The sequence below is a fragment of the Lysinibacillus sp. TE18511 genome, from assembly GCF_054062295.1.
The window spans coordinates 1-57671 of sequence record NZ_JBSSFD010000008.1; the positions used below are offsets into that span (position 1 = coordinate 1).

Sequence of the window (57671 nt, forward strand, 5' to 3'; positions counted from 1 at the left end):
GCGAAAGCGAAGCGTCAGCGGCAAATGTTTTATCTGTGCGAAAGCGAAGCGACAGCAACAAAGCGCCCAGTCGGAACGGAAATCAACCACACGTTTTGGTGATGAACCGGAATATTGTTAGCGATACCTTTTATTGGGAATAGATTTAGTCATGGAATATATTTCGAAACAGGGTACAAACATAGCTTGTCATAGTGTAAAATGGTAAAATTTCTATGATAATAAATGGAGTAATTCTGATTAGTATCGACTATTCGGAATTTTTGAATTATTGTTCAAAAGAAGGATTTTCAATCTTTAAAAGTTTTTTACTTGAAAAAATAGCGTATTCGATTTATTGTCTTTAGAGATACTTGTTTAATGGACTTGGAGGATATGGAATGCACGGAATTTATATACGCTATAATGTCTCAGAAGAAACCTCAGCAGCACAATGGCCCAAAAAAATGGATGCATTTGCGTATGTTCAACGAGGAAAGCCACAACAAGACAATGACAACTTGCTGTCAACAGAAGAGCTAAAAAACCACGCAATTCGCTATATTAAAAGCTTAAAAGACAATGCAAGTGAACATTTAGTAGAGCAACGCAATGGTGAAATTGAGCACTTTGATCGACGCTTTTTGGAGTCCTTGAAGCTAAAGGAAAACATTGATTCGCAGCTTATTAATCTAGAAGAAATTCGTTTACTATTACAGTTAATGAATGTACTGAATTTATCGCATGGTTTCGGTGAAAATGCTGGGAAGCTACTACGCCAAATTACCCCATATGCAAAAGAGGTAGAGCATCCAACATTCCAAACAACTCGTGTAGAGCGACATTTTTACTCAGAATTAATTGAACAAATTGAAGCGGTATATGCACGAATTATACGTCAACACAACCCATCAACAACAGAAATGCAGCAATCAGAAAAGCTATGGACAGCAGTTTGTGAGCAAGCGATTGAAAAGGTAGAATCACGAATTGAGCGTTTGTCTTCTATCAAATTAAAGCATGAGAAAAATTTGTTAGAGTTTAGTCAATTAAAACAGCAAAATATCGAGGCAAAGGAACGTCTGGATCTTGCTGTTAATGAACTCGATGCTATTTTAAATGTATTAGAATCTTAAAGGCTTTGTTAATGCCTATATAATGCGGTTTGAGTGGGGTTAGCTATGAGCTAGCCCCACTTTCAATAGCACGGTTGTATAGAATGTAACAATAAAACGGCCTTCTCTCCACCTTTATAGAAAAAAGGCTTAGGGGGTACTATTTTCATCATTATTTTGAATACCTCACTAACGTATTCTTAGCCTTACATTAAATATGGAATGAAAGCCTTTCTCCAGATGAACTGTTCTACATTCAAATTTATCTGTCTATGCAAAATTTAGACCCTTAGCGAGCCACGGAAGCCCCTAGCAGCATAGTAGGAATCTGCTCCATTGTGGTACACAAAGACAGTGTCGTAGCGATAATCACAAAAGATAGCCCCACCAAGTTTTCTAATATTAGCAGGTGTTTGCACCCAGCTCGACGTTTTCATATCGAAATTTTCAAGTTTCTGCAGCTCACGGTATTGTTCCTCCGTTAAAAGTTCAATGCCCATGGCAGTTGCCATATCAATAGCGTTATTTTCTGGTTTGTGTTTTTTTCTTGATTCTAGTGCTTCACGGTCGTAACAAACACTTCTGCGACCTTTAGGACTTTCCGCTGAACAATCATAAAAAATGTATTCGCCCGTCTTTTGATCATGGCCAACAACATCCGGTTCTCCGCCAGTTCCTTCCATTTCATTGAGCGACCATAGTTTTTCAGTATTAGCTTCGAGTTTAGCTTGTACTTCAGCCCATTCAAGATCTTTATGGCGATTCATATTTTTTTCAAAACGTGCTTTCAAAGTTTTGAGTAGTTCCTCACGTTGTTCTGGTGATAACTCGTTATTTTTCTTTGTCATAGTAGTTTCCCCTTTATTGTTTTTACTCATAATGGTTTAAGAATTAAACTGCTCAGTTCAATTAGAAATTCAATTTTTACTAAAGAATTTAACGTGCTTATGATAGGGTTCTCCGTTTAACGGGGAGTATCCTGCTTATTATAAATCACGAATCATTTCCTTTATTTCATCACGAGTTTGAATAATTGTATCGTTTTCGTTTGGAAAAATCGATATGGCACCACCGTCATTTTCAATATCAACAACTAAATCGTCTAAAAAATTCGCAAGTGGCATGTTGAACGCTTCGAATGACTCATCAAAATTGGCAGCCACCATTTCAGCAAAGCTTCGAGTTGGCCAAACAGGTAGTAAAAATGGAAGCCGTCTTCGTCTTCGAATAGCAACAAATCGTCATTTTTGTCGCGTAGCAACCAAACCTGTTCATCCGTAGCAACCATTCCATAAAAATATGCAAGTCGCTTTTCTGCAGGACGGTTTAAAATAAATCGTTTAATTAGTTTCATATTGCTCAATCCTTTAAGGTATCATTCTAAAAAAGATATCAAATGAAATATAAAATTACTATATACAACTTTTTCTAAGTACTGTTAATTACATAATCCTTAATCCTTCTTCTACTAACATGCACCGTTCGTTGAATAACAACAATCCTAAAGAAAACACCCATTAATAAAATACAATCCCTTTATTAAACTAATCTACTGCTATAGTTAAAGAAAAAAATCCTACCTTGCCTAGTTTTTTTAGTCTAATCTAGCCCCAAAACAATTCAATTTTATGTTTGATTTTGCGTAGTTTAAAATGAAACAAAAATCACAGATTGCTTTTAGATCGTGCATGCATTCAAGCCACAATAAATTTATTAGAAACAATAGAAAGCATGTCTACTGATTAGAACTTTGAATTAATTCCAATCGTTGACATGCTTTTAATTTCGGTTCTATTTAGGGTTTCGATACAATTTATAGGGGGTGTAGGAAAGCGTCACTTTGTGCCTGTAGAAACAAAGTGACGGATAGAATGACATAAAGTGACAAGGAATTCTATGTATTTATTCCTGCTTTGCTTTTTCCTCAGACTGTTCACGCTTTGATTGACGATAAACACGTAGTAAATCAAGCGCAAGTAACAACACGATCAAATAAAAAAAAGGACTGTTATAGGATAAACCTAATTGCGATTCGCCGCCAAGTAATGTTAAAACAATCCAAAGCCCGACTGTATATACTGTTAAGCCAACATATGCTTTTTTAGAAAGCTTTTTATATTTTCCCTTATCTGACGCGATTTGTATGATGACAAGAGCGATTAATATAACAAGGATGATTTGTTTAGACAATATCTCAGCTAGTGTAGTGTGCGGGAAAAAATCATTGACGAAAAGTAAGGTGAAAAATACAAGAATAAAAAAGTTTAAAATAGTTGAAAGCTTCATGCAATATCTCCTTAGTTGCCAGTATTCATTTTATTGTAACATGGTTCTGTTTGAAGAGAATGAAAATTACTAATTTAACTTATTTTAGCGGGTGTCCAAACATCTGTACCTGTCGCTACGCTTTCGGTACAAAAAACATCCGCTGAAATAGAGGAACTCAGGCTAAGAGCTTCACATCCTGTGAAAACGCCTGAGTGACCAACGTCGTGTTGTTGCCGCTTCGCTTCGCTTTCGCACAGACAAAACCATGTTGCTGCCGCTGCGCTTTCGCACAAAAAACATCTGCCGCTGCCGCTTCGCTTTCGCACAAAAAACATCTGCCGCTGCCGCTGCGCTTTCGCACAAAAAACATCTGTTGCTGCCGCTGCGCTTTCGCACAAAAAACATCTGTTGCTGCCGCTGCGCTTTCGCACAAAAAACATCTGCAGGCCTAAGCACAAAGCCGATTCCGGACGCAATGATGCCGAGGCATAATTGATAACTACCCATTCAAAAATTTTAAAATATGAAAAATTATGAAACTTTCTATTGAGTACAATCGTATAGTAGGTAACACAATGAAAAGGGGTGAACAACTTGACGCTATTTGGCTATTCACTCGAGCAAATCTTTTTAGTGGTATTAATTTTCGCTGGCCTTGCAACGCTCTTATTTATGTTTTTTGGCGATGCTGTCGAGGGCATTGGAGAAGGGCTGCCGATTTTTAATCCAAGTGTCATTCTATCTTTCATTACGTTGATGTCAGCAGCAGGATTTATTTTAGAAAAGTTAGCCTTATTCCCTAGCGTTTGGAATATCATTGCTGCTAGTATCATCGGAGCTATTTTAAGTGCACTATTTTATTTGTTTGTTCTTGTCCCACTAAGATCGGCCGATGTTTCTTTAGCTTATACGGAAGAATCACTTGGGGGTCAGCTTGGAAAGGTAATCGTCCCAATCCCAAGTGACGGTTTTGGAGAAGTTGTGATTGAAACGACAAGTGGGATGATTTCCAAGCGAGCAACAGGCTTTGACAATGAGGCTATCGATTATGATACGACAGTACTTATTGTGGAAGTAAAGGAAGGAACACTTTTTGTAAGACCCTATGAGAAGAAATTTTTATAAAGGAGAGATACTTATATGCCAATGGAGATTTTAATTGTTATAGGGATTGTAGCTTTTATATTAATCGCACTAGTTGCACTGTATGTGACAAAGTATAAAACAGCGGGTCCTGATGAGGCACTTATTGTGACAGGTAGCTATCTTGGCTCAAAAAATGTACATAAAGATGAGTCAGGAAATCGCATAAAAATTATTCGTGGTGGCGGGACATTCGTATTCCCAATTTTTCAGCAAGCGCAGCCATTAAGCTTATTGTCTAGTAAGCTTGATGTGACAACACCTGAAGTGTATACAGAACAAGGTGTACCAGTGATGGCAGATGGAACCGCTATCATAAAAGTTGGTGGTTCTATTTCAGAAATTGCAACGGCAGCAGAGCAGTTTTTAGGAAAGCCAAAGGAAGACCGTGAAAATGAAGCGCGTGAAGTGTTAGAAGGTCATTTGCGTTCGATCTTAGGTTCAATGACGGTTGAAGAAATTTATAAAAATCGGGATAAATTCTCTCAAGAAGTACAACGTGTTGCATCTCAAGATTTGGCGAAGATGGGTCTGACAATCGTTTCCTTTACGATTAAAGATGTACGCGATAAAAATGGCTACTTAGAATCGCTTGGTAAGCCACGAATTGCACAAGTTAAACGTGACGCAGATATCGCAACTGCTGACGCTGAAAAAGAAACACGTATTAAGCGTGCTGAAGCATCGAAGGAAGCACAAAAGGCTGAGCTTGAACGTGCAACAGAAATTGCAGAAGCGGAAAAAGAAAATCAGTTAAAAGTGGCTGAATTCCGTCGTGAACAAGACATCGCAAAAGCGCGTGCAGACCAAGCGTATGAGTTAGAAACGGCTCGTGCAAAGCAGGAAGTAACCGAACAGGAAATGCAAATTCGTATTATTGAACGTCAAAAGCAAATAGAGTTAGAAGAAAAAGAGATTTTACGTCGTGAGAAGCAATACGATTCAGAAGTTAAGAAAAAGGCTGACGCTGATCGTTACGCTGTCGAGCAAAATGCAGCAGCGGCCAAAATGCGTGAACTTGCGCAGGCAGATGCGGAGAAATATCGTATTGAATCATTGGCACAAGCTGAAGCGGAAAAAATTCGTTTGGATGGTCTTGCTAAAGCAGATGCTGATCGTGCCAAAGGGGAAACAGATGCAGATATTATTCGCCTTCGTGGTCTTGCGGAAGCAGAGGCGAAACGAAAAATTGCAGAAGCCTTCGAATACTATGGTCAAGCAGCTGTCCTTGATATGATTGTACGTATGATGCCAGAATATGCGAAAGAGCTAGCGAGTCCACTTGGCAATATCGATAAGATTACGGTTGTCGATACTGGTGGAGGAGAAGGAAGCGGCGGTGCCAATAAAGTAACCGCTTACGCAACTAATTTAATGTCAACATTACAAGAATCATTGAAGGAAACTTCGGGCATTGACGTTAAAGAACTAATTGAAAGCTATGCAGGTAAGCATACATTGCGCCCTGAGCTAGAGCAAATAGCGGCTGGCTTAGAAAAAAAGCAAGAACCCGTTACAGCTGATAAAACACAAAAAGAGATTAAAGAAACAGTTGAACAATAATAACAATAGCCACCTGATGAGTGTCATCAGGTGGCTATTTATCGGTTAAGAGCAAGAAAAGTCCTCATTAATTTGTTTCCACTCACTAGCGAGTATGCCGTATGCAGCATGGTCAACAAAATGATCGTAAAGCCATTCTGCTTCACGAATCGTGCCTTCTTTTGTAAAGCCTAGTCGTTCAGGGATGGCCCGGCTTTTTGTGTTGCCCTCAGCAGCACGAATTTCGACTTTATTGAGCTGTAACTCTTCAAAAGCATAGTGCAATAAAGCCTGTACGGTCCTCGTCATAATACCATGTCCTTGAGCTCCTTCACTGAGCCAATAGCCAATAGCAGCAATTTTATTGCTATAGTTTATAACATTGAAGCCCGCAATCCCAACGATTTCGTTTTGAAAAATGATGACAAGAGAAAGGCTGCTTCTAGCTTCATGTCCTTTTATACAACCTTCAATATAAGCCGTTGTGTCAGCTACTTCTCTTGTAATATCTAGCCACGGCAACCATTCGCGTAAATAGGCTCGTGATGCATCTGTTAATGCAAAAACTGTTTTGGCATCTTCTAATGTTACAATACGTAAAGACAATTGCTGATCAATTGTAATTTGCAATATTTTTCACCTCGTTATTATTTTAAGGAATTATGCATAAAGCCTTTCATTTCACGACTCAGAACGGTTAACTCTTCAATAATTTCACTGAAATCTTGAACGAGCTGTGCCTGTTCATTCGTTGGCAGTCCAAATGCTAGGGTACCTACGACTTTACCATTTTCACGGATTGGAAATGAGAAAGCATTGATGGCAACTCCGTAGACATTCAGTTAATGCCTCGATAATCTTCATGGAAATTCCTCCAAGTCTGTGCAACGAAAATAGTATGGTCATCGGAGTTCGTATTACCAATGATTTCTAGATGATTACTTTCACTGTATCATAATAACTGCCAATTCAAAATAGATTTAATTTTAAATTTCCTTAAAAATAATGTGACAATATTTGGCTCATCACCAAAAGTTGTGGGTGACATTTGTTAAGACGTATGCCTTGTATATAAGTTGATTGGAGTGGAGACTGGGCGACTCCTTGGGGATCAGCGTCACAAATGAGACCCTGGAGCGAGCAACGCGAGTGAAGCGGCTCATCGGACGCCCCCAGGAAAGCGCCCAGTCGGAACGGAAATCAACCACACGTTATGGTGATGAGCCCAATATTTAAGTAAACTGTAGAAAACTGTTATTGAATAAGGTGAGGTGTTGATTCTTTGAAGAATCTTTGAAAGGAAAACGAAGTATTGGCTCTTAACCTATCGTTTGTTTAAAAAAATTGTATTAGAATAAGTAAAACTGCCTGTACGTAAGGAGAGAGAAATGGATACTATTCAAAGAGGGACTAAGGCCTTTAATAAAGCTAATTGGGCTTTATTTTTAGCAGGCTTTATAACTTTCGCAAACTTATATGTGACACAACCGCTGCTACCAACATTTGCAAAGGAGTTTCATGTTTCACCAGCCGTTGCGAGTTTATCGCTTTCTGTGACAACCTTTGCGCTATCGATCAGTATGATTATTGTTGGCTCCTTATCAGAGGCATGGGGTAGGAAATCTTTGATGACGATTTCTATTTTTGCGGCATCTATTCTTACACTTGCACTTGCCTTTTCTCCTAATTTTGAAACGATTTTAGTGTTGCGTGTGATACAGGGAGTTGTCTTTGCCGGCTTGCCAGCAATTGCAATGGCTTATTTAGGGGAGGAAATGCATCCTTCTAGTTTAGGTATAGCGATGGGCTTGTACATAAGTGGTAATTCGGTTGGGGGGCTTAGTGGACGAGTTATCATAGGGACACTAACAGATCTTTACACGTGGCAAGTGGGGATGATTGTCCTCGGTGTCATCAGTCTTTTGATTAGTGTGTTATTTATCTGGATGCTACCTAACTCTAAGCATTTTACAGCACGTCCATTGCAAATAAAAGCATTGACGACATCACTTATCCAACATGTAAAGGACCCATCCATGCTATGTCTTTTTGGTATTGGCTTTGTATTAATGGGAAGCTTTGTGACTCTTTATAACTACATTGGCTTTAAATTAATGGCACCACCTTATAATTTAAGTGCCACAATTGTTGGTTGGATTTTTGTTATTTACTTAGTAGGTACTTTTAGCTCCGCTTGGTTTGGTAGTCTAGCGGATCAATATGGCCGCCAAAAAATGTTGTTATTGTCCATTGCTATCATGTTAACAGGGGCAATACTTACATTAATCGGGCTACTTAGTTTGAAAATTATAGGGATTACAATCTTTACTTTTGGTTTCTTTGCGGCGCACTCGATTGCTAGTGGCTGGGTGAGTAAACGAGCCACTCATGATAAGGCACAAGCATCTTCTCTCTATTTATTTTTCTATTATTTTGGTTCAAGTGTTGGAGGAACAATAGGGGGAATATTCTGGATGCATTACGGCTGGGGAGGCGTTATTGCGATGATTACTGTATTGTTAGTCGTTGCATGCTTACTGTCATTTTTATTAAAGGGTATTATTGCCAAACAACGTATTACAGCGGGGCATTAAGAAGAATGATTTGTCGTAAACTGTTTGATAGTCTTATAATGAGTAGAATGGTTATAAAGAGGAGTTGAAAGAATATGTTCACGCGTTATAAAGGATTTTCATTTGTCTTTGCTTTGCTAGCTGTAGCCTTTGTTTTGACAGGCTGTGGAGCAGCTAAAGAAAGTGGGCAATCAGAGGGAAATAAGGAAAAGGAATCAGAAGAAAAAGTGGATTATTCATCAAATGTGAAGGAAAATCCAATAGTGACGATCACGATGAACAATGGAGAAAAAATCGTTATTGAATTAGAGCCTTCTGCAGCGCCGAATACGGTTGCTAATTTTATTTCCTTAGTGGAAGAAGGTTTTTATGATGGTCTTATTTTCCATCGGGTTATCCCTGATTTTATGATTCAAGGTGGAGATCCTTCAGGTAATGGTACAGGTGGTCCAGACTATTCGATTGAAGGTGAGTTTTCTTCAAATGGTTTTAAAAATGATCTGAAGCATGAACGCGGTGTCATCTCAATGGCCCGTTCGAATGATCAGAACTCTGCGGGATCCCAGTTTTTCATTATGGTAGAGGAAGCATCACATCTTGATGGCCAATATGCTGCCTTTGGGAAAGTAATCGAGGGGATGGAAACAGTAGATGCTATTGTTGCTGCTGAACGAGATGGTTCAGATAAACCAGTAGAAGATCAGCAAATGAAAAAGGTGGAAGTGGATACAAAGGGCTTTGATTACCCAGCTCCAAAGAAACTAAAATAACGGATGTGACAATCAGTATGAAGACGAAGAAGCATGAGAGATCAATGATGATCTTCCATGCTTCTTTGTAGTTAACCCATAATATTGTAGCCAGCGTCGATGTAAATTGTTTCACCTGTCACACCACGAGATAGGTGAGATAGCATCACAATTGTCATATCTGCTACTTCGTCTTGTTGAACATTACGTTTTAATGGAGCTGTTTCCTCGATTTTGTGTAAAATTGTGTTAAAGGAAGGAACTCCTTTTGCAGCAAGTGTGCGAATCGCTCCTGCTGAGATCGCATTGACACGAATATTATCTTTACCAATATCTGCAGCAAGGTAGCGCATAGAAGCCTCTAATGCAGCTTTCGCTACGCCCATGACGTTGTAGCCATCAAGCACACGTTCTGCTCCTAAGTAACTCATTGTCACGATAGAACCGCCTTCAGTCATATAAGGATGTGCGGCTTTCGCTGCTGAAATAAGAGAATATGCACTAGTATCTTGTGCAAATGCATAGCCGTCACGAGTTGTATCTAAGAAGCGATTGTGTAAATCCTCAGCATTGGCAAATGCTACAGAGTGCACAATACCATGAATCACGCCTACTTTTGTACCGATTTCATTGAAGGCTGCTTTTGTGCTTTCGTCGCTATTGACGTCACATTGTACGATTAGTGAATCAGATTGTCCGATATTTTCTAATTGTTTTTGTAATTTTTTTAATGAACGTTCTTGACGATATGTGAAAATGACATTTGCACCTACGTCAAATAAACGTTTTGCGATACCCCAAGCAATACTTCGGTCGTTTGCCACACCCATTACAACAATATTCTTATCTTTTAATTGTAATAAATTATCCATCATTTATAAGAACCCCTTTATGAAATAATATCTGTTATTAGTACCAACTACTAAAATCTTATCATACATAAATAATGGATGCAATAATAAGATAAAAAAGAGTGTCCGACGTTACTAGGATAGGCACAAAAAAAATTCATCTCCACTTACTTAGAGACGAATCCAATAGATGTATTTAAATTTGTGCTACCTCATACATATCTAAGGCATTGTAGACCGCGCTGTGTACTGCAATCATAAAGCAGTTTTGCGTACGAATAGCCTGTGCCATAATTTTGATGGCTCTTGTTTGAACTTTATGAAATGTTTTGTCACTAGATAGAAGATCATCATTCAAATGCGCTAGAAAATAGGGTTGCTGGATTATTTGTTCAATAAGATCTGCAGCATCATTTTGACCGAATATGTTATAGGCCCAGAGGTCAATATCATTGCCTAGTTGGAAAGCGACGAAGTAGAATAAATCGTCATCATTTCTCTCGATAATTTTATGAATAATTTGAATCTTTTTGAGCTCTTCTATTAAAAAAATGTTAATTGAATAGTGCATTGCCTTTGAAGAATTTAAAAAAAGACTATCTTTTTGATGTGATTTTAAAAAGAACCAGCAATTTAAAATAACAGCCCAAGAATCTAATGCATTCATACACTTAAATTGATAATTAGGGAAAATAGATTGCCATTTTGCTGCAAGATTTTTAAATTGATTCATCTGGACTTCGTCAATATCATATAAACTATGATTTGTTTCTAATTGATTAAACATTATCATTCATTCCTCCAATAGAGTTTATATATATTCTGAGTAGGGAAATCAACCATATAATCAACTAAATTTAAGTGTTGCGTTTCTTTTGTGTTTCAACGTGAAGATTCTAATTAAGTAAGAAGGCACCCAGTTAAGGATGCCTTCAGGGTACGAATAGAGTTATAAACTATTCGAATTTTAATGAGTCGCCATCAAAAGTTTCATCTGCTACTTTGATTGAGTCAGTTGGGCAGCCTTCGAAAGCATCTTGCATGTCTTCTAATAGATCTTCTGGAACTTCAGCAGTTCCCATGTTATCATCTAAAATAACGAAGGCAATACCTTCATCATCATAATCATAAATATCTGGGGCTGCGGCTCCGCAAGCGCCACAAGCGATGCATGTATCTTTATCAACAATTGTGAATTTAGCCATTTTTTTTTATCTCTCCTTTACATGTTCCTACAAAGCTTCATACTCATTTTAAAGATGTTTATCTTACATTTCAACATAAATACTATTAAATTGGAGGAATTTGCGTCTATGTTTCATCAAATTTTATTGCAAATCTTTCAAAAACTCAATAACGAACGATCGATTTCTGCAGCCTATCATGTATTGAGAGGAAAGCGTTCAGGCCAGACGATTCAAGACATTGGGTTATTTCAGCTACATAATTATTTCGGGCTATTACCTAAGTTACCGCGAGCGACATTTGATGAAGCCGTATCCTCATTTTCGCAGAATAGTTGGTTAATAATACAAGAATCTGGTCACTATTCCATGAAAAAGCTAGGTTTACAGCGAGCGGAGCAAACACCTGATTTTTTATTTGATGGGTGGCACTATAGGGGAAATGAACATATATTTTTTGCGAGATTGTCATTAATTGTACAAAGTTTATCCTATCAGAGTGCTGGAATACGTTCCTTTTCTCCAATAAGTAGGGATACGAATATTCAGTCTTGGGTTCGTACATTTTTACTTGAACATAATTATCAAGATGGGCATTTACAGCAGCAATTACTGGAGGAATGCGAAAGCGTGCTTTCTGAGTTATCTTTATCTGAAGCCAACAAACAGCTTGTCCTCTATCGATTGAGTGGCTATGGTTTACCAGGATGGACATGGCAGCAACTTGCTAGTGAACGAAAGGAAGCAGTTTTAGATTGTCAATTAGCGTTTATAGAATTGCTGCATGTATTTTTAAATGAAGTCCATCAAACAACTGATTATCCGTTACTTGGAAACATAGCAGAGGAACTAAGAGTAAAGGCGTTATTAACCGATTCAGCTCAGCAAACAGCGTATTTATATGAGCAGGGCTATTCGCTTGAACAGATTATGCAAATAAGAAAGCTAAAACAAAGTACCATTGAGGATCATTTAGTAGAATTAGCCATGTATGAACCAAACTTTTCGATTGGTCCATTCGTCTCTTATAAGGAAGCGGAAAAAGTTTGGCAGGCATCGAAACAATATCAAACAAAAAAATTAAAAACATTGCATGAAGTGGTTGAAGGTATGAGTTATTTCCAGTTAAAGCTTGTCCTCGCGAAAGGAGAAGTATAAATGGAACTTGAACAAATATTGGCAAAGCAATTTGGTTATACAGCTTTTCGTCCAGGGCAAAAAGAGGTTATTGAATCAATCCTAGAAGGAAAAGATGTTATTGCTCTATTACCGACAGGAATGGGTAAATCACTTTGTTATCAATTGCCAGGGTATATCTTGCATAAGCCGGTATTAATTGTTTCTCCACTGCTTTCGCTAATGCAGGATCAGGTAGAGGAGTTAAAACGCTTTGGTGAAAAGAGGGTAGTTGCTTTAAATTCATTTTTAACCGTAAGTGAGAAACGATATGTATTACATTTTTTAGAGCAGTTTCGTTTTATTTTTACGTCACCAGAAATGCTATTGCAACAACAAGTTCAGGACAAGCTTTCACAAATGCAGTTAGGTCTTATTGTTGTGGATGAGGCACACTGTATTTCTCAGTGGGGCTTTGATTTTCGACCAGATTATTTACGAATTGGGCAGTGGTTTTCACAAGCAAATCGTCCACCTGTTTTAGCTTTATCAGCGACTGCGACGAATAAAGTAGTCAATGATATACGGGATACATTGTCGCTAGATTCACCTTTTGAGTTTTTATATAATGTGGATCGATCTAATATTCATCTCGGCCGTGTTGTATTTGAGGATAGGGAAGATAAAGTACACTGGATTATACAGCATATAAAAGAGACAGCAGGACCAGGTATTTTATATATGTCCTCGCGAAAGCGTGCTGAACAATATAGTGAGGTACTAATCCAGGCAGGTATACGAGCGGCTGCTTATCATGCAGGCTTTGGTGCTGAGGATCGCCAGTTTATTCAGCAACAATTTATTGACGGGGAACTCGACTGGATTGTGGCAACAAATGCGTTTGGGATGGGGATCAATAAGTCGGATATTCGTCAGGTCATTCATGAAACGATGCCTGCCAATGTAGAAAATTATATGCAGGAGATTGGTCGAGCGGGGCGTGATGGTCACCCGGCGCTTGCAATTTTACTTTATTGTGATGATGACGTAGAACTTGCAAAATTTGTTGTAACAGGCGATTTGCCAACATCTGGTCATGTCGATCGATATCAGGAACTACTAAATCAGCAAATACAACCCTCTCAAATGCTGAAAAACGGAGAGTTGAGTGAGACCGCTTTTCGTGTACTTGATTATTGGTTACAACAAGAAACGATGGAACAAGTTAAAGTACGACTAAATCATTTGGCATTGGAAAAATACCGTGCGGTCAATGAAATGCAAAAAATTACTCAGACAAAAGACTGTATTCGCAAGCAGCTAGTCGGGTATTTTGGGCAAGAATTGTTGAAAAAACCGGAAAACTGTTGTGAAAATTGTGGAATCAATTATGATGAAATCAATAAAGCACGCTTGAAGGAAGAGAAGAAAATAGAAATGATCCCATGGAAAAGTCGATTAAAGCAACTTTTAATGGGCTTTTAGACTATAACTGACGGTCATTTACTTTTTGCGCAAAATTCGTCATAATAGAATGATAGAAAGCGTAGTAAGGTTGGAGGAAAGGCGAATGAGTAAAGAAGATTATCGCGATAAAATCGAAGAGCATCGTCAATCTTTTGTAGAAGAGCAAACAGAGCAGCAAGATTTATCTAGAGTTTCAAGAATGAATAAAAATGGGGGCAATAATAATAAGCCGAAAAAGACAAAACGAAAAACGCCATTAATGACGATTCTTTTTGTCATCTTTATCTTAATTCCATTATCAATATTAATCTATTTTTTGAAATTCTATGAACCAGGTGAAACAATTGAAGAGGCTGAAAAAAATTCTACGGATACAATTGTAGAAATTGATAAGTCTGGAAATAAAGCTGAAGTAGCTGACAAAAACAAAGAAGACGATAAAGCAAACAAAGACAAAGCTGAAAAAGAAGACAAAGCTAAAGATCAGTCTAAGAAAGATGCTGAGAAATTAGCAGCTGAAAAAAAGGCAGCTGAAGAGGCTAAAAAGGCTGAAGAAGCTAGAAAAGCTGAAGAAGCTAGAAAAGCAGAAGAAGCTAAAAAAGCTGAGCAAGCTAGAATAGCACAAGCTGAAGCGGCAAGGAAAGCAGAAGAAGCGAAAAAAGCTGAGCAAGCACGCAAAGCCGAGGAAGCACGTAAAGCAGAACAAGAGAAACAAACTGCAAAAGCAAGTACCCATACTGTAAAGGCAAATGATAATCTATATCGTATTGCATTGAATCACTACGGTGATGGAAGTGAAGCAACCCTAGCGAAAATCCGTGCAGCAAACGGTATGTCTTCAAATGATGTAATGGTTGGGCAAGTTATTAAACTACCATAAGAAAAGCAGGTGTCATTCTTTGGCAATGATGTTTTTCTAGTATAAAATAAAGGACAAACGTCAACAACAAATAAAGTTGAGGCGTACGTCTGAATTAGTGAAAAGGCGATTCTTCATTATAACGAATCGTCTTTTTGCTTTCATAAGGAGATGTTAAGGAATGATTTATATTGGACTATTCGTTTTAGTAGTCATCGCGTTCCTGCTTTATATGTTAAAGGTGGCACATGAGAACAATGTTTTACATCATCAATTGCTATTAAAGGGTGAGCGGGAAAAGATTAGATTGTTTTTTATTTCGGATACACATTTACGAAAAATTAATCACCAGATGATTGAGCAGTTAGATGGCCAATTTGATGCGGTTATTATTGGTGGAGATTTTGCGGATGGACGCACCCCTATTGAGCGTATTCATGACAATTTAAAATTATTGACTCCTTTAGGTCCGACTTATTTTGTATGGGGAAATAATGACAGAGAAGTAGGAGAGGAGCGGCTACAAGGTATTTTACAGGAGCATGGTGTTCAGATCGTAGCCAACGATGCTGTATTACTGCCTAAAAAAAACCGCTTTTGGCTAAGTGCAATTGAAGATACGTCTACAATGAAATATAGCTTTGATGAAGCATTTGCAAAGGTAGGAGAGAAAGACTTGGTTGTCTTTATTTCACATAACCCAGGTGTTTTCGCAAGAGTTCGTGCAAAATTTAGAGCAGATTTAATGATTGGTGGGCATTTACACGGAGGTCAAATTAGAATTGGCCCATACGGTGTGCATCCAAATGGATCGTATCGAGAGCGTGAGGGTGTGATGACTTTAGTAAGTAACGGTTATGGTACGACATTGTTACCTTTCCGACTTGGTGCGAGGCCACAATGTCATATTATTGACATTGAAATTTCGGGTAAATAAACAACCAAAACTCGATAGAAGGCGTATAATGGAGCGATAAGGATTTATTCGAGTATTAGCAAATCGCTGATACAAAGTTGATAGGAGTGTCAAGAAATGCAGCAAGCAGATGCAATTATTGTTGGCGGAGGTCCATGTGGTTTAGCGGCGGCAATAGCCTTGCAAAATATTGGATTAAAGCCGATTGTAATTGAAAAAGGAAATATCGTAAATGCGATTTACAATTATCCTACGCATCAAACTTTTTTTAGCACGAGTGAACGTTTAGCTATTGGTGATGTGCCTTTTATCATTGAAGGACGTAAACCTAAGCGAAATCAAGCACTAGTTTATTATCGAGAAGTTGTGCGTTTGAAGGATATTCAAGTAAACCGCTTCGAGAAAGTAAATAGCGTTGTAAAAAATGGAGCGGAGTTTACAGTAACGACAAATAAAGAGGTTTATACAACACCTTATGTTGTAATCGCCACAGGCTATTATGACCATCCAAATTATTTACACATTCCAGGTGAGAAATTGCCGAAAGTCTTCCATTACTTTAAAGAGGGGCATGAATTTTTTGATACTGATGTTCTTGTAATAGGTGGAAAAAATTCGGCAGTGGATGCGGCGCTTGAGTTGAATAAGGCTGGGGCTCGCGTCACGGTTGCCTATCGTGGTAGTGAGTATTCACCTAGCATCAAGCCATGGGTTTTACCAGAATTTGAAGGAGTAGTACGAAATGGAGAAGCCCAAATGTATTTCAATACAAATATACTGGAAATCCGTGAGCATGAGGTCGTAGTAGAAATTGATGGTAGCAAAAAAACTTTAAAAAATGATTTTGTTTTTGCGATGACAGGCTATCATCCAGATCATTCATTTATTCGAGCAATGGGTGTCTCAATTGATTATGAAACGGGTCGTCCTTTCTTTAATGCAGAAACGATGGAAACAAATGTGGAAGGATTATTCATTGCTGGAGTTATTGCAGCTGGAAATAATGCCAATGAAATTTTTATTGAAAATGGCCGTTTCCATGGTGATTGTATTGCAAAGACAATTGCAAAAAGAGCAAAATAGCAATAGAAGCTGTATAGGCCTGTAAGCTTATACAGCTTTTTTTAAGACGTTGGATAGAAGAGAGAAAGCGACGGAAAGAAGGGTCATGACGACGGAAAAAAGAGCCCAAGCGACGGAAAGAGGTCGAAGCGACGGATTGAAGAGCCAGAGCGACGGAAAGAAGGGTCATGACGACGGAAAAAAGAGCCCAAGCGACGGAAAGAGCCCAAGCGACGGAAAGAGCTCGAAGCGACGGATAGAAGAGCCAGAGCGACGGAAAGAAGGATCATGACGACGGATAGAAGAGCCAGAGCGACGGAAAGAAGGGTCATGACGACGGAAAAAAGAGCCCAAGCGACGGAAAGTGGTCGAAGCGACGGAAAGAAGGTCCAGGGTGACGGATAGGAGAGCCAGAGCGACGGAAAGAAGGGTCATGACGACGGATAAAAGAGCCCAAGCGACGGAAAGAGGTTGAAGCGACGGAAAGAAGAGCCAGAGCGACGGAAAGAAGGGTCATGGCGACGGAAAGAGCTCGAAGCGACGGAAAGAAGAGCCAGAGCGACGGATAAAAGAGCTGAAGCGACGGAAAGAAGGGTCATGGCGACGGATGAAAGAGACGAAGCGACGGAAAGAGGTCGAAGCGACGGATTGAAGAGCATACGCAACTCATCGGATGCCACAGAAAAGTGCCCAGTAGGATCGGAAATCTAACCCATGTAATGGTAATGAGACAAAATTTCATCGAAGTTAATTAAAAAGGTGTGAAAGAATGCTTGGTTTATACTGGATAATTAGTTATATCGTTGGGAACTTTATGACGGCATATTTCGTTGGAAAAGCGTATGGTGTTAATTTACAGGAACAAAAGAGTAGAAACTTAGGAGCTCGAAATGCTGGCAGTGTTATTGGGAAAGCTGCATTTATATGGACCTTTTTAGGGGATTCTTTAAAGGGTGTGCTTGTTGTTGGTATAGGACATTTATGGCATTTTGAAGAATGGGAAATAGTTCTAGGTGCTTGTTTCGTTATGCTTGGTCATTTGTTTCCATTTTGGCTTAAATTTAAAGGGGGAAAAGGGGTAGCAACTTTTATAGGTGTAGGTCTGGCATTGTCACCAAGCTTATTTTTAATGATGGTTGTAGGGGCAGCTATTACGCTTAGTGTAACGAGAAGTTTAACACTTAGTATGTTAGGTGGCTTTGTATTATATGTTGGAGCGATTGTTTATACCGACCAATTACAGTTATACATACCAATACTAGTAGCAATAATCTTTATGATTTGGAAGCATATGTCGAATATTAACGAAGCTTTAGGGAGAAGGAAGTGATTATATGTATTGGTGTAAAATTGCACATACGGAAGCGGAGTTTGAGGAAATTGCACGATTAAATTATGAAACCTTTGTCGAAGAAATTCCACAGCATCAACCTAATTCCACTAGAAAAAAAATGGACCGATTTCATCATGAAAATACGTATATCGTTGTTTATAAAGAATTAGAACTTATAGGGATGCTTGCCTTTAGAGATCAGAGACCGTTTTCAATTGATGAAAAGATAGGAAAGGTTGAGCAGTATTTATCAAAGGAGATTAGTACTAAGCTATGTGAAATTCGATTGCTTGCTGTGAAGAAGGCATATCGAACAGGAAGAGTACTACTGAAATTGACACAGGCATTAACTGCTTTTGCATACGAAAAAGGTTATTCGGCAGCCGTAATCTCAGGGACTACTCGTGAAGAGAAACTTTACAAGCAAATGGGTTTTACCCAATTTGCACCTGCAACAGGGACAGAGGATGCTTTATTTTTACCCATGGTATTAACAAGACAGCAATTTGAAAAGTCTTTGCAGCAAAGACTCGCGAAGGAGTGCCATACATTTTATCCAGGGCCAGTGAAACAAAACGAACCATTTAATTATTCTGAGCTTTCTCATCGTTCGTTGGGCTTTCAATCGCTATTTGAGCAAATGAGAAATAAGTTGCTTCAATTATCAGGGGCAGAACATGTAGCTACGATTGTAGGAACTGGGACATTGGCTAATGAGGTGATGCTAGGCCAATTGAAGGCTCAACAATTAGGACGTGGACTTATTTTAATAAATGGTGAATTTGGAGAACGTCTTCGGAAGCAAGCTGAGAGATGGGCATTGGATTTTGACGTGGTTGAACAAGATTGGGGCAGTACGTTTGCTATACATATTTTGGAGTCTTATTTACAAAAGGGATCTTATCAATGGCTTCTTGTAGTACATGGAGAAACGTCGACTGGTACTTGCAACGACTTAAAGGGGATTTTACAGCTGACTAAACGTTATGATACAAAGCTTTGCGTTGATTGCATTAGTTCGTTCGGAGCAATGCCATTTACTTTAGAAGATTGTTACTTAGCAACTGCGGTAAGTGGAAAAGCTATTGGTGCGCTTAGTGGCTTGGCTTTCGTGTTTTCGCAAAACATTGTTAAATCTTCAACAACATTACCAGCTTATCTCGATTTAGCTAATTACCAGCAAGGTGCGATTCCATTTACGTTACCAGCAGTACTTGTAGCAAATGTTGAAACAGCATTACAAGCATATCCAGAAAGATATGGACAGCTACAGCAACGCTTTAATACATTGCTGCAGCTACCATTTATGCACTATCAAGTTTCAACTAGACAATATCCGATGTTAATTACTTTACAACTTCCTAAAGCTTTGGCAAATCTACAGAGCGATTTAAAGTTAAATGGGTTATATGTTCATGCAGATAGCCAATATTTACGACGAAGAAATTTTATACAGCTTTCTGTTATACAGCCAGATTTTGAGTTAGCAATCGAACGTTTACATAATATCTTAAGTTATTATAAGCAAGTTGAAAATGCATAAGTTAAAGTGAAGATTGAATACATTAGCTTTACATGAAAAATTCCTTTAAATCAAGAGGAGTTCCTGTTTTGTTAAGTCCAATTAATAATTTTAATCGCGCTTTTTGACCATTAATACCAGTTGCAAATATGGCTCCTAAGTCTTCGAGCATTTTACCACCACCTACGTAGCCATATACGCCCTCGGCAATACCATTAAAGCAACGAGAGACTAATACAACAGGAATTCCTCGTTCTATTAAGCTTTCGATGCCTTTAACAACTGATGGAGGAACATTGCCTTGTCCGAGTCCTTCTAAAACGACACCATCATATTTGCATGCGAGCACTACTTCAAGTAAATCAACCTCCATGCCAGCATAAACTTTTAACATGGCTACGCGTTTTGATAATGCATGAATATCTACATATTGACGGCGAATGGGTGCATGATGGAATAAAATACGTGTTTTTGTAATAAGTCCAATTGGTCCATATTGCGGTGATTGGAATGTATTTACAGAGCTGGTGCTTGTTTTGGTTGTATTTACGGCAAGATGAACTTCGTCATTCATCACAACTAGCACACCTTTTTCACGTGCTTCCTGATCAACAGCTACTCGAACAGCTTCCACTAAATTGTAAATTCCATCTGCACCTAGTTCATTGGAGGAGCGCATTGCACCAGTTAGCACAATAGGAATTGATAAATCAGTTGTTAATTCTAAAAAATAGGCTGTTTCTTCTAATGTATCGGTACCATGGGTGATGACAATGCCATCAATTTGCTCCTCTGAAACTTTTTCGATAATGAGGTTACGTAACTTAAGCATTTCTTTTGGCGTAATATGTGGCGATGGGAGGTTAAAAGCCTCCATTTCAATAATTGTGGCAAGCGTGTCGAGTTTGTTGCTTTCCTTCATTAAAGGATTTTCCTTGTTAGGTATAACGGCACCTTCATCCGTCATCGCCATAGATATTGTTCCACCGGTATGAATTAATAAAATTGTTTTTTTCATAAAAAATAATGTCTCCTTTTAAAAAGTTTTATGTCATTACATGGTATAATAATAGCAGTTTATGTTTATTCAATAGCTATTTTTTGTTGAAAACGAAAGCTTAATACTACAGAAGTTTTCCACCTAAAATATGTGAATGTATTTTTTTCAGTGGTCTCCACTAATTGACTGAGAACTTGGGCTAAGAAATTCATCCTAGGAAAACGCCAAATTAACCAACTTTATGTTGGTCTAAAGCCTCAAGATGATGTCACAGATTTTGAATTGTGCTAACATAATTTAAAATTTGATCATAATTATGTCAAGGCGAAATTGATTTTTGAAAGGAGCCGGCAACATGATCATTTTATTATCAGCTGCCATTGCTCCCGGTCTAGCGCTTTTTAGTTACTTCTATTTGCGCAATCAGATGGCAACGGAGCCAAGAAGAACCTTACTTCAAACGTTTTTGTATGGCGCATTTTTAACGTTCCCAATCTTGTTTTTACAATATGTTTTAACAGAGGAAGGGATTTTTCGATCTCTTTATCTACAAGATGTAGTTTTTTCTAGTGTCGTTGAAGAATTTTTTAAATGGTTTGTTCTTTTAATCGCAATCTACAATCATGTAGAATTTGATGATCCGTATGATGGCATACTCTATGGTGCAAGTGTATCTCTTGGTTTTGCCACGATTGAAAATGTTCTCTACTTATTTTCGTTCGGTTTAGATACGGCATTTATGCGAGCGTTATTACCTGTATCAAGTCATGCATTGTTTGGCGTTGTAATGGGTTATTATTATGGACGTGCCAAGTTTTCGAAACACGCAAAGACGACAGAAATGATTGCTATGGCGCTTTGTGCACCGGTAGTATTACACATTCTTTATAATACAATTTTATCATTCAAAGGGTATTGGGTATATTTAATGATACCGTTTATGCTATTTTTGTGGTGGTTTGGGCTAAGAAAAGTCAAGCTTGCTCATTATCACCTTGTGCAACATTTGCATATGCATAAAAAAATATAAAGCGTAGAAATCTAAAAAAGATTTCTGCGCTTTTCTATTTTTCAACTTCTTTCAGCAAATGTTTTCGTAGCGAAAGTGAAACGTCAGCTACAAATGTTTTCGTAGCGAAAGTGAAACGTCAGCTACAAATGTTTTCGTAGCGAAAGCAAAGCGTCTGCTACAGGAATCTTCCTCTTCTATAGGTGGTACTGACTTGCGTCACGGAGGCCTAAGCACAAAGCCGATTCCAGACGCAATTTTGCCGAGGCAAAATTGATATGTATAAAATCAGTTGTTTGTTTCAAGCTATGAAAAAAGGAGTGATAATCATGCGCTTAGGAAGCTTAATTTTTGCTTTGATGTTGGGGATTAGTATATTTGCTATTCCGCAAAATGACGCCATTGCATTTACCGAGCAACAGATTTCTCGTGGTGCTTATGGAGATGATGTAATTGAACTGCAAGCAAGGCTACAATACTTAGGATTTTATAAAAGTAAAATTGATGGCAAGTTTGGCTATAACACATATTGGGCTTTACGGAACTTCCAAGAGAAATATGGTTTACCAGTGGATGGGATAGCTGGAGCTAAAACAAAGAAAACATTATCTGGCAATTCAGATTACGATGAAGCCTGGGTTAAAGCTCAATTAAATGCGGGTAATCAATTTACCTATTATGGGGGCAAGCCACTTGAACAGCAAGTGAAAACAAACACTGGCGGTGGTGGTGGAGGTAAAAGTAGTGGTAGTAGTAATAATAATGGCACTAAAACTCAAGTACCTCCAAAGTATACTGAAAAAGATGTACAGTTAATAGCGAATGCGGTTTATGGTGAATCAAGAGGAGAGCCTTATGAAGGTCAGGTAGCCGTAGCGGCTGTTATTTTAAATCGTCTGGAAAGTCCTGAATTCCCAAATACAATTTCAGGTATTATCTTCCAACCTTTGGCGTTTACAGCGGTGGCAGATGGGCAAATTTGGCTTGAACCAAACGAACGTGCAAAAGAAGCCGTAATTGACGCTATGAATGGATGGGATCCTTCAGAAAATGCACTTTATTACTTTAATCCGAAAACAGCTACAAGTAAGTGGATTTGGTCAAGACCTCAAATAAAACAAATTGGAGAACACATTTTCTGTTCATAGAAAGGAGGAACATAAATGAGAACTATGCTTGTTATACTTACTGTAGCAGTTATTGGTTTAGGGGCATATTGCTTTCAGATGCACAAAGAAAACACTAGTTTACAACGTACTGTGCTAGCTCAGTACACAAATAATTTAACGGATGCTTCTGAGAAGTTATCTGGACTACAACAAGCTGTTTCACAATCTCTATTGTTTCAAGATGACCAAGCGATGAACAATGAGTTAGATGCTGTGTGGCGACTAAGCTCTGAAGTTCGATCTTCTTTATCTAATATTCCTGTCGGGCAAGAAGTCTCGAACGAGTGGCTAAGTTACTTAGGGCGCCTAGGAGATGAAGCCAAAAGAACAGAAAAAACAGGAGATTATCAAGCTTGGCGAGAAAAAATGCCACAAGTCTCTACAAATTTACAATCACTTTCAGATGAATGGACAGTCGCAACAGTAGATCTTTATAAAAATAACGGTAATATGGACGTCTGGGTGCAACAAGTAGATAATACGAAGCCAAATACAACATTTGATAATGTGCAAAAAACATTAAAGGATTATAGCGAAAAAGATTTCCCACTTACATTAAGTGAATCTGATTGGCAGAAAAAAATAGAACTTAAAGCATTACAAGATTCGGTCATTACTGAAAAAGAGGCATTGGAAAAAGTAAAAAAATTATTCCCTATCATTAAAGATGCAACATTTACTGTTACGAAAAGTAGTGATACTGCACCGTATCCGTTTTATCATATCCAATTCCACCAAGGTATTCGTTTAGGGTATATCGATTTAACAGAAAAAGGTGGGCATTTACTATCCTACTTAGTGGAACGTCCAGTAGATGAAGCAAGATTATCACAAGATGAAATAAAGAAAAAAGCAGAAGAATATTTAAAACGACTTGGCATGAATGATGTTGCATTTGTGGAGTCTCGTGAAAACCATCAAGCATGGCATTTGACATTTGCACGTGTTCACCCTGGTGATAATGCGTTGATTTATGCAGATGGCGTTCAATTAAAACTGGCTAAGGATACAGGCGAGTTACTTGGTGCCAATGCAATGGAATATATTCAGGAAGAGAAGATTAAACCACAAACTGCAAAAGCAATTGATTGGAAAACTTTCTTCGATGATGATGTGAAAATAGGAGAAGTGAAAAATATTTATACAGATAACGGTCAATTTGAACAACGCCTTTGTTATGAAGTGATTGCGGTCCGTGATAAAAATACACAAGAAACATTCAGGGTTGTTATTGATGCAGAAAATCACAATGTTATAAAAGTGGAATATTTAACGTAATTTAATAAAAAACACCAGTTCATATAGCCAAAATGGGCATCTCATGCGATAATGAAGGTATATATTTGTGTTCGAGGAGATGCTCATGGAAATAAAAATTGGTACACAATTAGAACTTGAACCAACTTATACAGAGCGTGTTGAAGTATTCCGCTGTAAAGTTGTAGAACAAAAAGACAATATTATTTACATCGATTATCCAACAAATGTTGCTACAAAGAAAACAGCATTTCTAATAGATGGTTCTGAATTTAGAGCATCTTTTCGTACGGATGACAAACAATCATTTGCTTTCATTACAGAAGTGACTGGACGTAAAGCTGGTAATATACCAATGATTATGTTGCACTGTCCAAAGGCAGAGGACTTTATCAAAATTCAACGTCGTGAATATGTACGTGTAGAAACACCAGTGGATGTAGCGATACAATTTAAGGATTACAAATATCAGCTAGTAACAGCAGATATTAGCGCAGGTGGTTTGGCAGTAGTCTTAAGAGGGGCAATTGCTTTCCAAGATGGTGATGAGGTTAAGTTAACGATCGTTTTACCGTTTGCTAATGGAGATGTTAAATACGTAATCACGGATGCGACGGTTGTTCGCATATCCGAAAACGATAACAAAAAAATAGCAACTATACAGTTAACAGATACAGATGATGTAGACAAACAGCATATAGTTCGTTTCTGCTTTGAACGTCAGTTAGTCAATCGTCGTAAAGAAACGAATCCTTTTGATGCTTAATTTTTTTCGCTTAAAATGTAGCGAAAGCAAAGAACTAAGGTGGGAGCTGAACTGCCCGTAAAACCCCCATTGAGTAAGTTTCACTTCATGCAGTAAGGTTACATCCTTCAAATCGATTAGTATTTTATTTGAGAAAGCCCTCTGCTAGAAGAGGGCTTTTTTATGGTACAATGTGGTGTGATAGAAAGTAGGGAAGAATATGAAGAAAAACATTCAAATTGCGATTGATGGACCTGCTGGCGCTGGTAAAAGTACAATCGCAAAAATTGTTGCAGAGGCACTTGGGTTTACTTATATCGACACTGGAGCAATGTATCGTGCTGTGACGTATAAAGCACTGCAACAAAACATATATTTAGATGATGAAGAAAAATTAGCAGAAATGTTAGCATCTAGCACAATTGAATTAAAACCTTCTCCTCAAGGCCAGCTTGTCTTTTTGGACGAGAAGAATGTGTCGGCAGAAATCCGATCAAATGAGGTAACTTCATCTGTTTCACAAGTATCGGCTCATGCTAAAGTGCGTGAACTATTAGTAGCACAGCAACAAAAGCTTACGGCTAATGGTTGTGTTGTTATGGATGGGCGCGATATTGCTACGCATGTGTTAAAGAATGCAGAACTAAAAATCTTTATGTCTGCAACGGTAGAAGAGAGAGCAAGACGTCGTTTTATTGACAATCAAAAGCGCGGAATTGAATCTTCCATTGAAAAACTTCAAGAAGATATTGCTCTACGCGATAAAATGGATAGTGAGCGTGAAGCATCACCACTAATTCAAGCAGCAGATGCCATATTTTTAGATACAACAGCATTGTCAATTGATGATGCAGCACAGGCCATTTTAAAATTAGCGCAAGAAAAAATGGAATAAATCCAAAAATTTCAGACATTTTTTGAATTTAAAGGATTTATTTTTGTCTTTGTCTTCAAAATCGAATAAAATAGTAAGGGAAGATGCGAAGGAGGGTTACATATGTCTGAAGAAATGAACTATGCAGAACAAACATTTAACGAAGGTGATATCGTCAAAGGGATTGCAGAGCAGGTTGATGAAAAAGCAGTAACTGTTTCAATTCCAGGTGCACCATTTGACGGTATTATACCAATAAGTGAATTATCAAGCTTACACATTGAAAAAGCGTCTGACATAATCTCTGTTGGAGATGAGTTAGAGTTGGTGATTACAAAGGTTGAAGAAGGTAACTATGTATTATCAAAACGTAAAGTAGATGCATTAAAAGCATGGGATACACTTGAGCAACAATTCAACGCTGAGGAAGTTTTCGAGGCGGAAGTAAAAGATATTGTTAAAGGTGGACTTGTCGTCGATTTAGGAGTACGTGGCTTCGTTCCAGCATCCCTTGTAGAAGATTACTTTGTTGATGATTTTGAAGGCTATAAAGGCAGATCTCTTAGCTTTAAAATTGTTGAGCTTGATAAAGAAAAAAATCGCTTAATTTTATCACATCGTGCTGTAGTAGAAGCGGAAAAAGCTTCTCAAAAGAAAAATGTCATTACCCAAATTAAAACTGGCGATGTGTTAGACGGTAAAGTACAACGTATCGCATCATTTGGTGCATTCATCGACCTTGGTGGTATTGATGGCCTTGTGCATATTTCACAAGTGTCTCATGAGCATGTGAGTCAAGTGAGCGAGGTTTTATCAGAAGGGCAAGAAGTGACGGTTAAAGTCCTTTCTGTAGATCCTGAAAATGAGCGTATTTCGTTATCTATTAAGGACACGATTCCTGGTCCTTGGTCGAACATCGAAGAGCGTGCTGCTAAAGGTACAGTATTAGATGGAAAAGTAAAACGTCTTACTTCATTCGGAGCATTTGTGGAAGTTTTCCCAGGTGTTGAAGGTTTAGTGCATATTTCTCAAATCGCGCATAAGCATATTAACACGCCACACGAAGCTTTAAAAGAAGGACAAGAAGTACAGGTGAAAGTGCTTGATGTAAATGCTGAAGATGGCCGCTTAGCATTAAGTATTAAGGATTTACTTGAAAATCCTGATGCCGAGGAAGTAATCGACTATAAATTACCAGAAGAAAACACAGGCTTCTCTTTCGGTGATGTTATTGGCGATAAACTAAAAAACTTTAAATAAACTTGACAAGCGAGGATATAGTTTGTGTCCTTGCTTTTTTTTTATGGAGGCAACGGATAGAAGAGGGAAATGACGAAAAAATTTAAAAAGAGATGGATAGAACAGTACATAGCGCGCACTATTATGGATATGATATGATATAATGGCATTTTTCGTGTATAATAGCGAAAGACAAGAAGTTGGAAGGATGAAGTACAGATGACGAAACCAGTAGTAGCCATCGTAGGTCGTCCGAACGTAGGTAAGTCGACGATTTTTAATCGTATCGTTGGAGAACGTGTATCGATTGTGGAAGATATTCCAGGGGTAACACGCGACCGTATTTATAGTTCGGCAGAGTGGTTAACACATGACTTTAATATTATTGATACAGGTGGTATCGAGATTGGGGACGAGCCGTTTTTAGAGCAGATTCGTCAACAAGCAGAAATCGCCATTGATGAAGCAGACGTTATTATTTTTATGACAAACGGACGTGAAGGTGTAACAGCTGCAGACGAGCAAGTAGCAAAAATTTTATACAAAACAAAAAAACCAGTCGTTTTAGCAGTGAATAAAATTGACAACCCAGACATGCGCGAAATGATCTATGACTTCTATGCGCTTGGCTTTGGTGAGCCTTGGCCTATTTCAGGCTCTCACGGCTTAGGTTTAGGGGATTTATTAGATGAATGTGCTAAACACTTCCCAAAAGAAGATGAAGAGCAATATGGAGACGAGGTCATTAAATTCTCGTTAATTGGTCGTCCTAATGTTGGGAAATCTTCATTAGTCAATGCATTTTTAGGCCAAGACCGCGTTATTGTTAGTAACATCGCTGGTACTACTCGAGATGCTATTGACACACCTTACGCGTATGATGGCCAGGAATATGTCATTATTGATACTGCAGGTATGCGTAAAAAAGGGAAAGTGTACGAAACAACAGAGAAATACTCTGTATTACGTGCGTTACGTGCAATTGAACGCTCTGATGTTGTTTTAGTCGTTTTTAATGCAGAAGAAGGCATTCAAGAACAAGATAAAAAAATTGCAGGCTATGCACACGAAGCTGGAAAAGCCATTGTCATTGTTGTAAATAAGTGGGATGCGATTGAAAAAGACGAGAAAACAATGAACGTCTTTACTCAACAAATTCGTGAACATTTCTTATTCTTAGATTATGCGCCAATTATTTTTGTATCGGCTAATACTAAACAGCGTGTACATCAAATTTTACCGATTATACAGCGTGTTAGTGAAAACCATGCAATGCGTATTCAATCATCGATCCTTAATGAAGTGATTGAGGATGCTGTGGCGCGTAATCCAGCGCCAGCTGATAAAGGCCGCCGCCTTCGTATTTACTATGCAACTCAAGTTGCGATACAACCACCGACGTTCGTGGTATTTGTCAATGAACCAGAATTAATGCATTTCTCTTACGAACGTTTCTTAGAAAACCGTATTCGAGAAACATTTGATTTTGAAGGAACGCCAATTCGATTAATTTCCCGTGCTCGTGCTTAGGAAAAATATACACTAACAGTACGCCGACCCGACATTAATTGTTGGGTGGCGTCTTTTTACAAGAGAGGAAAGTATAAATTTTCTAATGTCTACTTTAAGGTTGCGTGAGTTCAAGTGCATTGTAAGCCTTTCTCTAGCATTTATCGTAGCTAACAAGGAATTATCTTTTCTTAATAAGGGAGGATTTTGTATGGAAAAAGTTTGTGTGTTAGGGGCAGGCTCATGGGGGACAGCACTAGCGATGGTACTTGCAGAAAATGGGCATGATACGCTTTTATGGACTCATCGAACTGATCAGGCTGAAGAAATTAACAACCTGCATACGAACAGGAAGTATTTGCCGGAAACGATATTGCCTGCAAATTTGCATGCAACAAGTGATATTGCTGAGGCAGTTGCTCATTCGGAGATAATTGTCGTGGCTGTTCCTACGAAGGCCATCCGTGAAGTGTGTGAAAAAATGACAGCAGCACTTGATAAAAAAGTATTGTTTGTTCATGTTTCGAAGGGGATTGAGCCTGATTCGTTAAAACGAATTTCAGAGATTTTAGTAGAAAGTCTCCCGGCTGAATTTGTAGAAGAAGTTGTTGTACTTTCAGGCCCAAGTCATGCAGAAGAAGTTGTTCTGCATCATCCTACAACAGTGACAGTGGCTTGTGCTAATATTGAAGCTGCGGAAAAGGTTCAGGATTTATTTATGAATCAATTTTTCCGTGTCTACACAAATGAGGATGTGGTCGGTGTAGAAATAGGTGGTGCGTTGAAAAACGTCATCGCATTAGCTGCCGGTATTACAGATGGTTTAAATTACGGAGATAATGCCAAAGCTGCACTCATTACTCGAGGATTGGCTGAAATTACACGCCTTGGTGTCAAAATGGGAGGAAATCCATTTACATTCGCAGGGCTCACTGGTATGGGAGATTTGATTGTAACGTGTACAAGCGTGCACTCACGTAATTGGCGCGCAGGTAATTTGCTGGGGCAAGGCATGAAACTACCAGAGGTACTCGACCAAATGGGCATGGTCGTTGAGGGCGTTCGCACAACTAAAGCGGCCTATCAACTAGCAAAGAAATATGACGTTGCTATGCCAATATCAACGGAGCTCTATAGTGTTTTATTTAATGATATAGAACCGAAAGTAGCAGTTGATGCATTAATGATGCGTATGAAAAAGCGAGAAATTGATGACATGATGCACTAATAATTTATATTTAGTTAGTTTTGTCATAAAATGGACATATATAAGGTGTCTCAGAGTTTAACTGAGACGCCTTATTGTGCGCTTTTAGTTGAATAATCCATACCGTTATAAAGGTTGTCCATTTAACTTCTTTCAGCAAATGTTTTTTGTACCGAAAGCGTAGCGGCAGGTACAGAAGTCTCCCACCTCTATAGGTGATGGTATGATGCGAATTTAAGCTACTTTTCAGTGGATGTCCTAACACCCGCTGAAAGAAGTTAAAGCCTCCGGCGGATGTCACGGAATCGGAAATGAGTTCTTTGTGCTAGCACAAAGCCGTTTCCGGACGCAATTATGCCGAGGCATAATTGATTGATAGTTACTGGACAACTATTTCTTTTTAGCGAAAGCACGTAGTATAATATACTTTGATTGTTTTCTGACATTGAAGAAAGGTGGTTGTCTTGAATGGGTCCGTTAGCACATTTGCCTGCGCTTGATGTAATGTGGGTATCATTTTATTGTATCGGTTTTATGATTATATCAGTCGGTCTAATTTATTTAGGTCGTAATAAGGTTTCAAACGTTTTTTTACGTACAATCGTAAATTTATCTGCATACATACTGTTTGGACTTGGCACATTTTTAATGGTACTAATTGTTGCCACATGGCCAGCATAAAAAATAATGAGGTGGAAGTGACATGAAAAAACTAAGTGCTTTTCTTTTGGTAATAGCATCTGCAGTACTTTTAGTTGGTTGCGTATATCCAGAAGACGAAAAAAAGGCAAAATTAGTGCCTGATGTTGACCAATTAGCAGCGGTTCAGCGTGCGGTTGACGAATACCGTGAAGCAACTGGTGGATTAGTTCCAATTAAAAATAGTGAGCTAGATACTGATATATATATAAAATATTTAATTGATTTTGATAAACTAGTGCCTAAATATCTTGCACAAATTCCTGGGAATGCCTATGAAAAAGGTGGTATTTTCCAGTATATTATTTGGGATCCTGAGAATGAAGCTAAAGTAAAATTGGTAGATTTAAATGCTGCAGAGCGTATTCGTGAAATTAATATTCGTAAAATGGGTACCCAATATTTACCGATAAAGGATACAACTTCAGATAATGTATATCAAATTAACTTTGAAGAATTGGGATATAAAGAAGACGTAACTGTGAAAAGTCCCTATTCTGGTGCCGAATTGCCAATGTTTATGACAGGTGATGGCGAAATACATGTTGACTATTCAATCGATTTAGGTCAACTACTAAAAGAAGACAAGCCTGATGTAAAGCCTGGAGATGATATTCGTCAGCTACTTGTCGATAAATATCCAGTAGTACCCGCATATTCTGTACCATATACAGTAGATGAAAATGGTGAGCCAGTTTACTTTATGGATGCTTATAATAGTGATGCAAAAAAAGCTCGAGAAAAGGCTATAGAACAAGCTAAAAAAGAGGCAGAAGCCCAATCTGAAAAAGAATAAATATGAAAAGCCCCTCACATTTGTGAGGGGCTTTTCATATTTATCTACCAGCTCGCATATAGTGAAAAAGCGTAGATAAAGGAGGCAGAAACCTTGAGTGAAGCAGTATTTAGAGAAATTGCAGAGCGCACAAATGGCGATGTTTATATTGGTGTTGTCGGTCCAGTACGTGTAGGTAAATCAACATTTGTAAAAAAGGTTATGGAATCGGTCGTGTTACCGAATATTGTGGATGAAACAGAAAGAATGCGCGCACAAGACGAGATGCCACAAAGCTCGCCGGGGCCAGTCATAATGACTGCTGAGCCGAAGTTTGTGCCTGCTCAAGCAACACGTATTGCGGTCGGTGAAGATGAAATGACGTTCCAAATTCGTTTAGCAGATTGCGTTGGTTATGTCATTGAAGGTACAAAGGGATATGAGGATGAAAATGGGCCGAAATATGTGCATACACCTTGGCACACTGAGCCTATTCCATTTCAGGAAGCGGCGAAAATAGGAACAGATAAAGTTATTCGTGACCATGCTAATATTGGAATTGTTGTCACAACGGATGGTACGGTGAATGGTATAAGTCGTCGTGCGGCAGAGAAGGCCGAAGAGGAAATTGTTGAACAACTAGCGGACATCGGAAAACCTTTCGTTATTGTGTTGAATTGCCAAATGCCGGCAAGGGAAGAAACGGTACAGCTTCGAAATGAGCTATTTGAGCGCTATAATGTCCCAGTGATTGCTACTTCAATTGATCAAATGCGCACATCTGATATTCAGTATATTTTGCAAGAAGCGTTATTTGAATTTCCAATCCGAACAATTGAGGTTGAGAAACCAGATTGGTTAGATGTTTTAGATGCAACACATCCATTGAATGTAGCACTAATTGATTCGATGGAAGAAGTATTATCATCTGTTATGAAAATTCGAGATGTGCAACAGGCGTCAGATGCCTTTAAAGCCATCGATTTTATTGACCAAAGCGAAGTGGTACATGTAGATGCTGGAGTTGGTACCGCGGTCATTCGAGTGTCATTGCAAGGTGAGCTTTATAAGTCGGTTTGCAATGAATGGCTAGAAGAACCAATAGAGACGAAGCGGGATTGGCTACTCTTTATTAAAGAGGCAGCAGAAGCAAAAGAGGCGCAAAAACGCTTTAAAACTGCCATTCATGAAGCGGATTCGACTGGCTATGGCGTAACATTGCCGATGATGCAGGAATTTGAACCAACAGCCCCAGAACTTATTAAGCAAAATAATTTTTTTGGTGTGCGTATGAGAGCGAAGGCACCATCTTATCATGTCATTCGAGTAGATATGGAATCAGAATTTGCGCCATTAATAGGCTCAGAATTCCATAGTCAACAATTACTTAAAGATTTAAATCATGCTTATTTACATGATCGTGAAGCTTTATGGAGTACACAGCTTTTTGGAACACCATTGCATGAAGTGTTAAAAGAAGGAATTCGCTATAAAATGGATGCTGTCCCATCTACAGCCAAAAAACGCATGCGTCAAACAATTGAACGAATGGTGAACGAGGGTGATAGAGGATTAGTAACATTTATTTTGTAGTGTTGAAAATTAAAAAAAAGAGCAGAAAATTATTGCAGGTCTTTTCGTTTTTATGCGAAAAGTCCTGTTATTTTTATTTTTTGGGTGAAAAACTGATTTTTTGGTTATAATCATGAATGAATACAGTTGCGTAGCGGTTTTCTATGTGTTACTCTTTTTACAGAATTGATTCATGACCCTTTGAGAGGAGGTGAATGGTGTGAATAAAACAGAATTAGTAAACTCTGTTGCTGAAGCTGCAGGTCTTTCTAAAAAAGACGCTTCTAAAGCAGTTGAAGCTGTATTTGATACAATTCAAGATGCTCTTGCAAAGGGTGACAAAGTACAATTAATTGGTTTTGGTAACTTTGAAGTACGTGAACGTGCGGCTCGTAAAGGTCGTAACCCACAAACTGGTAAAGAAATCGAAATCGCTGCTAGCAAGGTACCTGCTTTCAAACCAGGTAAAGCGCTTAAAGATGCTGTAAAATAATACACGTCTAGTAGTTACATAGAGCAGTCTTCATGTTATTTACATGAAGACTGCTCTTTTTAACGTCACGCTGAAAAGTATGCAAAATAAGTTATAGTACATAAAAAGATGCAAGTAAATTAATTTTATAAGAGATGTTAGGTCGTGAATTGAGTATTATAGTTATCATATGCACAATTATAAAATGTGCCCCTAGCTAGAGGTCATTTAGTGGCTATTTTGCTCATATAGCGTTGAATTTCTTTTGAATCAAGTAAGTCGTTTTGCGCTTACCTATTGGATATGCTACGATGCATAAAGAAATGTGTAATGTATAGATACGCAGGAGGTTTTTACGGATGTCGAATATTGATTTATTGAAAATAGAAGAAGCAGTAAAAATGATTTTAGAAGCGGTAGGTGAAGATGTAAATCGTGAAGGTTTACTCGATACACCGAAACGTGTTGCAAAAATGTATGCGGAAATGTTTAGTGGCTTACATGAAGACGCAAAAGATTATTTTAAAACAGTGTTTCATGAAGATCATGAGGAGTTAGTACTTGTAAAGGATATTCCGTTTTATTCGATGTGTGAGCATCATCTAGTTCCTTTTTACGGAAAAGCTCATGTAGCATACATACCAAACGACGGCATTGTTGCCGGACTAAGTAAATTAGGACGTGCAGTAGAAACCATTGCTCGTCGACCGCAATTACAAGAACGTATTACTTCTTCAGTGGCAGATACAATTATGGAAATGCTCACTCCTAAAGGTGTCTATGTAGTGATTGAAGCGGAACATATGTGTATGACTATGCGAGGACTTAAGAAGCCAGGATCTAAAACTGTGACATCTGTTGCACGCGGCATTTACGAAGAAGACGAAGTGAAACGTAGAGAAGTATTATCATTTATTCAAATGTCTTAAATTGCGAGTGTAATTATGTTATGATGGACTAAGAATTTGTCGGATTTAAGGAGCGTACAGACAATGGCACAAGATTATATTGTTATTCAAGCAGAGGAAGATGGCGTGCATGTAATCGGTTTAACACGAGGTACAGATACTAAGTTCCATCACTCTGAAAAATTAGACGCGGGCGAAGTTATGATTGCTCAATTTACTGAACACACATCCGCCATGAAAATTCGCGGAAAAGCACAGATTCATACGGCTCATGGTGTCATTAATAGCGAGGCTAAAAAGTAATAGAGAATAATCTATTCTGAAGTACTTTTTGAAAGTTGTAATGACACATATTAATCGAATAGATGTGTAAAACTAGTAATGTTTTTGATTCGATTTTTAAGGCAGTTGGATTTATGATGGATTTTAACATATTTTAACAGGTGTTTAAACATTTGCTAAAATAGAGGAACTCAGGCTAAGAACTTCACATCATGGAATCAATTATGCCTAGGCATAATTGATTGGTGAAGCTCTACTGGCTATCATGTTGGATGCAGCAAAAATTTTTCATTCCGAATCGTCGCGTATGCTATAATGACTCAGTAAGCAAGCGTTAGGTCATGAATGCGACTAACGTATTTGAAAGTGAAATGGAGTAAGGTCTATGAATGCAACATACATTCAAAATTCAATTGCACAGTTAAAAACAGAGATTTTCATGGATGTTCGTCATAGAACTTTGCAAAAATATACAGGGATACCTGTGCTCGATGAAAATCAATTATTTTACTTGTTAGTTCCCTTTTTGAATGGTGAAGAGTGGCAACAAGAGCAAAGAGAAGCTGCTATCACTGTTGGAATTGTGTACGCAGCCTTAGCGGCGCACGATCATATAAAAGAATTTGACGCCACATCAAAAGAACAGCAGCTAACCGTTTTAGCTGGTGACTTTTATAGTGGCCGTTATTATGAAATATTAGCAATGTCAAGAAATGTCGTATTGATTCGAAGTTTGTCGCAAGGAATTGTGGCACGTTGTGAACACCAAATTAAAGTGTATGAGACAGAAAAACGTACAATCGAACAATGGTTTGACTCAATAAGTAATATTGAATCAGGATTAATCTCAAAATTTTTTGAGCTCTATTCATTTAGTGAATATATTCCAATTATGGAGAAGAGCTTATTAATCTTGCGTTTAGAGAGAGAATGGGCGACATATCAACGTGGCCAAGTAACTTTAATGAGTAAGGCCCTTGAAGAAAGTGCGAGATATGCTGGGTCGACATATAGCAACGTCATCCAGGACAAAATTGTGCAATTAAAAACAGAGCTGTTACAGGTGATAGAATATGCATCGTTTTTACAAAGTGATGTAAAACAGGCTCTACAAGCACGTGTAGAGGCATCCATTGCTTCTACTAATGGATAAGAGAGGTTTTTCAAAATGGCTAAAACGAAAGAAGAGCACGTGCACGAAGTATTTGAAAGTATTTCGGATAACTATGACAAAATGAATGGTGTGATCAGTTTCCAGATGCATGTTGGCTGGCGCAATGACACGATGAAGCATATGGCAGTAAAACCTGGAGCGAAGGCACTAGATGTTTGCTGTGGTACGGCAGATTGGACAATTGCCTTAGCTGAGGCTGTGGGTGAAGGCGGAGAAGTCAAAGGGCTAGACTTTAGTCAAAACATGTTAAAGGTTGGCGAGCAAAAGGTAAAGCCTTATCCACAGATTGAACTAATACATGGAAATGCTATGGAATTACCTTTCCCAGACAATACATTTGATTATGTAACGATTGGTTTTGGTCTTCGCAATGTACCAGATTATTTACAAGTATTAAAGGAAATGCATCGTGTTGTAAAACCAGGTGGAATAGTTGTTTGTTTAGAAACTTCGCAATCTGAAATTCCGGGCTATCGACAATTATTCCGTTTTTATTTTAAATATATAATGCCGATATTTGGTAAAATATTTGCGAAAAGTTATAAAGAATATTCTTGGCTACAGGAATCAGCAAATGATTTCCCAGGTATGAAGAAGTTAGCGGCATTGTTTGAGCAGGCAGGTTTAGAAAAAGTAACGTACAAAGCATACAGTGGCGGTGCTGCGGCAATGCATATAGGCTTTAAAAAGGTACGTTAATGGGGGAAGGTTTTCACACGTGGAAAAGATCAAGTTGAAACTACTCTATTCCGATTTGAAATCAGATATCGATATTATTGAACAAGAGTTAGAAAAAGCAGTGTACTCTTCTTCAGATTTGATCAACGATGCTTCTCTCCATTTATTGCAAGCTGGTGGTAAACGGATACGACCAATTTTTGTGTTGCTTGGCGCGAAATTTGGCGAATATGATATCGATAAGATGAAGGATGTAGCTGTGCCTGTAGAGCTTATTCATATGGCGTCACTAGTGCATGATGATGTAATTGATGATTCCAATATGCGAAGAGGACGCCCGACTGTCAAATCACAATGGAATAATAGAGTAGCGATGTACACGGGCGATTTTATTTTTGCACGTGCACTTGAATATATTACAAAGCTTGAAGACCCATTAGTTCATCAAATTTTAGCACGTACAATGGTGGAAATTTGTAACGGTGAAGTCATTCAAATCGAAGATAAGTTTAGATTAGATCAAGGTTTAAAGGATTATTTTAGAAGAATCAAACGAAAAACGGCATTGCTGATTTCTTCTAGTTGTGAGCTTGGTGCTGTAGCAGCAGGTGTTGATGCCAAAACAGTGAGACATTTGAAACGCTTCGGCTACTTTGTTGGCATGAGCTTCCAAATTATTGATGATGTTTTAGATATTATGGCGACTGATAAAGAATTAGGAAAGCCTGCAGGCAGTGATTTATTGCAGGGCAATATTACATTACCGATTCTATTATTAAAAGATGATCCAGAGATGCAACCTTATTTAGTAAAAGTATTTGCAGGGACATTGACGGAGACAGAACGTCAAAAAATGTTGCAGTATGTGCGTAAATCTGACGCGATTGAGCAAGCTAATAAAATGAGTGATAAATATTTGAAAAAGGCATTACAGGAAATAGATGCATTACCAAAACATCCTGTTAAGAAAAAATTGCGTGATGTCGCCTTATTTATGGGCAAGCGTAAATTCTAGCTTTTTGTTGTACAAATGCTCATTTTTTGTTAATATTTATCGGTAGGTGTAAAACCTGTTAGACGAATTTAAGGAGTGTTTTAAACATGGCAATCGAACAAACTTTTTTAATGGTTAAGCCGGATGGCGTAGAACGTCAAGTAGTAGGAGATATCGTAGATCGTTTTGAACGTCGCGGTTTTATTATGAAAGGTGCTAAATTAATGGTAATTCCTAAAGAATTAGCAGAAAAGCACTATGCTGAGCATGCTGAGCGTCCATTCTTTGGTGAATTAGTTGATTTCATCACTTCTGGTCCTGTATTCGCTATGGTATGGGAAGGCGAAAATGTAATTAAGCTTGCTCGTACAATGATGGGAGCAACTAAACCTGAAGAATCTAACCCGGGTACAATCCGTGGTGACTATGCAACAACTGTTTCTCACAACATCATCCACGGTTCTGACTCTCTTGCTTCTGCAGAACGCGAAATTGGCTTATTCTTCGGTGAAGATTTAGCTTAATATGCAAATAGATTAAGCAATCTCAATTTAATTTGAGATTGCTTTTTTTTGTGCTCTGATTTATGAGATGAACGGCTAAGATACACGCGGTGGATGGACGACTAACTAGAAAATAGCAACATGGTAGTCTATTAAAATTGTTAATATCTTCTTATTCATGTAAAATAAATGCTATAATATTCTGATAATTAAATCAGTATATATTTCATCGCGCCCAAATAGACTTTAACGTGATGGATGATAGGGAATGAGAATCAATGGAGCAAAGGGGTTTTAATTATGAGAGAAGCGGTAATTGTAGCGGCTGTTCGTACAGCAGTTGGCAGGAGTAAAGGGGCGTTAAGCAATGTTCGTGCTGACGATTTAGCTGCAGATGTGCTACAAGAGGTTGTCCTTCGAGCTGGGATTGGAAAGGAACAAGTGGAGGATGTTATTTTTGGCTGTGTGACGCAAACGGCTGAGCAGGGAGCAAATATAGCCCGTACAGCATTGTTAATGGCAGGTTTTCCAGAGACTGTCCCAGGTGTGACAATTGATCGTCAATGTGGTTCAAGTCAGCAGGCTGTACATTTTGCAGCACAGGCCATTTTAGCAGGCGATATGGACATTGTTATAGCTGGTGGGGTTGAAAGCATGACGAGGGTGCCAATGGGTTCTAACATGAAGGGTTCTCATGCAGGTAAACGCTTGCAAGATAACTATACAATTATACATCAAGGGTTATCAGCCGAGAAAATAGCGGAAAAATGGAGCTTGTCGAAGGAACAGCTAAATAACTATGCTTACAATAGTCATAGACGAGCATTAGCTGCTATTGAGGCGGGGCGTTTTGAAAAGGAAATATTGCCTGTCCAAGTTACACAAGAAGACGGCTCAGTTACCACGTTTTCTGTTGATGAGGGACCTCGGGCAGAAACGACAGTTGATAAATTAAATGGACTAAAAACTGTCTTCCAGGAAGATGGTGTAATAACAGCTGGAAACGCAAGTCAAATGAGTGATGGTGCTTCTGCTGTAGTTGTTATGTCTTTAGAAAAGGCACAAGAACTTGGTATACGACCGCTTGCTAAAATTGTTACTAGAGTGGTCGTTGGCTCAGATCCGATGTTAATGTTAACGGGTCCAATTGAGGCAACTAGACAAGCATTAGAACGGTCAGGTCTTACGATTGAAGAAATTGATACGTATGAAGTGAACGAAGCTTTTGCACCTGTACCACTTGTTTGGTTGCATGAAACTGGTGCAGATCCAAATAAATTAAATCCAGATGGTGGAGCAATTGCTTTAGGGCATCCATTAGGAGCGTCGGGTACAAAATTGTTAACAACGATGCTGTATCGGATGGAGCGAGAAAATTTACGCTACGGTTTACTTGCTATATGTGAAGGTATGGGGATGGCGAATGCCACTATTATTGAAAAAATGTAAAAGGGGCTGTGTTTGATGAATGAAGTAATAGCGGTTGTAACAGGGGGAGCATCTGGTTTAGGAGAGGCGACTGTTCGTAAAATTGTTGCAGAGGGTGGCAAAGCAATGATTTTTGATCTAAATGACGAGCGAGGACATGCACTAGTTGAGGAGTTGGGTGAGAATGTCCAATATGTACGTGTTGATGTCACAAAAGAAGCTGATGTAGCGGCAGGGCTAGAGCAAGCAGTGGCGAAATTTGGGTCCATTAACGTCACAGTGAATTGTGCGGGAATTGCTGATGCAAAAAAAGTACTTTCAAAGCGTGGTGTACATGCACTTGATTTATTTGAAAAGGTGATTTCAGTCAATTTAATTGGCACTTTCAATGTTATTCGCCTTGCAGCTGAAAAGATGCAACATAATGAGCCAAACGAGGATGGTCAGCGTGGTGTTATTATTAATACTGCATCTGTGGCAGCATTTGATGGGCAAATAGGACAAGCGGCATATAGTGCCTCGAAAGGTGGTGTGGCAGCGATGACCTTGCCAATTGCTAGAGAGCTTGCTGAAATTGGTGTACGTGTTATGACGATTGCTCCAGGAATAGTAGAAACACCAATGTTTGCATCGTTACCAGAGCCAGCAAGAATTGCGCTTGCCCAAATGACTCCGTTCCCTAAACGACTTGGGAAACCATCTGAATATGCGCTATTGGTCGAAAGTATTATCCAAAACGGTTTATTAAATGGTGAAGTAATTCGTTTAGACGGCGCAATCCGAATGCAGCCAAAATAGGGGATATCCAGAAGAGGCGCGACTCCTACTAAAAAGCAAGACCTTGCACAAAGCTTAGTGGATGAACGAACGCAAAAACCATCTTCTTGTGATGACCTTCATGGTGCTCGGATGTAGAAAGGTGTTTGCGGATAGTGAGAAAAAAGATTAGGTTCTTCAGCATATTTTGTTTCGTATATCTTGTTGGTATCAGTAGTCCGACTTGGGAGATTTAAGAAAATTTAAGAACAAAGGGGAACGTTATTATGCATATGATGGATACACCTTTATTATTAACTAGTTTTTTGGATCGAGCAGAACGATTTTTCCATGCGAAAAAAATATATTCGCGGACAAGCCCTACAACAATTCACGAGATTACTTATAAAGAATATGTAAAACGGACTCGTAAATTAGCAGATGCCCTTACAAAGCTGGGGATGGAGCGAGGTATGAAGGTGGGTACTTTTGCTTGGAACCATCATCGTCATTTAGAAGCATATTTTGCAGTTCCGTGCGCAGGAGCTGTATTGCATATGATTAATATTCGATTATCGCCTGAGCATATTGCTTATGTCATTAATCATGCCGAAGATGAAATATTGTTAATTGACGATAATTTAGTTCCCCTTATAGCACCAATCGTCTCACAGCTTAAATCAGTAAAGCATTTTATCGTAATGGGAGATGATATCGCGCTAGAAAACATTCCATTACCGAATGCTCTTTCTTATGAGGCATTACTTGCAGAGGCAAATGATGATTTTAAATTTCCAGAGGATCTAGATGAAAATACACCTGCTGGCATGTGCTACACAAGTGCGACTACAGGAATGCCAAAGGGTGTAGTGTATACTCATCGCAGTATTGTCCTTCATAGTATGGTATCGGGACTCTCCGAGGGTGTTGGTATAAGCGAAGCAGATGTTGTACTACCTGTCGTACCAATGTTCCATGCGAATGCGTGGGGGTTTCCGTTTGCTGGTGTATTATTTGGTGCTACACAGGTGCTACCGGGACCAATGTTTACACCACAGATACTACTGGATTTATTTGAAACATATAAGGTCACGTTGACTGCAGGAGTACCTACGATTTGGCTTGGTGTATTACAGGAGCAACGCAAAAATCCTCGTGATTTGTCTTCAATACGGTTGATTGTATGTGGTGGTTCAGCCTCGCCGCTCGGTCTAGTGCGTGGCTTTGAGGAGGAGCTTAAGATTCCATACATGACGGGCTTTGGCATGACCGAGACATCGCCACTTGTTAGCCTATCGACGTATTTAACACATATGCAAGATTATACAAACGATGAGAAAATGGACGTTCGTATTACGCAAGGCCTAACAGTACCTCTCATTGAAACACGTGTTGTTAATGAAAATGGTGAAGTACCTTGGGATGGTAAAACGATGGGCGAATTGACAATTAGGGGTCCGTGGATTGCTGGAGAGTACTACAACGATGAGCGAACAAAGGAAGCCTTTAAAGATGGCTGGCTCTACACTGGAGATATTGCGGTAGTGACAGTAGATGGTTATATAAAAATTACAGATCGTACAAAGGATTTAATTAAAAGCGGTGGGGAATGGATCTCATCAGTGGAGCTTGAAAATGCTTTGATGTCACATCCTAAAGTGTTTGAAGCTGCTGTTATAGCAATCCCTCATGAAAAATGGATTGAACGACCGCTTGCATGTGTTGTACCAAAGCCTGAATTTAAGGAGTCCATTACGAAATCAGAGCTACTAGAAGATTTACAATCGAAATTTCATAAAACATGGATTCCTGATGATATTGTGTTTTTAGATGAGGTACCGAAAACCTCTGTAGGAAAATTCATGAAGATAAAATTGAGAGAAGAGCTAAAAGATTATCGAGTTGAGGTTTAGACTGAATCTTTGAAGGCGGTGACTAACTGCCTTCATTTTTTATGTGAAAAATTTGTGAGGTTTAGTGCATATTTTGGTGAAGAGTCAAAAATATCAATAGGAATATTTTTGGCTCATCACCAAAAGTTGTGGATGACATTTGTTAAAACATATACTATGTAAATAAGTTGATTGGAGTGGAGGCTGGGTGACTCCTTGGGGATCAGCGAAAGAGGAACGAAGGCTAAGAGCATCACGTCCTGTGATAACGCCTTCGTGACCTACATCGTGTAGGCCCGAGACCCTGGAGCGAGCAGGCAGAGGAACGAAGGCTAAAACCATCACGTCCTGTGATAACGCCTTCGTGACCAACATCCTGTTGCCCCAAGCGGCTCATCGGACGCCCCCAGGAAGCTCTGCTCTGCGCGAAAGCGAAGCGTCAGCGGCAAAGCGCCCAGTCGGAACGGAAATCAACCACACGTTTTGGTGAAGAACCATATTTTTGATAGATTAACGAAAGATTGAAAGAAAATGAAACTATTTTTCCATTTTGCCGTATAATCATTAGTAATGAAAGGATGTGGATGCATTGTCAATTGCGGTTATAGCCATTATTGGGGGCGTACTTATTTCTTTAGCAGGTATTTTTACTGATGCATATACACGAAAACAAAAAATTAAATTAAAGGCTCTTGAAAGGGAAGTAGAGTTAGAAAAGCTCCGATTAGAAACATACACGATGGAAACCGAAAAGATGCGCTTAGAATTAGAACATTCGAAAGTTTTACTATTAGAGGAAAAACACAACTCAACTAAGTAACTTAGTTTACATGTGAAAGACTATTTCAGGAATGGCACTTTTCCGCTATAATGGAAATATGACGCTAGAGGGGAAGAAGACCGTATGTCTGATTATGAACAATTTATAGAAGGTATAAAGCGCAAAACAGGAATAGATTTAGCTTTATATAAAGAAGCGCAAATGAAAAGACGATTAACATCTCTCTATGAGAAAAAGGGTTATCGTAATTTTGTAGACTTTCTAAAGGCACTTGAACAAGATCGTGACTTAATGAATGAGTTTTTAGACCGGATGACGATCAATGTTTCCGAATTTTATCGAAATGGTAAGCGTTGGGAAGTGTTGCAGAAAAAAATATTTCCGAAATTACTGCAATCTAATAAGCGTTTAAAAATTTGGAGTGCTGCTTGTTCAACTGGTGAAGAACCTTATTCTTTAGTTATGGTGTTATCTCAATTAGTACCATTATCTCAAATTCAAATAATTGCTACTGATTTAGATGAGAATGTAATCCAAAAAGCGAAACTTGGTGTCTATCCAGAGCGTTCCTTAGCAGAAGTGCCAAATGATATAAAAGCGAAGTGTTTTGAGCAAGAAGGTTCTTTCTATAGAGTCAAGGATGAAATTAAACGCTGTGTGACGTTTAAGAAACATAATTTACTGAAAGATCATTACGATTCTAATTATGATTTAATTGTTTGTCGCAATGTTATGATTTACTTTACTGAAGAGGCAAAGGATCAGATTTATACGAATTTTAGTAAATCATTGCGTAAGGATGGGATTTTATTTGTTGGATCAACAGAGCAAATCTTTAATCCATCTCGTTACGAGTTTGAAGTAGAGGATACATTCTTCTATAGACGAAAATAATTAATAATATAAGAAAAGCAATCGTACAGTAGACAACGCGAATGTCATGTACATATTTTAAGGCTTAGATATAGATAATCGTACGCTTTTCGCTTGTTATAAGCAAAAAGCGTATTTTTATTAAAATCAAATAAACCTTTTTAAATGCTTCTGATAAAAGTTTTTTTATCCAAATCGTTCAGAATATTCGCATTTAAGTTCGAGAGTTGCTAGAACAATTAGAATTTTGCAAACAATTAAAGCGATACTTTAATGACATTTGCAAAAGGACTGTTTTTTTAGAGAATATATGTTATAGTGAAAAATACATACTTTAGCGAGTTGAAGGGAGAAAGCGTTTATGCGTTACTTAACAGCGGGAGAGTCACACGGACCCCAACTAACAACAATTATTGAGGGCTTACCATCACTCTTACCAATTACAGCAGAAAAAATTAACCACGATTTAAAACGTCGCCAAGGAGGACATGGACGCGGTCGTCGGATGCAAATCGAAACGGATACAGTGGAAATAGTTGCTGGTGTTCGTCACGGACAAACACTTGGTTCTCCCGTAGCACTCGTAGTCACAAATGATGACTGGAAGCACTGGACAAAAATTATGGGAGCAGAGCCATTGGCAGAAGATGTGAATCCTGATGATATCAAACGCCAAATTTCACGTCCACGTCCAGGGCATGCGGATTTAGTAGGTGGCATGAAATACGGACACCATGATTTGCGCAATGTGTTAGAGCGTTCTTCAGCACGTGAGACAACTGTTCGAGTAGCAGTAGGTTCTGTTGCAAAGGCGCTATTAAATGAATTAGGTATTTCCATTGTGTCACATGTAACAGAAATCGTTGGCATTAAAGCAGATTCTTCCTTACTAGAAGGGAAATCTGCAGATGAAATTCGTGCCATTGTTGAAGCAGACCCTTGCTATTGTGTTGACCCAGAGGCTTCTGCCAAAATGGTAGCAGCGATTGATGAAACGAAAAAAGCGGGGGACTCAATTGGTGGCGTAGTTGAAGTGATCGTTGAAGGAATGCCAGCTGGTGTTGGTTCATATGTTCATTATGATCGTAAGCTAGATTCAAAACTAGCAGCTGCAATGCTATCTATCAATGCATTTAAAGGTGTTGAATTTGGAATTGGATTTGAAATGGCACGTCGTAAAGGCTCTGAAGTACATGATGAAATCATTTGGTCAGAGGAAGAAGGCTACACACGAGCAACAAATCGACTGGGTGGTTTAGAAGGTGGAATGTCTACAGGAATGCCTATTGTCGTACGTGGTGTGATGAAACCAATCCCTACGTTATATAAACCGTTACAAAGTGTTGATATTGAAACGAAAGAGCCATTTAAAGCTAGTGTAGAGCGCTCAGATAGCTGTGCAGTACCTGCAGCATCAGTAGTTGCAGAGCATGTTATTGCCTGGGAAATAGCGAATGCAATATTGGAACAATTCCATAGTGATCAATTACCTCAACTAAAAGCTCAAATCGACGAACAACGTCGTTATACAAAGGGGTTCTAATTTATGCGAGTACCAGTAGCGACGAAATCGCATCAATATGAGGTTGTACTTGGGCATAATTTTTTAGCAGATGCAGTAAAAGCATTTGACGATCAGCTACAAAAAGCTGATAAACTAATTGTTTTTACGGATGCTAATGTATGGGTGGCACAAGGTGATTATTTCAAGGCAAATTTCCCTTATAATTTTGAGGTGTTTGTTTTACCAGGCGGTGAGGCATGTAAAACCTTCGAACAATACAATGCGGCACAAACATTTTTACTTGAACAAAAATGCTCACGTAAATCATTTATTTTTGCATTCGGTGGAGGTGCTGTAGGTGATTTAACAGGCTTTGTAGCTGCCACTTACATGCGTGGTGTACCGTTTATTCAAATCCCAACGACGATTTTAGCACATGACTCAGCAGTAGGTGGTAAAACAGCTATTAATCATCCACTAGGTAAGAATATGATTGGTGCGTTTTATCAACCTGAGGGAGTAATATATGATACCGTATTTATCGAAAGCTTACCTGAGCGCGAGGTACGTTCGGGAACAGCAGAAGTGATAAAACATGCGATGATTTCTAATGCAGCATGGTTAGAGGAATTAATGGCTGAAGAGACAGTTATTCATTTCAGCACAGAAGAATTAGCAAAGCAACTTAAAAAAGGTATAGAAGTGAAGGCGCAAATTGTAGCAGAGGATGAAACCGAGCAATCCGTGCGAAAATTTTTAAACTTAGGTCATACTTATGGGCATGCAATTGAGGCGGCTGCTGGTTATGGAAAAGTAGCGCATGGAGAGGCTGTAATGATTGGGCTCGTATATTGCTTATTATTAAGTGAACGATACGGTGAGTTAAATCGTAATTTCACTACAGCATTTTTGCAATTTGCATTAAAAAATGGCTATCCTTTTGAAGCTGTGAAAGAGTATTCTTTTGAACAGTTAACAGAGTATTTAATGAAAGATAAAAAAGCGGAGTATGGTATTTTACAATTTGTATTATTAGAAAAAATTGGTAAACCTTTTGTGCGACCAATTGATCTAGCGGAGTGCAAAGAAGTAGATGCCGAATTCCGACAGCTATTAGCGGAGGTGCTTGTATGATTCGTGGACTTAGAGGAGCAATTACAATTGAATCTGACAAGCCAGAGCTTGTATGGGATGAGACAGCAAGGTTAGTGCGTGAAGTAGTAGCAGCAAATAATGTAGAGGTAGATGATATTGCTTCCATACTTATATCCACAACACCTGATATTACGTCAGCATTTCCAGCACGTGCAGTACGATTAATGGACGGGTGGCAATATGTACCTGTTATGTGTACACATGAAATAGACGTGCCAAACGCATTGCCACTTTGCATTCGTATATTAATACATGCGAATGTGGAAGTAGCACAAAAAGATGTAAAGCACTTGTATCTTAATGATGCAGTGAAATTAAGACCAGATTTAGCCCAAGCTAAATAATTAGAGGAGATGTTTGAGATGAAATGGAAACAACAACTGGACGGTATGCAAGCGTATAAGCCTGGTAAACCAATTGAAGAAGTACAACGTGAATATGGCTTACAAGAAGTCGTAAAATTAGCATCTAATGAAAACCCATTTGGATGCTCACCTAAGATAACAGCTTATTTACAAAATAATTCAGCAAATCATGCGATCTATCCAGATGGCTATGCACAAAATTTACGTACGGCTGTTGCAAATCATTTAGGTGTCAATGAAACACAGCTTCTTTTTGGTAACGGCTCTGACGATATTATTGCAATTATTACTCGTGCACTGTTGTATCCTGGTGTGAACACAGTCATGGCAGACCCATCATTCTCTCAATACTGGCATAATGCTGAAATTGAAGGGGCAGAGGTACGCAAAGTTTCTTGTATCGAAGGTGCGCATGATTTAGATGCAATGGTAGCAGCCATCGATGATAAAACATCGGTCGTTTGGGTTTGTAGTCCAAATAATCCAACGGGCGTTGTGATTCCTGATGTTGAATTACGTGCATTTTTAGCTAAGGTACCAAGTGATGTACTAGTCGTATTAGATGAAGCTTATATCGAATACGTAACGCATCCTGGTCACAAAGATACTCTACCATTAATCGACGAGTATCCAAATGTACTATTATTGCGTACATTCTCAAAAGCATATGGTCTTGCTTCTTTCCGAGTTGGTTATGCAATAGGGCAACCAGGAGTAATTGCTAAGCTGGATCCAGTAAGATCGCCATTTAATAATACAATTTTAAGTCAAGCAGTTGCGACAATTGCTATAAGTGACCAAGAATTTATAAAAGCTTGCCGTGAAGCAAATGAAAAAGGCAAAAAACAATATATTGAATTCTGTGAAAAATATAATTTAAAATACTTCCCTTCTGATACGAACTTTATTTTCTTTGATACGAATGCTGATAGTGATGTTGTTTTCAATGAGCTTATGAAGCGAGGCTTTATAATCCGTAGTGGAAAAGCGTTAGGATTACCTGGGTTTATCCGTGTGACCATCGGAACAGAGGCTCAAAATGAAGCATTGTTAGGTCACCTTGAAAACGTCCTAAAAGAGCAAGGGGTTTTTGCATGACACGGAATGTGCTTGTTATCGGGCTTGGTCTAATTGGAGGCTCGATTGCATTGGCATTACAAAAGGCACCTGAAACAAAAATAATAGGCTATGATATGGATGCAAAAACACGTGAACATGCGAAAACGTTAAACATCGTTCATGATATTGTGACAGATCCGAAAAAAGTTGCAGCCGACATAGATGTCATTATTTTTGGAACTCCCGTCAACGCAACACTTGAATGGATGGAACAATTAAAAACATGGCCGTTAAAAAATAAAGTAATCGTAACAGATACAGGTAGTACAAAAAAAACGATTATGCAAAAGGCTGGGGAATTACGTGAGTTAGGTATTACTTTTATTGGTGGGCATCCAATGGCAGGCTCTCATAAAAGTGGTGTATTAGCTGCGAAGGCCCACCTTTTTGAAAATGCGTATTATATGCTAACACCACTCGCTGGTGAAGAAATTGTCAATATGGCACAGCTTGAAAGTCTTTTAAAATTTACACATGCAAAAGTTGTAAGTGTATCTGCTCGTGAGCATGATCATATGACAGCTGTAGTTAGTCATTTTCCACATGTCGTTGCTGCTTCTCTTGTACATCAGTTGTGGGGAGAAAATGGGGAATATCCGATGACACGTTCACTTGCTGCAGGTGGCTTCCGTGATGTAACGCGTATTGCCTCATCCAATCCGATTTTATGGCGAGATATTACATTGCAAAATCGTGATGAGCTTATTGCGCAACTAGAATGCTGGGAAAAGGAAATGACTCGTGTTAAGGAGCTGCTATTAAATGGTGGTTCAGCTGACATTGAAAGCTATTTTGCGGTTGCCAAGGAGCTAAGGGATGAATTACCGATAAGTGCAGGAGCTATGTTTACATCATTTGACTTATATGTTGATGTTCCTGACTATCCGGGGGTTATTTCCGAGGTGACAGGATTGCTAGCAGACGAAGCGATTAGTATTACTAATTTACGTATCGTAGAGTCACGTGAAGATGTTTTCGGGATCCTTGTTATTAGCTTACAAAGCGAAAGTGACCGTGAACGTGCAGCGGCGTGTATACAAAAGCGTGCTAACTATGAAACTTATATTTCGTAGACGATCTATATTGGAAATGTCTGTTTAAAAGAAAGCGTCGGAAATTATGGCGCTTTCTATCTTCATATTGGAGGGAAGAAAAAGATGAGTGAAAAAGTATTACAATATGATAAACCTTCCTTACAAGGGACTTTAACGATTCCTGGCGACAAATCTGTTTCTCACCGTTCTGTTATGTTTGGGGCTATTGCCAAGGGGAAAACGACAGTTGACGGCTTTTTATTAGGTGAGGATTGTTTAAGTACAATTGACTGCTTCCGAAAACTCGGTGTAAAAATTGACGTGGAAGGAACAAATGTATCCATCGACAGTCCAGGTATAGACGGGTGGCAAGAACCTTCAGAGGTACTATACACAGGGAACTCTGGTACGACAACGCGTTTAATGCTTGGGATTTTAGCTGGTTCTAATGTGCACACAGTGATGACAGGGGATGCGTCTATTGGAAAACGACCAATGCGCCGTGTTATCGATCCATTACGTCAAATGGGTACCCATATTACTGGAAGAGCAAATGGACAATATACGCCACTAGCTATTCAAGGTACAACATTACGGGCTATAGATTATCACATGCCTGTTGCGAGTGCACAGGTGAAGTCTGCTATTTTACTTGCAGGCTTACGTGCTGAAGGTACTACAATTGTTCGAGAAACTGAAATATCTAGAGATCATACTGAGAGAATGCTTCGTCAATTTGGAGCAAAGGTTGATGAGGTGGATGGTGTTATTTCAATACAAGGAGGGCAAACTCTAACGGGGACGCATGTTTCTGTTCCGGGTGATATTTCATCTGCTGCCTTTTTCTTAGTTGCAGGAGCTATTTGTGAAGGTAGTAAAATAATGCTAAAAAATGTCGGAATTAACCCAACAAGAGATGGTATCATTGAAGTGCTTCAAAATATGGGAGCAACTATGACACTTATGCCGAACGAAGATAGCCAATCAGAGCCGACAGCAACAATTACAATTGAAACGTCAGCATTAAAAGGAACTACAATTGAGGGAGATATTATTCCTCGACTTATCGATGAAATCCCGATCCTTGCTTTATTAGCAACGCAGGCACATGGAAAAACTATTATTAAGGATGCCGAGGAATTAAAAGTGAAGGAAACGGATCGGATAACGGCTGTAGTGGATGAGTTGAAAAAACTAGGCGCTAATATTGAATCAACCGAAGATGGAATGATTATTGAAGGACCAACGCCATTACGAGGTGCTAGTCTTAAAACCTATGGTGATCATCGTATTGGAATGATGGGCGCTGTTGCAGCACTTATAACAGATGGGGCAGTAACTTTAGATGATGCCGATTGTATTGCTGTTTCTTATCCACCATTTTTCGAGCATATAGAGGTAGTAAAGTAAAGTAAAAGCTAATGCTAGACTCTCCAAGCCTTTTGGGGAGTTTTTTTACTTGTTTCGGTTGAAAATGTTATGTAGCATAAAGGTATCAATGAAAGAATAGGTGAAGACTGTGAACAATGCGATGACTGAAATGATGCAAGCACTTGAACAAGGGGACTTAGCATTAATAGAACAGCTACTTGAATCATTTTTAATGAAGGAGTTACCTGAGGAAATTTATGAGCTAGCTGAAATTTTTATGCAGTATGGGTATATGAAGGAAGCAGACCGTGTACTGGAGCATTTACAATTTTTATTCCCAGAAGAGGCACAGTTAAAAATTGATCGTGCAAATGTTTTAATGGAACTTGGCGATGAAGATGAAGCGTTAGATTTTTTATTAGAAATAGAGGAGACCTCTCCAGAATATCCTCAGGCATTATTAGTATTAGCGGATTATTATCAAATGCAAGGATTATTTGAAGTAGCGGAAATGCGCATCAATGAGGCGCTAGCTATATTACCGGAGGAACCATTATTACAATTTGCTAAAGCAGAACTATTGTTTGAAACTGGTCGTTTTTTAGAGGCTGCAAGACTGTATGAGGAATTGAATGAACAACAAGTTGAATTTGCAGGAGTAAGTCTTGTTGAACGACTTGCTGAGGTGTATCGTGCAGGGGCTGCCTATGAAACAGCTTTAGATTACTATTTAAAGGCGCTTGAGGGTGAAATAAAGCCAGATATTTTATTTGGTGCAGCATATTCAGCTTTCCAATCACAAAAATTTGAAATGGCAATTAAACAATTAGAGGAATTAAAGGAATTGGATCCGGATTATTTTTCTGCCTATTTATTGCTAGCCGAAAGCTATGCTATGATTGAAGACAATAAAAAAGCATACGCTGCAATTATGGAAGGATTAACACGTGACGAATACGATAAGTCCTTATATTTATTCGCTGGTAAAATGGCTTTAAAAACTGGTTTGCCAGCTGAGGGCGAACAGCATCTACGTGAAGCCATTGCGTTAGATCCTGAATACATGGAGGCAGTGTTAGCATTAATCTCTGTGTTGGCACAACAAGAGCGTTATGAGGATGTAATAGAATTATTTGAAACGTTGCAACAAAATGATTTTGAATGGAGCACATTATACCCATTTGCTGCGGATGCATATGAAAATTTAGAATTGTACGACCGTGCATACGAATTTTACCATTTGGCATATAATGATTTTAAGGAAGATGCAGCATTTTTAGAAAAATATGTTTACTTCTTATTAGAGGAAGGGAAGCGTTCAGAAGCTAAAGAAGTACTCGGTCAATTAATAACTATTCAACCGGGTGAACTAGAGTGGCAAGAGAAGTTAGAAACCTTAGAATTAGAGTAAAGGAGGGAGTGGGTATGACTGCTTCTGTATCAGTTGTCGATAAAAAAGCATTTGTTAGATGGTTCTTAAAAAATTATCAATTGAAACGTCGTGAATGTGTATGGATTTTGAATTACTTATTAAGTAATGATGAGTTATTAAAACGAATTCGATTTGTTGAAGAAGCTCACTATTGTCCTAGAGCGATGGTAATGTCAACCGTTGACTCAACGGGTGTGCCATTTCGTTTTTACAAAGGCAATGTAATGACAGCAGATGCTGAGAAATCTTTCCATGATTTACGCTTACATGAACAAGAAGATATGTATATACAATTGAATTTTCCAAATGTACCACCAAGTGCACAATACTTAGCAGTTCTTGAAGAAAACCCTTATATGCCGGAAGCACTGATTGTCAGTGAAAAAGATCGTTTACTGGCAGAAGAGCTGCTTTCCAACAGCTTACTCGTATTCCAAGAAGAAAAATTACTCGCACAGATTGATGAGGCTCTCGATCAAGGAGATGAAGAGCGCTTTTATGAATTGTCTAATTTGTTACAAGCATTAAAGGAAACAGCTAATTTACGTTAGACAGAGTTAAAAATTGAATGTCCTTTATCCACCTCGATATGGTAACATAACTAGTGAATGATTGTTTTCGCTTTTTATTGGTTATCCTTTTGAAGAGTGGAGAAGGGCATTTTTTTTTCTTCATTCAGTGGATGTGCCAAACGCCTACTGAAATAGAGGACCCATTCTAAGAACACCACGTCTTGTGGCAATTGATCTGTGCGAAAGCGAAGCGACAGCAACAATGTTTATCTGTGCGAAAGCGAAGCGACAGCAACAATGTTTATCTGTGCGAAAGCGAAGCGACAGCAACATTGTTTATCTGTGCGAAAGCGAAGCGACAGCAACATTAATTACGCCAAGGCGAAATTGATTTATGTAATATTGGGAGGTTTGTTGGATGTATTTTAATGCAAACGATATGACATCGTTTATGGCACAGAAGGAATTTATTGATACAGCAATTGTTCCACTCGTATCCGTCGATTTAACTTCTGAAAAAATGAAACAGAGTGGTTCAGAAGCAGATTTTTTGTTATCGCTCACATCTTTTGTCGAACAACAATTTAAAGGTCGTCTACTACTGATGCCACCATTTTCGTACAGTGTAATCTTAAAAGACGAAGAAATGCCAAAGCAATTAGAGGCACAATTACATAATGCTGGTTTTAAGCATGTGTTCTTCATTACTTGTGACCATTCTTGGACAAATATTGGAGATGAAGTAAATGTTATTTGGCTACCAGCGATTCCGTTAGAAAGTATGGATAAAGGTGTGAAAAACTCTATTCTTGAAGATCAATTGCGACAAGTGATTCCGATGCTTTCGACCAAATGGGCACAGATTTAGCAATTTGTTTCAATAAATGTTCACATTCTCCAGCTTTCCACAGAATGCTATATTGACCAAGCTATGGACTTGATATATCATAGATATGTCCTAGTATTACTATTTGTAAAAGTATGTCCGTTGGACTGACCTTTAAGTTAGAGGGGGGAAAAAAATGAGTAATAATCGAGTTTCACGTCGTCAATTCCTAAGCTATACACTAACTGGTGTAGGTGGCTTTATGGCGGCAGGTATGCTGATGCCGATGGTTCGTTTTGCAATTGACCCAGTATTACAAAAGCATGATGGTGGGGATTTTATAAAGACAGAACATAAAATCGCTGATATTACTGACAAACCAGTTAAAGTTGACTTAAAATTTGAACAAGTTGACGCATGGTACAAATCAGAAGTAACAAACGTAGCTTGGGTTTTCAAAGATGGCGATCAAATAGTTGCGTTGTCTCCTGTTTGTAAGCATTTAGGATGCATGGTGAACTGGGGAGAAGATTCTGCACACCCAGATCAATTCTTCTGTCCTTGTCACGCTGGACGTTACGAGAAAAATGGTAAAAACGTAGCAGGCACACCGCCTTTAGGTCCATTGGATGAATATGAAGTTAAAGAAGAAGACGGTTACTTATCGCTTGGTCCAACTAAAGCAAATACTCTAGTTAAGTAAGGGGGTACAAAACAGTGCTAAATAAAATTTATGATTGGGTCGATGAACGCTTAGATATTACACCTATTTGGCGTGATATAGCCGACCACGAAGTGCCAGAGCACGTGAACCCTGCACATCATTTTTCAGCATTCGTTTACTGTTTCGGAGGATTAACGTTCTTTATCACAGTAATTCAAATACTTTCTGGTATGTTTTTAACAATGTACTATGTACCAGACGTAGTGAATGCTTGGAAATCAGTTTATTATTTACAAAACGAAGTAGCATTCGGTGAAATCGTACGCGGTATGCACCACTGGGGAGCTTCATTAGTAATCGTAATGATGTTCTTACATACTCTTCGTGTATTCTTTACAGGTTCTTATAAGAAACCTCGTGAATTAAACTGGATGGTTGGTGTAGGTATTTTTGGTGTAATGATGGGTCTTGGTTTTACAGGATACTTATTACCATGGGATATGAAAGCATTATTCGCTACAAAAGTAGGTATCGAAATTGCTGCATCTGTACCGTTTATCGGTGAGTATATTAAAATCTTATTAGCGGGTGACTCAACTATTCTTGGTGCTCAAACGTTAACACGATTCTTTGCGATTCATGTATTCTTCTTACCTGCAGTATTGTTTGGGTTACTTGCAGCACACTTTATCATGATTCGTCGTCAAGGAATTTCAGGACCGTTGTAATAGTCTTGACGGTTCGATGATTTTTTAAAGGAGGGGACATAATGCATCGCGGAAAAGGAATGAAATTTGTTGGTGATTCTCGTATTAAAGCGAATCATAGAATGCCGAACGTTCCAAAGGATTATTCCGAATATCCAGGTAAGACGGAAGCTTTCTGGCCGAACTTCTTACTAAAAGAATGGATGGTTGGTGCGGTATTTTTAATTGCTTATTTATTATTAACAGTAGCTCATCCATCACCACTTGAAGGGCCAGCTGATCCAACAAGAGCATACGTGCCATTACCGGACTGGTATTTCTTATTCATGTATCAATTATTAAAATACACTTATGCTTCTGGTCCATACAATGTTATTGGAGCAATTGTAATTCCAGGTCTAGCATTTTCAGCGCTATTATTAATGCCATTTTTAGACAAAGGTCCAGAACGCCGTCCATCTAAACGCCCGTTACCGACAGCGTTTATGTTATTAACTTTGGCTGCTATGTTCTACTTAACATGGGAGTCAGTTGTTAACCATGACTGGGAAGCTCAAAAAGCTATGGGTGCAATTGTAGAAGAAGTTGAAGTTGATATTGATGAATCACTTCCTGGATTTGCAATTTGGAATGGTGACACTGGTGAACAAGCTAAATCTTGTATTGGCTGTCATGCTGCTGACTTAAAAGGTGGCCCAGCTGCTCCAGCATTAGTTGGTAATAAACTAACAGCTGAAGAAGTTGAAGATGTTATCCATAATGGTCGCGGCGGAATGCCACCTGGTCAATTCCAAGGTACAGATGAAGAAGCGAAGCAATTAGCTGAATTTATTGCGAGCTTAAAGGCTAAAGAATAAGCTTAGTATAAAAGAGTCAGGAAACTGGCTCTTTTTTTCTACTTCTATAATAATGTGACTGTTCCTGCATCAAAATGGTTCCCGAAAAATAATATTTTTTTGGGGAAAATGTCGAAAAAGACGGTCAGATGAACTAGAAATGATCTAGCTTGTAGTTTTTTGGTTCATCACCAAAAGTTGTGGATGACATTTTTTTTTAATATATGCGCTGTATATTAGTTGATTGGAGTGGAGGCTGGGCGACTCCTTGGGGATCAGCGAGAGGGGAACGAAGGCTAAGAGCATCACGTCCTGTGATAACGCCTTCGTGACCAACATCGTGTTGGCCCAAGCGGCTCATCGGACGCCCCCAGGAAGCTCTGCTCTGCGCGAAAGCGAAGCGTCAGCGGCATATGTTTTATCTGTGCGAAAGCGAAGCGACAGCAACAAAGCGCCCAGTCGGAACGGAAATCAACCACACGTTATGGTGATGAGCCAGTTTTTTGGCATTAATAAAACAATAAAAAAAGAATATTTATACATAATAAAAATAAAAAAAGACATCTTAGTAAAGACGGAAAATAAAGGAGTTTTAATCATGCAAATTACTCGTGCAAACATCTGGTATCTCCTTACGCATAAGTCATTCTTAATATTATTACTCATTATCAATCTATTAGGAACTATTTACGGATATTATTGGTATGGAGGGCAACTTGCCAACACGGAGCCGATTTTTTATATTTTTGTGCCAGATAGTCCGACAGCCAGTTTATTCTTTTGCTTTGTATTGTTAGCGTGGATTTTGGGCAAAAGTTGGCCGCTGATGGAAGTGCTAGCACTTGTTACACTAGTGAAGTATGGGATCTGGGCTGATGTCATGAATATTTGGACACTGATTGAAACTGGATCGATCGGTTGGCAGGGCTGGATGCTGGTAGGCTCGCATTTTGCGATGGCTGTCCAAGCAATCCTTTATATCGGTAAATATGTCTTTTCATATTGGCATGTTGCCGTGGCAGCGGTATGGACATTACATAATGATGTGATTGATTATGTATTTGGACAAATGCCAATGTATCGTGATCTAGCAGAGTATACAAATTATATTGGCTATTTTACTTTTTGGTTATCAATTGCATGCATTTTTCTAGCCATCTTCTCAATTAGGTGGCGTAAATATTTGCCGAATTAAGTAATTGATTATAGAATTATAGTATAGAGGTAGAAAGGGGTTAGAAAATTGTCAACAAGCATGTATATTGTTTACTTTGCAATTATTATGCTACTGCCACTTTATGCACAGATGAAAGTAAAGGGCACGTATAATAAGTTTGCAAAAGAACGTACAATGAAGGGACAAACAGGTGCAGAGGTAGCGCGTGCGATTTTAGATGCGAACGGTTTATATGATGTACGAGTTGTTCCAACGCAAGGTGTGTTGTCTGATCACTATAATCCGGCGACAAAAACAGTTGCTCTATCGGAGAGTAACTTCTATGAGGCTAGTATTGCAGGTGCTGCAGTTGCTGCCCACGAGGTTGGCCATGCCATCCAACATAAAGAAGCTTATTCAATGCTTACATTACGTAGTAAGTTAGTTCCAGCAGCAAATATTTCATCAAATATGTCATGGATCTTTGTTATGATTGGTATTTTTGCAAGTAGTACGAATATGTTGCTTTTAGGTATCATATTGTTAGCAGCAGGTGTGCTTTTCCAATTAGTAACGTTACCAGTTGAGTTTGATGCTTCAAAGCGTGCGTTAGTACAAATGAATTCTTTGGGAATTATTACAAATGAAGAAGAGCGTCCAGCACGAAAAGTATTAAGTGCCGCAGCATTAACATATGTTGCCGCAGCAGCAGTAGCTGTATTAGAATTATTACGTCTAGTATTAATCTTTACAAATATGCGAAATGACGACTAATGAAAAAACTTGTTGTAGTGGTATGTCACTATAGCAAGTTTTTTCATCCGTTAAACTATGGTTTTACTGAAATGCTCTATGACGCGGATCCCCAAGGAGTCGCCCAGTCTCCGCTCAACTTATATATAAGGCATACGTTTTAACAAATGTCATTCACAACTTTTGGTGGTGAGGCATATTAATGGAGCGGTTGTTTTTGGTCGTCGAGGGTAAACCCTTCTCCTGCAACATCTCGTACTTCTATTATAGATACGAAAGCATGTGGATCAACCTCATGAACAATAGATTTTAAGCGTACAACTTCATTGTGACCAATTACACAATAAATAACTTCTTTTTGTTGCTTTGTAAAATGACCATGACCTTCTAGTATAGTGATACCACGTTCCATTCGTAATGCAATCATCTCAGCAATCGCGCTAGACTTTTCAGAAATAATAAGTGCTCCACGTGCTGCATATGCTCCTTCTTGAACTAAATCAATGACACGCGCGCCCACAAAGACTGCAACAAGGGTATACATCATCGAGCGTGCATCTAAAAACGTTAGCCATGATAAGATAATGACGACAGCGTCAAAGATGAACATCGTTTTACCCATACTCCATCCAAAATATTTATGCCCAAGACGAGCCAAAATATCTACACCACCAGTTGTACCTCCGAAGCGAAAGACGATACCGAGCCCAAGTCCTACAAAAACCCCAGCAAAAAGAGCAACGAGTAACAAATCGTCCTCTA

The 57671-nt window shown here is 38.7% G+C and carries 65 protein-coding genes (1 of these 65 running past the window's edge); 52 read left to right on the forward strand and 13 right to left on the reverse strand.

Going from position 1 to position 57671, the window contains the following annotated elements; all coding sequences use genetic code 11:
- The first annotated feature begins 380 nt into the window (after positions 1-380).
- Complete coding sequence (locus ACVWXS_RS07950) at positions 381-1115, forward strand: hypothetical protein (protein ID WP_423472274.1); 735 nt, start codon at positions 381-383, stop codon at positions 1113-1115.
- Positions 1116-1375: 260 nt separating this feature from the next.
- Here ACVWXS_RS07950 and ACVWXS_RS07955 read toward each other — a convergent pair whose 3' ends face one another.
- The 4 genes from ACVWXS_RS07955 to ACVWXS_RS07970 all read right to left on the reverse strand — a co-directional run bounded on the left by ACVWXS_RS07955 (position 1376) and on the right by ACVWXS_RS07970 (position 3760).
- Positions 1376-1942 (reverse strand): DUF4256 domain-containing protein, encoded by a 567-nt coding sequence (locus ACVWXS_RS07955; protein WP_374963053.1) that lies wholly within the window; start codon positions 1940-1942, stop codon positions 1376-1378.
- Between the two features lie 138 nt (positions 1943-2080).
- On the reverse strand, positions 2081-2323 hold the full coding sequence (locus ACVWXS_RS07960) for a DUF2750 domain-containing protein (RefSeq protein WP_456957659.1): 243 nt from the start codon (positions 2321-2323) through the stop codon (positions 2081-2083).
- 673 nt (positions 2324-2996) lie between these two features.
- Complete coding sequence (locus ACVWXS_RS07965) at positions 2997-3380, reverse strand: hypothetical protein (protein ID WP_374963049.1); 384 nt, start codon at positions 3378-3380, stop codon at positions 2997-2999.
- A gap of 74 nt (positions 3381-3454) precedes the next feature.
- Positions 3455-3760, reverse strand: a complete 306-nt coding sequence (locus ACVWXS_RS07970) for a hypothetical protein (RefSeq protein WP_456957440.1) — start codon at positions 3758-3760, stop codon at positions 3455-3457.
- Between the two features lie 196 nt (positions 3761-3956).
- Between ACVWXS_RS07970 and ACVWXS_RS07975 the strand changes: the two genes are divergently transcribed.
- Both ACVWXS_RS07975 and ACVWXS_RS07980 read left to right on the forward strand, forming a co-directional pair.
- On the forward strand, positions 3957-4487 hold the full coding sequence (locus ACVWXS_RS07975) for a hypothetical protein (RefSeq protein ID WP_456957442.1): 531 nt from the start codon (positions 3957-3959) through the stop codon (positions 4485-4487).
- Between the two features lie 15 nt (positions 4488-4502).
- Positions 4503-6068: an SPFH domain-containing protein gene (locus ACVWXS_RS07980; protein ID WP_456957444.1), complete on the forward strand. Its 1566-nt coding sequence runs from the start codon at positions 4503-4505 to the stop codon at positions 6066-6068.
- A gap of 45 nt (positions 6069-6113) precedes the next feature.
- Here the strand turns inward: ACVWXS_RS07980 and ACVWXS_RS07985 are convergent, their stop codons facing one another.
- Entirely contained in the window at positions 6114-6677 is a 564-nt protein-coding gene (locus tag ACVWXS_RS07985; RefSeq protein ID WP_456957446.1) for a GNAT family N-acetyltransferase, read from the reverse strand.
- A gap of 450 nt (positions 6678-7127) precedes the next feature.
- Here ACVWXS_RS07985 and ACVWXS_RS07990 point away from each other — a divergent pair, with 450 nt between their 5' ends.
- The 3 genes from ACVWXS_RS07990 (at position 7128) to ACVWXS_RS08000 (ending at position 9390) form a co-directional block, all read left to right on the forward strand.
- Entirely contained in the window at positions 7128-7283 is a 156-nt protein-coding gene (locus tag ACVWXS_RS07990) for a hypothetical protein (RefSeq protein ID WP_456957448.1), read from the forward strand.
- Positions 7284-7435: 152 nt separating this feature from the next.
- Entirely contained in the window at positions 7436-8641 is a 1206-nt protein-coding gene (locus ACVWXS_RS07995; protein WP_456957450.1) for an MFS transporter, read from the forward strand.
- Between the two features lie 74 nt (positions 8642-8715).
- The gene (locus ACVWXS_RS08000) at positions 8716-9390 is read left to right on the forward strand and encodes a peptidylprolyl isomerase (protein ID WP_456957452.1); all 675 of its coding nucleotides are present in this window, start codon (positions 8716-8718) and stop codon (positions 9388-9390) included.
- 71 nt (positions 9391-9461) lie between these two features.
- Here the strand turns inward: ACVWXS_RS08000 and ACVWXS_RS08005 are convergent, their stop codons facing one another.
- From ACVWXS_RS08005 to ACVWXS_RS08015, 3 genes are all read right to left on the reverse strand, one after another.
- On the reverse strand, positions 9462-10244 hold the full coding sequence (locus ACVWXS_RS08005) for an enoyl-ACP reductase FabI (RefSeq protein ID WP_223553174.1): 783 nt from the start codon (positions 10242-10244) through the stop codon (positions 9462-9464).
- A gap of 172 nt (positions 10245-10416) precedes the next feature.
- Positions 10417-11007, reverse strand: coding sequence for a hypothetical protein (locus ACVWXS_RS08010; RefSeq protein WP_374963036.1), 591 nt, complete (start codon positions 11005-11007; stop codon positions 10417-10419).
- A gap of 169 nt (positions 11008-11176) precedes the next feature.
- Positions 11177-11425, reverse strand: a complete 249-nt coding sequence (locus tag ACVWXS_RS08015) for a ferredoxin (protein ID WP_053482601.1) — start codon at positions 11423-11425, stop codon at positions 11177-11179.
- Between the two features lie 108 nt (positions 11426-11533).
- On the opposite strand from ACVWXS_RS08015, the gene ACVWXS_RS08020 reads away from it, so the two are divergent.
- From ACVWXS_RS08020 to ACVWXS_RS08040, 5 genes are all read left to right on the forward strand, one after another.
- Positions 11534-12562, forward strand: a complete 1029-nt coding sequence (locus tag ACVWXS_RS08020) for a helix-turn-helix domain-containing protein (protein ID WP_456957456.1) — start codon at positions 11534-11536, stop codon at positions 12560-12562.
- Entirely contained in the window at positions 12563-14005 is a 1443-nt protein-coding gene (locus ACVWXS_RS08025) for a RecQ family ATP-dependent DNA helicase (RefSeq protein ID WP_456957458.1), read from the forward strand.
- An 85-nt stretch (positions 14006-14090) separates the two neighbouring features.
- Positions 14091-14867 carry a LysM peptidoglycan-binding domain-containing protein gene (locus tag ACVWXS_RS08030; protein WP_456957460.1) on the forward strand — a complete coding sequence of 259 codons (777 nt, stop codon included), beginning with the start codon at positions 14091-14093 and terminating at the stop codon, positions 14865-14867.
- A 160-nt stretch (positions 14868-15027) separates the two neighbouring features.
- Entirely contained in the window at positions 15028-15783 is a 756-nt protein-coding gene (locus ACVWXS_RS08035) for a metallophosphoesterase (protein ID WP_368637990.1), read from the forward strand.
- Between the two features lie 96 nt (positions 15784-15879).
- A complete protein-coding gene (locus ACVWXS_RS08040; RefSeq protein WP_456957462.1) occupies positions 15880-16845 on the forward strand; it encodes a YpdA family putative bacillithiol disulfide reductase in 966 nt (321 codons plus the stop codon).
- Here ACVWXS_RS08040 and ACVWXS_RS08045 read toward each other — a convergent pair.
- Genes ACVWXS_RS08045 through ACVWXS_RS08055 form a run of 3 tightly spaced genes read right to left on the reverse strand, consistent with a single transcriptional unit; the run spans position 16781 to position 17504 of the window.
- On the reverse strand, positions 16781-17014 hold the full coding sequence (locus tag ACVWXS_RS08045) for a hypothetical protein (protein ID WP_456957464.1): 234 nt from the start codon (positions 17012-17014) through the stop codon (positions 16781-16783). The two genes, ACVWXS_RS08040 and ACVWXS_RS08045, sit on opposite strands and share 65 nt — an antisense overlap.
- Positions 17011-17259, reverse strand: a complete 249-nt coding sequence (locus tag ACVWXS_RS08050) for a hypothetical protein (protein ID WP_456957466.1) — start codon at positions 17257-17259, stop codon at positions 17011-17013. Before ACVWXS_RS08050 ends, ACVWXS_RS08045 begins: the two co-directional genes overlap by 4 nt.
- On the reverse strand, positions 17256-17504 hold the full coding sequence (locus ACVWXS_RS08055) for a hypothetical protein (protein WP_456957468.1): 249 nt from the start codon (positions 17502-17504) through the stop codon (positions 17256-17258). Before ACVWXS_RS08055 ends, ACVWXS_RS08050 begins: the two co-directional genes overlap by 4 nt.
- An 89-nt stretch (positions 17505-17593) precedes the next feature.
- Between ACVWXS_RS08055 and ACVWXS_RS08060 the strand changes: the two genes are divergently transcribed.
- A complete protein-coding gene (locus tag ACVWXS_RS08060) occupies positions 17594-18154 on the forward strand; it encodes a glycerol-3-phosphate acyltransferase (RefSeq protein ID WP_456957470.1) in 561 nt (186 codons plus the stop codon).
- A 4-nt stretch (positions 18155-18158) separates the two neighbouring features.
- Positions 18159-19700, forward strand: coding sequence for an aminotransferase class V-fold PLP-dependent enzyme (locus ACVWXS_RS08065; protein WP_456957472.1), 1542 nt, complete (start codon positions 18159-18161; stop codon positions 19698-19700).
- 28 nt (positions 19701-19728) lie between these two features.
- On the opposite strand, the gene ACVWXS_RS08070 is transcribed toward ACVWXS_RS08065, so the two are convergent.
- Entirely contained in the window at positions 19729-20697 is a 969-nt protein-coding gene (locus ACVWXS_RS08070; protein ID WP_368637984.1) for an asparaginase, read from the reverse strand.
- Positions 20698-21034: 337 nt separating this feature from the next.
- On the opposite strand from ACVWXS_RS08070, the gene prsW reads away from it, so the two are divergent.
- The 39 genes from prsW (at position 21035) to ACVWXS_RS08265 (ending at position 56930) form a co-directional block, all read left to right on the forward strand.
- The gene (gene prsW / locus ACVWXS_RS08075; protein WP_068982871.1) at positions 21035-21709 is read left to right on the forward strand and encodes a glutamic-type intramembrane protease PrsW; all 675 of its coding nucleotides are present in this window, start codon (positions 21035-21037) and stop codon (positions 21707-21709) included.
- A 308-nt stretch (positions 21710-22017) separates the two neighbouring features.
- On the forward strand, positions 22018-22836 hold the full coding sequence (sleB, locus tag ACVWXS_RS08080; protein ID WP_368637983.1) for a spore cortex-lytic enzyme: 819 nt from the start codon (positions 22018-22020) through the stop codon (positions 22834-22836).
- 15 nt (positions 22837-22851) lie between these two features.
- On the forward strand, positions 22852-24135 hold the full coding sequence (locus tag ACVWXS_RS08085) for a PepSY1/2 domain-containing protein (RefSeq protein ID WP_456957475.1): 1284 nt from the start codon (positions 22852-22854) through the stop codon (positions 24133-24135).
- 85 nt (positions 24136-24220) lie between these two features.
- Positions 24221-24880, forward strand: coding sequence for a flagellar brake protein (locus ACVWXS_RS08090; protein WP_456957477.1), 660 nt, complete (start codon positions 24221-24223; stop codon positions 24878-24880).
- Between the two features lie 199 nt (positions 24881-25079).
- On the forward strand, positions 25080-25754 hold the full coding sequence (cmk, locus tag ACVWXS_RS08095; RefSeq protein WP_456957479.1) for a (d)CMP kinase: 675 nt from the start codon (positions 25080-25082) through the stop codon (positions 25752-25754).
- A gap of 102 nt (positions 25755-25856) precedes the next feature.
- On the forward strand, positions 25857-26993 hold the full coding sequence (rpsA, locus tag ACVWXS_RS08100; protein ID WP_068982866.1) for a 30S ribosomal protein S1: 1137 nt from the start codon (positions 25857-25859) through the stop codon (positions 26991-26993).
- A 198-nt stretch (positions 26994-27191) separates the two neighbouring features.
- Positions 27192-28502 carry a ribosome biogenesis GTPase Der gene (der, locus tag ACVWXS_RS08105; protein ID WP_368637979.1) on the forward strand — a complete coding sequence of 437 codons (1311 nt, stop codon included), beginning with the start codon at positions 27192-27194 and terminating at the stop codon, positions 28500-28502.
- A 190-nt stretch (positions 28503-28692) separates the two neighbouring features.
- Positions 28693-29709, forward strand: a complete 1017-nt coding sequence (locus ACVWXS_RS08110; protein ID WP_456957482.1) for an NAD(P)H-dependent glycerol-3-phosphate dehydrogenase — start codon at positions 28693-28695, stop codon at positions 29707-29709.
- 447 nt (positions 29710-30156) lie between these two features.
- Positions 30157-30369, forward strand: a complete 213-nt coding sequence (locus ACVWXS_RS08115; protein WP_083226873.1) for a DUF2768 domain-containing protein — start codon at positions 30157-30159, stop codon at positions 30367-30369.
- Between the two features lie 22 nt (positions 30370-30391).
- A complete protein-coding gene (locus tag ACVWXS_RS08120; RefSeq protein ID WP_456957484.1) occupies positions 30392-31183 on the forward strand; it encodes a hypothetical protein in 792 nt (263 codons plus the stop codon).
- Between the two features lie 93 nt (positions 31184-31276).
- Complete coding sequence (gene spoIVA / locus ACVWXS_RS08125; RefSeq protein WP_368637976.1) at positions 31277-32755, forward strand: stage IV sporulation protein A; 1479 nt, start codon at positions 31277-31279, stop codon at positions 32753-32755.
- A gap of 199 nt (positions 32756-32954) precedes the next feature.
- Positions 32955-33227: an HU family DNA-binding protein gene (locus ACVWXS_RS08130; RefSeq protein ID WP_004232618.1), complete on the forward strand. Its 273-nt coding sequence runs from the start codon at positions 32955-32957 to the stop codon at positions 33225-33227.
- Between the two features lie 338 nt (positions 33228-33565).
- A complete protein-coding gene (gene folE, locus ACVWXS_RS08135; protein WP_068982861.1) occupies positions 33566-34135 on the forward strand; it encodes a GTP cyclohydrolase I FolE in 570 nt (189 codons plus the stop codon).
- Positions 34136-34198: 63 nt separating this feature from the next.
- The gene (gene mtrB, locus ACVWXS_RS08140; protein ID WP_049666799.1) at positions 34199-34417 is read left to right on the forward strand and encodes a trp RNA-binding attenuation protein MtrB; all 219 of its coding nucleotides are present in this window, start codon (positions 34199-34201) and stop codon (positions 34415-34417) included.
- A gap of 364 nt (positions 34418-34781) precedes the next feature.
- Complete coding sequence (locus tag ACVWXS_RS08145; protein ID WP_456957487.1) at positions 34782-35549, forward strand: heptaprenyl diphosphate synthase component 1; 768 nt, start codon at positions 34782-34784, stop codon at positions 35547-35549.
- 15 nt (positions 35550-35564) lie between these two features.
- Positions 35565-36269: a demethylmenaquinone methyltransferase gene (locus ACVWXS_RS08150; protein ID WP_368637974.1), complete on the forward strand. Its 705-nt coding sequence runs from the start codon at positions 35565-35567 to the stop codon at positions 36267-36269.
- Positions 36270-36288: 19 nt separating this feature from the next.
- Complete coding sequence (gene hepT, locus ACVWXS_RS08155) at positions 36289-37263, forward strand: heptaprenyl diphosphate synthase component II (protein WP_368637973.1); 975 nt, start codon at positions 36289-36291, stop codon at positions 37261-37263.
- Positions 37264-37349: 86 nt separating this feature from the next.
- Positions 37350-37766 carry a nucleoside-diphosphate kinase gene (gene ndk, locus ACVWXS_RS08160; RefSeq protein ID WP_368637972.1) on the forward strand — a complete coding sequence of 139 codons (417 nt, stop codon included), beginning with the start codon at positions 37350-37352 and terminating at the stop codon, positions 37764-37766.
- Positions 37767-38045: 279 nt separating this feature from the next.
- Positions 38046-39194 (forward strand): thiolase family protein, encoded by a 1149-nt coding sequence (locus ACVWXS_RS08165; RefSeq protein ID WP_456957490.1) that lies wholly within the window; start codon positions 38046-38048, stop codon positions 39192-39194.
- 15 nt (positions 39195-39209) lie between these two features.
- Positions 39210-39971, forward strand: coding sequence for a 3-hydroxyacyl-CoA dehydrogenase (locus tag ACVWXS_RS08170; RefSeq protein ID WP_456957492.1), 762 nt, complete (start codon positions 39210-39212; stop codon positions 39969-39971).
- Positions 39972-40216: 245 nt separating this feature from the next.
- The gene (locus ACVWXS_RS08175; protein ID WP_456957494.1) at positions 40217-41842 is read left to right on the forward strand and encodes a long-chain fatty acid--CoA ligase; all 1626 of its coding nucleotides are present in this window, start codon (positions 40217-40219) and stop codon (positions 41840-41842) included.
- A 343-nt stretch (positions 41843-42185) separates the two neighbouring features.
- The gene (locus ACVWXS_RS08180) at positions 42186-42311 is read left to right on the forward strand and encodes a hypothetical protein (RefSeq protein ID WP_456957496.1); all 126 of its coding nucleotides are present in this window, start codon (positions 42186-42188) and stop codon (positions 42309-42311) included.
- 99 nt (positions 42312-42410) lie between these two features.
- Positions 42411-42641, forward strand: coding sequence for a hypothetical protein (locus ACVWXS_RS08185; RefSeq protein ID WP_374967500.1), 231 nt, complete (start codon positions 42411-42413; stop codon positions 42639-42641).
- Between the two features lie 84 nt (positions 42642-42725).
- Entirely contained in the window at positions 42726-43496 is a 771-nt protein-coding gene (locus tag ACVWXS_RS08190; protein WP_368637967.1) for a CheR family methyltransferase, read from the forward strand.
- A gap of 340 nt (positions 43497-43836) precedes the next feature.
- Positions 43837-45018, forward strand: a complete 1182-nt coding sequence (gene aroC / locus ACVWXS_RS08195) for a chorismate synthase (protein WP_456957499.1) — start codon at positions 43837-43839, stop codon at positions 45016-45018.
- Between the two features lie 3 nt (positions 45019-45021).
- The gene (aroB, locus tag ACVWXS_RS08200) at positions 45022-46113 is read left to right on the forward strand and encodes a 3-dehydroquinate synthase (RefSeq protein WP_456957501.1); all 1092 of its coding nucleotides are present in this window, start codon (positions 45022-45024) and stop codon (positions 46111-46113) included.
- Complete coding sequence (gene aroH, locus ACVWXS_RS08205; RefSeq protein WP_456957503.1) at positions 46110-46478, forward strand: chorismate mutase; 369 nt, start codon at positions 46110-46112, stop codon at positions 46476-46478. The genes aroB and aroH overlap by 4 nt, the downstream gene beginning before the upstream one ends.
- Positions 46479-46496: 18 nt before the next feature.
- A complete protein-coding gene (gene hisC / locus ACVWXS_RS08210) occupies positions 46497-47597 on the forward strand; it encodes a histidinol-phosphate transaminase (protein WP_456957505.1) in 1101 nt (366 codons plus the stop codon).
- Positions 47594-48691, forward strand: coding sequence for a prephenate dehydrogenase (locus ACVWXS_RS08215; RefSeq protein ID WP_456957507.1), 1098 nt, complete (start codon positions 47594-47596; stop codon positions 48689-48691). Before hisC ends, ACVWXS_RS08215 begins: the two co-directional genes overlap by 4 nt.
- A gap of 84 nt (positions 48692-48775) precedes the next feature.
- On the forward strand, positions 48776-50062 hold the full coding sequence (gene aroA, locus ACVWXS_RS08220; RefSeq protein ID WP_456957509.1) for a 3-phosphoshikimate 1-carboxyvinyltransferase: 1287 nt from the start codon (positions 48776-48778) through the stop codon (positions 50060-50062).
- A 121-nt stretch (positions 50063-50183) separates the two neighbouring features.
- Positions 50184-51434: a tetratricopeptide repeat protein gene (locus ACVWXS_RS08225; protein WP_456957661.1), complete on the forward strand. Its 1251-nt coding sequence runs from the start codon at positions 50184-50186 to the stop codon at positions 51432-51434.
- 14 nt (positions 51435-51448) lie between these two features.
- A complete protein-coding gene (locus tag ACVWXS_RS08230; RefSeq protein WP_068982835.1) occupies positions 51449-52006 on the forward strand; it encodes a ReoY family proteolytic degradation factor in 558 nt (185 codons plus the stop codon).
- 184 nt (positions 52007-52190) lie between these two features.
- Positions 52191-52358 (forward strand): hypothetical protein, encoded by a 168-nt coding sequence (locus ACVWXS_RS08235; RefSeq protein ID WP_456957511.1) that lies wholly within the window; start codon positions 52191-52193, stop codon positions 52356-52358.
- Positions 52359-52385: 27 nt separating this feature from the next.
- The gene (locus tag ACVWXS_RS08240; RefSeq protein ID WP_427420256.1) at positions 52386-52835 is read left to right on the forward strand and encodes a YpiF family protein; all 450 of its coding nucleotides are present in this window, start codon (positions 52386-52388) and stop codon (positions 52833-52835) included.
- 154 nt (positions 52836-52989) lie between these two features.
- Positions 52990-53496 (forward strand): ubiquinol-cytochrome c reductase iron-sulfur subunit, encoded by a 507-nt coding sequence (locus ACVWXS_RS08245; protein WP_427420255.1) that lies wholly within the window; start codon positions 52990-52992, stop codon positions 53494-53496.
- A gap of 14 nt (positions 53497-53510) precedes the next feature.
- A complete protein-coding gene (gene qcrB / locus ACVWXS_RS08250) occupies positions 53511-54185 on the forward strand; it encodes a menaquinol-cytochrome c reductase cytochrome b subunit (RefSeq protein ID WP_374967490.1) in 675 nt (224 codons plus the stop codon).
- A gap of 41 nt (positions 54186-54226) precedes the next feature.
- Complete coding sequence (locus ACVWXS_RS08255) at positions 54227-55021, forward strand: c-type cytochrome (protein ID WP_456957514.1); 795 nt, start codon at positions 54227-54229, stop codon at positions 55019-55021.
- 577 nt (positions 55022-55598) lie between these two features.
- Positions 55599-56195: a lipoprotein heptaprenylglyceryl N-acetyltransferase LhaT gene (lhaT, locus tag ACVWXS_RS08260; RefSeq protein WP_423489353.1), complete on the forward strand. Its 597-nt coding sequence runs from the start codon at positions 55599-55601 to the stop codon at positions 56193-56195.
- Positions 56196-56255: 60 nt separating this feature from the next.
- Entirely contained in the window at positions 56256-56930 is a 675-nt protein-coding gene (locus ACVWXS_RS08265; protein WP_068983475.1) for a zinc metallopeptidase, read from the forward strand.
- Between the two features lie 178 nt (positions 56931-57108).
- On the opposite strand, the gene ACVWXS_RS08270 is transcribed toward ACVWXS_RS08265, so the two are convergent.
- Positions 57109-57671, reverse strand: the 3' portion of a protein-coding gene (locus tag ACVWXS_RS08270; protein ID WP_368637955.1) for a YitT family protein. The gene runs 307 nt beyond the window's last position; 563 of the gene's 870 nt are visible here — the last part of the coding sequence; the start codon falls outside the window, past its right edge — the gene reads right to left on this strand; it ends in the stop codon at positions 57109-57111.

What these genes read in the sequence shown, in the direction of transcription:
- rpsA (WP_068982866.1), top strand. Translation starts at nt 25,857, where the DNA reads ATGTCTGAAGAAATGAACTATGCAGAACAAACATTTAACGAAGGTGAT.
- der (WP_368637979.1), top strand. Translation starts at nt 27,192, where the DNA reads ATGACGAAACCAGTAGTAGCCATCGTAGGTCGTCCGAACGTAGGTAAG.
- ACVWXS_RS08255 (WP_456957514.1), top strand. Translation starts at nt 54,227, where the DNA reads ATGCATCGCGGAAAAGGAATGAAATTTGTTGGTGATTCTCGTATTAAA.
- ndk (WP_368637972.1), top strand. Translation starts at nt 37,350, where the DNA reads ATGGCAATCGAACAAACTTTTTTAATGGTTAAGCCGGATGGCGTAGAA.
- ACVWXS_RS08245 (WP_427420255.1), top strand. Translation starts at nt 52,990, where the DNA reads ATGAGTAATAATCGAGTTTCACGTCGTCAATTCCTAAGCTATACACTA.
- aroH (WP_456957503.1), top strand. Translation starts at nt 46,110, where the DNA reads ATGATTCGTGGACTTAGAGGAGCAATTACAATTGAATCTGACAAGCCA.
- ACVWXS_RS08005 (WP_223553174.1), bottom strand. Translation starts at nt 10,244, where the DNA reads ATGATGGATAATTTATTACAATTAAAAGATAAGAATATTGTTGTAATG.
- sleB (WP_368637983.1), top strand. Translation starts at nt 22,018, where the DNA reads ATGCGCTTAGGAAGCTTAATTTTTGCTTTGATGTTGGGGATTAGTATA.
- ACVWXS_RS07965 (WP_374963049.1), bottom strand. Translation starts at nt 3,380, where the DNA reads ATGAAGCTTTCAACTATTTTAAACTTTTTTATTCTTGTATTTTTCACC.
- ACVWXS_RS07950 (WP_423472274.1), top strand. Translation starts at nt 381, where the DNA reads ATGCACGGAATTTATATACGCTATAATGTCTCAGAAGAAACCTCAGCA.
- prsW (WP_068982871.1), top strand. Translation starts at nt 21,035, where the DNA reads ATGATCATTTTATTATCAGCTGCCATTGCTCCCGGTCTAGCGCTTTTT.
- ACVWXS_RS08265 (WP_068983475.1), top strand. Translation starts at nt 56,256, where the DNA reads ATGTATATTGTTTACTTTGCAATTATTATGCTACTGCCACTTTATGCA.
- ACVWXS_RS08015 (WP_053482601.1), bottom strand. Translation starts at nt 11,425, where the DNA reads ATGGCTAAATTCACAATTGTTGATAAAGATACATGCATCGCTTGTGGC.
- ACVWXS_RS08020 (WP_456957456.1), top strand. Translation starts at nt 11,534, where the DNA reads ATGTTTCATCAAATTTTATTGCAAATCTTTCAAAAACTCAATAACGAA.
- ACVWXS_RS08170 (WP_456957492.1), top strand. Translation starts at nt 39,210, where the DNA reads ATGAATGAAGTAATAGCGGTTGTAACAGGGGGAGCATCTGGTTTAGGA.
- ACVWXS_RS08175 (WP_456957494.1), top strand. Translation starts at nt 40,217, where the DNA reads ATGCATATGATGGATACACCTTTATTATTAACTAGTTTTTTGGATCGA.
- ACVWXS_RS08165 (WP_456957490.1), top strand. Translation starts at nt 38,046, where the DNA reads ATGAGAGAAGCGGTAATTGTAGCGGCTGTTCGTACAGCAGTTGGCAGG.
- mtrB (WP_049666799.1), top strand. Translation starts at nt 34,199, where the DNA reads ATGGCACAAGATTATATTGTTATTCAAGCAGAGGAAGATGGCGTGCAT.
- aroC (WP_456957499.1), top strand. Translation starts at nt 43,837, where the DNA reads ATGCGTTACTTAACAGCGGGAGAGTCACACGGACCCCAACTAACAACA.
- ACVWXS_RS08065 (WP_456957472.1), top strand. Translation starts at nt 18,159, where the DNA reads ATGTATTGGTGTAAAATTGCACATACGGAAGCGGAGTTTGAGGAAATT.
- ACVWXS_RS08070 (WP_368637984.1), bottom strand. Translation starts at nt 20,697, where the DNA reads ATGAAAAAAACAATTTTATTAATTCATACCGGTGGAACAATATCTATG.
- ACVWXS_RS07995 (WP_456957450.1), top strand. Translation starts at nt 7,436, where the DNA reads ATGGATACTATTCAAAGAGGGACTAAGGCCTTTAATAAAGCTAATTGG.
- cmk (WP_456957479.1), top strand. Translation starts at nt 25,080, where the DNA reads ATGAAGAAAAACATTCAAATTGCGATTGATGGACCTGCTGGCGCTGGT.
- ACVWXS_RS08085 (WP_456957475.1), top strand. Translation starts at nt 22,852, where the DNA reads ATGAGAACTATGCTTGTTATACTTACTGTAGCAGTTATTGGTTTAGGG.
- ACVWXS_RS07955 (WP_374963053.1), bottom strand. Translation starts at nt 1,942, where the DNA reads ATGACAAAGAAAAATAACGAGTTATCACCAGAACAACGTGAGGAACTA.
- ACVWXS_RS08010 (WP_374963036.1), bottom strand. Translation starts at nt 11,007, where the DNA reads ATGTTTAATCAATTAGAAACAAATCATAGTTTATATGATATTGACGAA.
- ACVWXS_RS08090 (WP_456957477.1), top strand. Translation starts at nt 24,221, where the DNA reads ATGGAAATAAAAATTGGTACACAATTAGAACTTGAACCAACTTATACA.
- ACVWXS_RS08240 (WP_427420256.1), top strand. Translation starts at nt 52,386, where the DNA reads ATGTATTTTAATGCAAACGATATGACATCGTTTATGGCACAGAAGGAA.
- ACVWXS_RS08225 (WP_456957661.1), top strand. Translation starts at nt 50,184, where the DNA reads ATGACTGAAATGATGCAAGCACTTGAACAAGGGGACTTAGCATTAATA.
- ACVWXS_RS07980 (WP_456957444.1), top strand. Translation starts at nt 4,503, where the DNA reads ATGCCAATGGAGATTTTAATTGTTATAGGGATTGTAGCTTTTATATTA.
- ACVWXS_RS08045 (WP_456957464.1), bottom strand. Translation starts at nt 17,014, where the DNA reads ATGACCCTTCTTTCCGTCGCTCTGGCTCTTCAATCCGTCGCTTCGACC.
- aroB (WP_456957501.1), top strand. Translation starts at nt 45,022, where the DNA reads ATGCGAGTACCAGTAGCGACGAAATCGCATCAATATGAGGTTGTACTT.
- ACVWXS_RS08035 (WP_368637990.1), top strand. Translation starts at nt 15,028, where the DNA reads ATGATTTATATTGGACTATTCGTTTTAGTAGTCATCGCGTTCCTGCTT.
- ACVWXS_RS08230 (WP_068982835.1), top strand. Translation starts at nt 51,449, where the DNA reads ATGACTGCTTCTGTATCAGTTGTCGATAAAAAAGCATTTGTTAGATGG.
- ACVWXS_RS08025 (WP_456957458.1), top strand. Translation starts at nt 12,563, where the DNA reads ATGGAACTTGAACAAATATTGGCAAAGCAATTTGGTTATACAGCTTTT.
- ACVWXS_RS08120 (WP_456957484.1), top strand. Translation starts at nt 30,392, where the DNA reads ATGAAAAAACTAAGTGCTTTTCTTTTGGTAATAGCATCTGCAGTACTT.
- ACVWXS_RS08060 (WP_456957470.1), top strand. Translation starts at nt 17,594, where the DNA reads ATGCTTGGTTTATACTGGATAATTAGTTATATCGTTGGGAACTTTATG.
- hisC (WP_456957505.1), top strand. Translation starts at nt 46,497, where the DNA reads ATGAAATGGAAACAACAACTGGACGGTATGCAAGCGTATAAGCCTGGT.
- ACVWXS_RS08190 (WP_368637967.1), top strand. Translation starts at nt 42,726, where the DNA reads ATGTCTGATTATGAACAATTTATAGAAGGTATAAAGCGCAAAACAGGA.
- ACVWXS_RS08000 (WP_456957452.1), top strand. Translation starts at nt 8,716, where the DNA reads ATGTTCACGCGTTATAAAGGATTTTCATTTGTCTTTGCTTTGCTAGCT.
- folE (WP_068982861.1), top strand. Translation starts at nt 33,566, where the DNA reads ATGTCGAATATTGATTTATTGAAAATAGAAGAAGCAGTAAAAATGATT.
- ACVWXS_RS08215 (WP_456957507.1), top strand. Translation starts at nt 47,594, where the DNA reads ATGACACGGAATGTGCTTGTTATCGGGCTTGGTCTAATTGGAGGCTCG.
- ACVWXS_RS08110 (WP_456957482.1), top strand. Translation starts at nt 28,693, where the DNA reads ATGGAAAAAGTTTGTGTGTTAGGGGCAGGCTCATGGGGGACAGCACTA.
- ACVWXS_RS08145 (WP_456957487.1), top strand. Translation starts at nt 34,782, where the DNA reads ATGAATGCAACATACATTCAAAATTCAATTGCACAGTTAAAAACAGAG.
- ACVWXS_RS08050 (WP_456957466.1), bottom strand. Translation starts at nt 17,259, where the DNA reads ATGACCCTTCTTTCCGTCGCTCTGGCTCTCCTATCCGTCACCCTGGAC.
- ACVWXS_RS08030 (WP_456957460.1), top strand. Translation starts at nt 14,091, where the DNA reads ATGAGTAAAGAAGATTATCGCGATAAAATCGAAGAGCATCGTCAATCT.
- ACVWXS_RS08150 (WP_368637974.1), top strand. Translation starts at nt 35,565, where the DNA reads ATGGCTAAAACGAAAGAAGAGCACGTGCACGAAGTATTTGAAAGTATT.
- aroA (WP_456957509.1), top strand. Translation starts at nt 48,776, where the DNA reads ATGAGTGAAAAAGTATTACAATATGATAAACCTTCCTTACAAGGGACT.
- ACVWXS_RS08040 (WP_456957462.1), top strand. Translation starts at nt 15,880, where the DNA reads ATGCAGCAAGCAGATGCAATTATTGTTGGCGGAGGTCCATGTGGTTTA.
- ACVWXS_RS08115 (WP_083226873.1), top strand. Translation starts at nt 30,157, where the DNA reads ATGGGTCCGTTAGCACATTTGCCTGCGCTTGATGTAATGTGGGTATCA.
- lhaT (WP_423489353.1), top strand. Translation starts at nt 55,599, where the DNA reads ATGCAAATTACTCGTGCAAACATCTGGTATCTCCTTACGCATAAGTCA.